Origin of the sequence: Pandoraea sp. NPDC087047, from assembly GCF_044745225.1 — a bacterium.
GTDB lineage: Bacteria > Pseudomonadota > Gammaproteobacteria > Burkholderiales > Burkholderiaceae > Pandoraea.
Genome location: NZ_JBIUZU010000017.1, coordinates 1 through 57,671, shown reverse-complemented (window position 1 = coordinate 57,671; position 57,671 = coordinate 1). Strand labels below are relative to the sequence as shown.

50 protein-coding genes, 2 tRNA genes and 1 pseudogene are annotated in these 57,671 nt (G+C 60.6%); 22 read left to right on the top strand and 31 right to left on the bottom strand.

Features of this window, described 5'->3' with window-relative positions:
- Window positions 1-15 precede the first annotated feature (15 nt).
- From ACIPHM_RS23685 to ACIPHM_RS23635, 11 genes are all read left to right on the top strand, one after another.
- Window positions 16-324, top strand: coding sequence for a cellulose synthase (locus tag ACIPHM_RS23685; RefSeq protein WP_400333863.1), 309 nt, complete (start codon window positions 16-18; stop codon window positions 322-324).
- A gap of 419 nt (window positions 325-743) precedes the next feature.
- The gene (locus ACIPHM_RS23680; RefSeq protein ID WP_400333860.1) at window positions 744-1,019 is read left to right on the top strand and encodes a hypothetical protein; all 276 of its coding nucleotides are present in this window, start codon (window positions 744-746) and stop codon (window positions 1,017-1,019) included.
- A 47-nt stretch (window positions 1,020-1,066) separates the two neighbouring features.
- Complete coding sequence (locus ACIPHM_RS23675; protein ID WP_400333857.1) at window positions 1,067-1,312, top strand: hypothetical protein; 246 nt, start codon at window positions 1,067-1,069, stop codon at window positions 1,310-1,312.
- 185 nt (window positions 1,313-1,497) lie between these two features.
- Window positions 1,498-3,159, top strand: a complete 1,662-nt coding sequence (locus ACIPHM_RS23670) for a hypothetical protein (protein ID WP_400333855.1) — start codon at window positions 1,498-1,500, stop codon at window positions 3,157-3,159.
- Window positions 3,160-3,166: 7 nt separating this feature from the next.
- Window positions 3,167-3,466: a DUF2523 family protein gene (locus tag ACIPHM_RS23665; RefSeq protein ID WP_400333852.1), complete on the top strand. Its 300-nt coding sequence runs from the start codon at window positions 3,167-3,169 to the stop codon at window positions 3,464-3,466.
- Between the two features lie 5 nt (window positions 3,467-3,471).
- Window positions 3,472-4,530 carry a zonular occludens toxin domain-containing protein gene (locus ACIPHM_RS23660; RefSeq protein WP_400333850.1) on the top strand — a complete coding sequence of 353 codons (1,059 nt, stop codon included), beginning with the start codon at window positions 3,472-3,474 and terminating at the stop codon, window positions 4,528-4,530.
- Entirely contained in the window at window positions 4,527-6,191 is a 1,665-nt protein-coding gene (locus ACIPHM_RS23655; RefSeq protein WP_400333847.1) for a type II secretion system protein GspD, read from the top strand. Before ACIPHM_RS23660 ends, ACIPHM_RS23655 begins: the two co-directional genes overlap by 4 nt.
- Window positions 6,192-6,345: 154 nt before the next feature.
- Entirely contained in the window at window positions 6,346-7,125 is a 780-nt protein-coding gene (locus ACIPHM_RS23650; RefSeq protein ID WP_400333845.1) for a hypothetical protein, read from the top strand.
- A gap of 469 nt (window positions 7,126-7,594) precedes the next feature.
- Window positions 7,595-8,077, top strand: coding sequence for an Hcp family type VI secretion system effector (locus tag ACIPHM_RS23645; RefSeq protein WP_400333842.1), 483 nt, complete (start codon window positions 7,595-7,597; stop codon window positions 8,075-8,077).
- Between the two features lie 48 nt (window positions 8,078-8,125).
- Window positions 8,126-8,644 (top strand): DUF2778 domain-containing protein, encoded by a 519-nt coding sequence (locus ACIPHM_RS23640; RefSeq protein WP_400333840.1) that lies wholly within the window; start codon window positions 8,126-8,128, stop codon window positions 8,642-8,644.
- Window positions 8,625-8,909, top strand: a complete 285-nt coding sequence (locus ACIPHM_RS23635; protein ID WP_400333838.1) for a hypothetical protein — start codon at window positions 8,625-8,627, stop codon at window positions 8,907-8,909. Before ACIPHM_RS23640 ends, ACIPHM_RS23635 begins: the two co-directional genes overlap by 20 nt.
- Window positions 8,910-8,952: 43 nt before the next feature.
- On the opposite strand, the gene ACIPHM_RS23630 is transcribed toward ACIPHM_RS23635, so the two are convergent.
- Entirely contained in the window at window positions 8,953-10,008 is a 1,056-nt protein-coding gene (locus ACIPHM_RS23630) for a tyrosine-type recombinase/integrase (protein WP_400333835.1), read from the bottom strand.
- Window positions 10,009-10,179: 171 nt separating this feature from the next.
- Here ACIPHM_RS23630 and ACIPHM_RS23625 point away from each other — a divergent pair.
- From ACIPHM_RS23625 to ACIPHM_RS23615, 3 genes are all read left to right on the top strand, one after another.
- A tRNA-Arg gene (locus tag ACIPHM_RS23625) sits at window positions 10,180-10,254 on the top strand.
- Window positions 10,255-10,726: 472 nt separating this feature from the next.
- Window positions 10,727-11,593, top strand: a complete 867-nt coding sequence (locus ACIPHM_RS23620; RefSeq protein ID WP_400333833.1) for a CsgG/HfaB family protein — start codon at window positions 10,727-10,729, stop codon at window positions 11,591-11,593.
- A 403-nt stretch (window positions 11,594-11,996) separates the two neighbouring features.
- Entirely contained in the window at window positions 11,997-13,043 is a 1,047-nt protein-coding gene (locus ACIPHM_RS23615; RefSeq protein WP_400333830.1) for a hypothetical protein, read from the top strand.
- A gap of 73 nt (window positions 13,044-13,116) precedes the next feature.
- On the opposite strand, the gene ACIPHM_RS23610 is transcribed toward ACIPHM_RS23615, so the two are convergent.
- The 5 genes from ACIPHM_RS23610 to ACIPHM_RS23590 all read right to left on the bottom strand — a co-directional run bounded on the left by ACIPHM_RS23610 (window position 13,117) and on the right by ACIPHM_RS23590 (window position 18,055).
- Entirely contained in the window at window positions 13,117-13,596 is a 480-nt protein-coding gene (locus tag ACIPHM_RS23610; protein WP_400333827.1) for a WbuC family cupin fold metalloprotein, read from the bottom strand.
- A gap of 156 nt (window positions 13,597-13,752) precedes the next feature.
- Window positions 13,753-13,965, bottom strand: a complete 213-nt coding sequence (gene rpsU / locus ACIPHM_RS23605; protein ID WP_400333824.1) for a 30S ribosomal protein S21 — start codon at window positions 13,963-13,965, stop codon at window positions 13,753-13,755.
- Window positions 13,966-14,460: 495 nt separating this feature from the next.
- The gene (locus ACIPHM_RS23600) at window positions 14,461-15,657 is read right to left on the bottom strand and encodes a porin (protein ID WP_400333821.1); all 1,197 of its coding nucleotides are present in this window, start codon (window positions 15,655-15,657) and stop codon (window positions 14,461-14,463) included.
- 509 nt (window positions 15,658-16,166) lie between these two features.
- Window positions 16,167-16,922 carry a hypothetical protein gene (locus ACIPHM_RS23595; RefSeq protein WP_400333819.1) on the bottom strand — a complete coding sequence of 252 codons (756 nt, stop codon included), beginning with the start codon at window positions 16,920-16,922 and terminating at the stop codon, window positions 16,167-16,169.
- A gap of 65 nt (window positions 16,923-16,987) precedes the next feature.
- Window positions 16,988-18,055, bottom strand: coding sequence for a mechanosensitive ion channel family protein (locus ACIPHM_RS23590; RefSeq protein WP_400333816.1), 1,068 nt, complete (start codon window positions 18,053-18,055; stop codon window positions 16,988-16,990).
- Between the two features lie 720 nt (window positions 18,056-18,775).
- Between ACIPHM_RS23590 and ACIPHM_RS23585 the strand changes: the two genes are divergently transcribed.
- Entirely contained in the window at window positions 18,776-19,108 is a 333-nt protein-coding gene (locus tag ACIPHM_RS23585) for a hypothetical protein (protein WP_400333813.1), read from the top strand.
- 152 nt (window positions 19,109-19,260) lie between these two features.
- Here ACIPHM_RS23585 and ACIPHM_RS23580 read toward each other — a convergent pair.
- Window positions 19,261-20,372, bottom strand: a pseudogene (locus ACIPHM_RS23580) (IS3 family transposase).
- A gap of 77 nt (window positions 20,373-20,449) precedes the next feature.
- On the opposite strand from ACIPHM_RS23580, the gene ACIPHM_RS23575 reads away from it, so the two are divergent.
- Complete coding sequence (locus ACIPHM_RS23575) at window positions 20,450-21,157, top strand: phospholipase D family protein (protein ID WP_400333811.1); 708 nt, start codon at window positions 20,450-20,452, stop codon at window positions 21,155-21,157.
- Window positions 21,158-21,496: 339 nt separating this feature from the next.
- Here the strand turns inward: ACIPHM_RS23575 and ACIPHM_RS23570 are convergent, their stop codons facing one another.
- From ACIPHM_RS23570 to ACIPHM_RS23560, 3 genes are all read right to left on the bottom strand, one after another.
- Entirely contained in the window at window positions 21,497-21,796 is a 300-nt protein-coding gene (locus ACIPHM_RS23570; RefSeq protein ID WP_400333808.1) for a type II toxin-antitoxin system RelE/ParE family toxin, read from the bottom strand.
- Window positions 21,793-22,050, bottom strand: coding sequence for a type II toxin-antitoxin system ParD family antitoxin (locus ACIPHM_RS23565; protein WP_400333805.1), 258 nt, complete (start codon window positions 22,048-22,050; stop codon window positions 21,793-21,795). Before ACIPHM_RS23565 ends, ACIPHM_RS23570 begins: the two co-directional genes overlap by 4 nt.
- A gap of 1,232 nt (window positions 22,051-23,282) precedes the next feature.
- A complete protein-coding gene (locus ACIPHM_RS23560) occupies window positions 23,283-23,807 on the bottom strand; it encodes a DUF2726 domain-containing protein (protein WP_400333802.1) in 525 nt (174 codons plus the stop codon).
- Between the two features lie 1,316 nt (window positions 23,808-25,123).
- On the opposite strand from ACIPHM_RS23560, the gene ACIPHM_RS23555 reads away from it, so the two are divergent.
- Entirely contained in the window at window positions 25,124-26,209 is a 1,086-nt protein-coding gene (locus ACIPHM_RS23555) for a phage integrase central domain-containing protein (RefSeq protein WP_400333799.1), read from the top strand.
- Between the two features lie 198 nt (window positions 26,210-26,407).
- On the opposite strand, the gene ACIPHM_RS23550 is transcribed toward ACIPHM_RS23555, so the two are convergent.
- A tRNA-Pro gene (locus tag ACIPHM_RS23550) sits at window positions 26,408-26,484 on the bottom strand.
- 172 nt (window positions 26,485-26,656) lie between these two features.
- Between ACIPHM_RS23550 and ACIPHM_RS23545 the strand changes: the two genes are divergently transcribed.
- Together ACIPHM_RS23545 and ACIPHM_RS23540 are read left to right on the top strand one after the other, a co-directional pair.
- Window positions 26,657-27,151: a SixA phosphatase family protein gene (locus ACIPHM_RS23545; RefSeq protein ID WP_400333797.1), complete on the top strand. Its 495-nt coding sequence runs from the start codon at window positions 26,657-26,659 to the stop codon at window positions 27,149-27,151.
- Between the two features lie 225 nt (window positions 27,152-27,376).
- Window positions 27,377-28,204, top strand: a complete 828-nt coding sequence (locus ACIPHM_RS23540) for a GNAT family N-acetyltransferase (protein ID WP_400333794.1) — start codon at window positions 27,377-27,379, stop codon at window positions 28,202-28,204.
- Between the two features lie 173 nt (window positions 28,205-28,377).
- Here the strand turns inward: ACIPHM_RS23540 and ppx are convergent, their stop codons facing one another.
- Window positions 28,378-29,913, bottom strand: a complete 1,536-nt coding sequence (ppx, locus tag ACIPHM_RS23535) for an exopolyphosphatase (protein WP_400333792.1) — start codon at window positions 29,911-29,913, stop codon at window positions 28,378-28,380.
- Window positions 29,914-30,065: 152 nt separating this feature from the next.
- Between ppx and ppk1 the strand changes: the two genes are divergently transcribed.
- Window positions 30,066-32,180, top strand: coding sequence for a polyphosphate kinase 1 (gene ppk1, locus ACIPHM_RS23530; protein ID WP_400333789.1), 2,115 nt, complete (start codon window positions 30,066-30,068; stop codon window positions 32,178-32,180).
- A gap of 92 nt (window positions 32,181-32,272) precedes the next feature.
- Here the strand turns inward: ppk1 and phoR are convergent, their stop codons facing one another.
- From phoR to ACIPHM_RS23475, 11 genes are all read right to left on the bottom strand, one after another.
- A complete protein-coding gene (gene phoR, locus ACIPHM_RS23525; RefSeq protein ID WP_400333786.1) occupies window positions 32,273-33,613 on the bottom strand; it encodes a phosphate regulon sensor histidine kinase PhoR in 1,341 nt (446 codons plus the stop codon).
- Window positions 33,614-33,711: 98 nt separating this feature from the next.
- Window positions 33,712-34,413 carry a phosphate regulon transcriptional regulator PhoB gene (gene phoB, locus ACIPHM_RS23520; RefSeq protein ID WP_010805263.1) on the bottom strand — a complete coding sequence of 234 codons (702 nt, stop codon included), beginning with the start codon at window positions 34,411-34,413 and terminating at the stop codon, window positions 33,712-33,714.
- Between the two features lie 36 nt (window positions 34,414-34,449).
- Entirely contained in the window at window positions 34,450-35,157 is a 708-nt protein-coding gene (phoU, locus tag ACIPHM_RS23515) for a phosphate signaling complex protein PhoU (RefSeq protein ID WP_400333781.1), read from the bottom strand.
- A 21-nt stretch (window positions 35,158-35,178) separates the two neighbouring features.
- The gene (gene pstB, locus ACIPHM_RS23510) at window positions 35,179-35,961 is read right to left on the bottom strand and encodes a phosphate ABC transporter ATP-binding protein PstB (RefSeq protein ID WP_150561889.1); all 783 of its coding nucleotides are present in this window, start codon (window positions 35,959-35,961) and stop codon (window positions 35,179-35,181) included.
- 60 nt (window positions 35,962-36,021) lie between these two features.
- Window positions 36,022-36,918 carry a phosphate ABC transporter permease PstA gene (pstA, locus tag ACIPHM_RS23505; RefSeq protein ID WP_400333778.1) on the bottom strand — a complete coding sequence of 299 codons (897 nt, stop codon included), beginning with the start codon at window positions 36,916-36,918 and terminating at the stop codon, window positions 36,022-36,024.
- The gene (gene pstC / locus ACIPHM_RS23500; protein ID WP_400333775.1) at window positions 36,918-37,892 is read right to left on the bottom strand and encodes a phosphate ABC transporter permease PstC; all 975 of its coding nucleotides are present in this window, start codon (window positions 37,890-37,892) and stop codon (window positions 36,918-36,920) included. Before pstC ends, pstA begins: the two co-directional genes overlap by 1 nt.
- Window positions 37,893-38,031: 139 nt before the next feature.
- Window positions 38,032-39,066: a phosphate ABC transporter substrate-binding protein PstS gene (gene pstS / locus ACIPHM_RS23495; protein WP_400333772.1), complete on the bottom strand. Its 1,035-nt coding sequence runs from the start codon at window positions 39,064-39,066 to the stop codon at window positions 38,032-38,034.
- A 492-nt stretch (window positions 39,067-39,558) separates the two neighbouring features.
- Complete coding sequence (gene glmM, locus ACIPHM_RS23490) at window positions 39,559-40,902, bottom strand: phosphoglucosamine mutase (RefSeq protein WP_400333769.1); 1,344 nt, start codon at window positions 40,900-40,902, stop codon at window positions 39,559-39,561.
- A gap of 70 nt (window positions 40,903-40,972) precedes the next feature.
- Window positions 40,973-41,752, bottom strand: a complete 780-nt coding sequence (folP, locus tag ACIPHM_RS23485; protein ID WP_400333878.1) for a dihydropteroate synthase — start codon at window positions 41,750-41,752, stop codon at window positions 40,973-40,975.
- 517 nt (window positions 41,753-42,269) lie between these two features.
- Complete coding sequence (gene ftsH / locus ACIPHM_RS23480) at window positions 42,270-44,144, bottom strand: ATP-dependent zinc metalloprotease FtsH (RefSeq protein WP_400333767.1); 1,875 nt, start codon at window positions 44,142-44,144, stop codon at window positions 42,270-42,272.
- Window positions 44,145-44,263: 119 nt separating this feature from the next.
- Window positions 44,264-44,914, bottom strand: coding sequence for an RlmE family RNA methyltransferase (locus ACIPHM_RS23475; protein ID WP_400333765.1), 651 nt, complete (start codon window positions 44,912-44,914; stop codon window positions 44,264-44,266).
- 138 nt (window positions 44,915-45,052) lie between these two features.
- On the opposite strand from ACIPHM_RS23475, the gene yhbY reads away from it, so the two are divergent.
- Window positions 45,053-45,553: a ribosome assembly RNA-binding protein YhbY gene (yhbY, locus tag ACIPHM_RS23470; protein ID WP_400333762.1), complete on the top strand. Its 501-nt coding sequence runs from the start codon at window positions 45,053-45,055 to the stop codon at window positions 45,551-45,553.
- A gap of 136 nt (window positions 45,554-45,689) precedes the next feature.
- Here the strand turns inward: yhbY and ACIPHM_RS23465 are convergent, their stop codons facing one another.
- The 8 genes from ACIPHM_RS23465 to ACIPHM_RS23430 all read right to left on the bottom strand — a co-directional run bounded on the left by ACIPHM_RS23465 (window position 45,690) and on the right by ACIPHM_RS23430 (window position 55,684).
- Window positions 45,690-46,205 carry a DUF4149 domain-containing protein gene (locus ACIPHM_RS23465; protein ID WP_400333759.1) on the bottom strand — a complete coding sequence of 172 codons (516 nt, stop codon included), beginning with the start codon at window positions 46,203-46,205 and terminating at the stop codon, window positions 45,690-45,692.
- Window positions 46,189-46,665 carry a transcription elongation factor GreA gene (gene greA, locus ACIPHM_RS23460; RefSeq protein WP_400333757.1) on the bottom strand — a complete coding sequence of 159 codons (477 nt, stop codon included), beginning with the start codon at window positions 46,663-46,665 and terminating at the stop codon, window positions 46,189-46,191. The genes ACIPHM_RS23465 and greA overlap by 17 nt, the downstream gene beginning before the upstream one ends.
- 286 nt (window positions 46,666-46,951) lie before the next feature.
- Complete coding sequence (gene carB, locus ACIPHM_RS23455; RefSeq protein WP_400333754.1) at window positions 46,952-50,194, bottom strand: carbamoyl-phosphate synthase large subunit; 3,243 nt, start codon at window positions 50,192-50,194, stop codon at window positions 46,952-46,954.
- A gap of 18 nt (window positions 50,195-50,212) precedes the next feature.
- The gene (gene leuE, locus ACIPHM_RS23450) at window positions 50,213-50,917 is read right to left on the bottom strand and encodes a leucine efflux protein LeuE (protein ID WP_400333751.1); all 705 of its coding nucleotides are present in this window, start codon (window positions 50,915-50,917) and stop codon (window positions 50,213-50,215) included.
- A 58-nt stretch (window positions 50,918-50,975) separates the two neighbouring features.
- A complete protein-coding gene (gene carA, locus ACIPHM_RS23445; protein WP_400333748.1) occupies window positions 50,976-52,121 on the bottom strand; it encodes a glutamine-hydrolyzing carbamoyl-phosphate synthase small subunit in 1,146 nt (381 codons plus the stop codon).
- Window positions 52,122-52,315: 194 nt separating this feature from the next.
- Window positions 52,316-53,077 carry a FadR/GntR family transcriptional regulator gene (locus ACIPHM_RS23440; protein WP_400333745.1) on the bottom strand — a complete coding sequence of 254 codons (762 nt, stop codon included), beginning with the start codon at window positions 53,075-53,077 and terminating at the stop codon, window positions 52,316-52,318.
- A 211-nt stretch (window positions 53,078-53,288) separates the two neighbouring features.
- Entirely contained in the window at window positions 53,289-54,914 is a 1,626-nt protein-coding gene (gene treF, locus ACIPHM_RS23435; protein ID WP_400333742.1) for an alpha,alpha-trehalase TreF, read from the bottom strand.
- 2 nt (window positions 54,915-54,916) lie between these two features.
- A complete protein-coding gene (locus ACIPHM_RS23430; protein ID WP_400333739.1) occupies window positions 54,917-55,684 on the bottom strand; it encodes an SDR family NAD(P)-dependent oxidoreductase in 768 nt (255 codons plus the stop codon).
- 458 nt (window positions 55,685-56,142) lie between these two features.
- On the opposite strand from ACIPHM_RS23430, the gene ACIPHM_RS23425 reads away from it, so the two are divergent.
- Window positions 56,143-57,471, top strand: a complete 1,329-nt coding sequence (locus tag ACIPHM_RS23425; RefSeq protein ID WP_400333737.1) for a C4-dicarboxylate transporter DctA — start codon at window positions 56,143-56,145, stop codon at window positions 57,469-57,471.
- Window positions 57,472-57,671: the final 200 nt, after the last annotated feature.

Sequence of the window (57,671 nt, the reverse complement as noted above, 5' to 3'; positions counted from 1 at the left end):
GCAAGCGGAGACCTTATGACCAGCAAGCAAAAGCTCATCATCATCGACGTCACGCGACTCGAAGGCATCTCTAGCAAGACTGGCCGTCCATACGACATGCGTACCGCACAGTGCGTGCTCTACCAATCGACGAGCGAAGGCGATCAAGCCGTCGTTGGCCGCGTCATGCTGCCCGACGGTCTCAAAGAAACGACCAAAGGCGAATACCTCGCGGAATTCGCCTTCACGCAATCGATGGATGGTCACTTGGTTCCGTGCATTGTAGCGCTGCACCCCCACGCAAGTAATACACGCCCCGCCGCTTCCAGCAAACCGACCGCCTGACGGCGTCCACGTTTCGCTGCGCCATCTAGACACGCTACTCGTTTCACACATCCGGCCCTCCGCCGCGTTTTTCGCACTGTCACAGCCATATGGCTGTGATTGATATTGGGGGTTGCGATGTTCCAGCAGTTATCACTCAGCCTGCTCGGCGGCTCATGCCAAGCACGCCGTAAATCGAGGCGTGCGCCACGCGTACATCCGACACCTTGTCGGCCGTGGTGCCAGATGCGCCTCAAGCTGCCGCTGCGCCGTTTGATCAAGGTCGGAAAGGGCTTCATCTGGACGCGTCCGGATGGTGTTCAGTTTGTGTGCAAGTCCTTGCGCTCACTAGTCGCCCGCATCAGGGACTACGACGGGCGTTTGCTTCCGAAGTTGATTTCCCCGGCAAAGCGTCAGCAACGCACATGCGGGACACGAGCATGACAGACCACGGAATCCGTGTGCTGGCTTGCAAACCCTCCCATCCATTCATCGCAGCAACTGCAATTGACCGTGAGTTCTGCCCGCCACAAGACGGGCAGCAGTTCGCTGTGGTCTCGATCGATCCGAAAGCAGCTCTTACCAACTCGCCCGTCACGTCACTCGATACCGCTCTACTGGCGGGCTTCTGGACATTGGCATTCACAACCGTCGTCGGACTTTGGTTCGTGAGTGCTCATCTGGGCGCACTGCTCGGTTTTATCCGCCGAGGGTGAGCCAGCGCGCCGGGCGCTTCCCGGCATTTCAACTTGAGGAAACACCTATGAAGAAAGCACTTCAACGCCTCCGCTCGATCCGCGCACAAGCAAGCATCGGCGTCGCACTGGCTACCGCATCCTGCTTTGCTAACGCAGCGGGAGAGGCCACTGGCCCGGACCTTTCCGCACTGACGTCGGGTATCAGCATGGGTTCGACTTCCGCTGCAATCCTTGCCGTCGCATTGGCAATGGCCACGGTGTACGCCACTTTGCGTGGCGCGAAGATTGTCCTCGCCGTGATTAAGGGGTAAGCACCACATGAGGCCGAGCGTCCTAGCGCGCGTGTCGGACGCTCGGCCGTGAATTGCTGCGCATTGCATCACTAGCAAGGGACACCGCCAAACAACATGCCGTCGCAAGAATTGTGGGATCTGGCTTTCTTCATTTGGGGAATCGTATGCGGATGGGCAGTCGTACAAGGTTTGAGGGGATGACGATGAAGCGAACGATAGTCGCGCTCACTCTCCTGACGCTTCTTTCGCAGCAACCCGCCGCCGCACAAGCGCTCCCTGTCGCCAACTTCGCGATGAATCGCGCAATCGCGGGCGTCATCACTCGTGTTGCCGCATCCCGAGGCTTTGCGGCCAACGATGCTCGCGTCATCGCCACTCTAGAAACCATCTCCACAAACAGCACGGCACTTAATGTCGTCTCGACCGCTGCCGGCGTTGGTATGTCGCTTGCTGGCGCTCCAGTTTGGCTGACTATCCTCGTGGGACTCGGTATCGGTGGCATGGGTACTCAGTTAATTGCGACGCTGGGGGCTGCCGAAGTCGCCATCGGGCAGACATACGACGGGTCCATCGCGGTGGTAAGCAAGCTGCCGCAAAAGAATCCTGTCACGCTGCCGCCTTACTCCGGGGTCGAAACGTCCCCCACTGGCGAACCGCTTTTCGAACGCCTTAGACGCCTCGGTGCCCACGTCTATAGAACACCCGGATGCTCGCCCGAGCGCACACAGGTCGCTTGCCACCAGTTCCCGCTAGCACCATCGGTGTCCACCGGTATCTCTGTCGAATATTCAGAGCACGCAATCCACATCCCCTTTAACTCAATCGCAGAGCTAGAAGAACTGCGGACGCGTTGGGAGTTCGGGCCGGGCGATCCAGACCCGCAACTGCGAATCATTGAAACCTTCGATGCGGACGGTGAATTCGCAGGTTTCGCCGAACGCATGTGGACCAACAAGCATCTCTTTTGCCGGGACGCTCCGCCCTCCTGCCTCGAAAAGTTCGAGTGGGTCACGCTGAAGCTCAATCCCGAGGTGTTCCACATTACCCGCGACGCTTTTCACGGCTTGAATCGGGTTAGGACAGCAAAGGTGTATCCCGATCTGGATGCGGCAGTTGCCGACATGAACCGCGACATCCTGAAAATGCCGATCAGCCCCAAGACGCTTGCCGAGATCGTCGATGAATCTTGGCAGCAGGCGGCAGAAACCGCCAACTACGTGGGACTGCCCTACCGGGACACGGAGCCGGTCACCGAAGAAGAGGTTGAAATCTGGATCAAACAGAATCCGCGCAAAGTCCCGTACATCGGGGATGTGATCGAACCCGCCAATCCGCCGGACGATAAGAAAGTGCCGATATCGCCGCGCATCCGGCCAAGACAGGATCCGAACCCACAAACAGACCCGGAAACCGATCCGCAAGGACGGCCCAAACCCGTGACGGAAACGAACCCAGACAAGGCACGCGATCCCGACGAAACGACTGATCCAAACAAGAACCGTGACAAGAACACTGACGGCGTGCAAGACGTCAACGTCGTCAACCGTCCAACTGTCGACATCGGCAATCGGGTCAAGGTCGAAGTCGAGTTGGGGAATGCGCCGGAAGTCGCTCCGCCGACGTTGGAAGAACCGCCCACCGCGAAGATGATCCTCGACCCATTGGTCGGTCTGACGTCCGAATTCACCTCATGGACGATGCCGTCGCACGGCGGGAGCTGCCCACGCACGACGCTCAATGTCTTCGATCACTCGATCCCAATCGACGCGCATTGCGAAATTGCTGAGCGCATCGGACCACAACTCCGCCAGGTCATGCTTGCTGCGTTCGCAATCATGGCGCTTCTGATTGTTTTGTCTGCCTGAGGTCGCTATGCCGCTATTTTCCATCATCGGCTTCGCGCTGAACGCCCTGCTCGGCTTCATGTTCCGTTCGTCGGTTGTGAAGTGGGCAACCTTCTTCGCGCTCTGGTACGTCGTCACTGAGCTCGTCGCGGCCATCAAGTCGAGCAGCTTCTTCCCGAAGGTCTCCACGCTCAACGAGGCTTTCGCAGGCATCCCTAGCGGCGTCTGGTACTGGCTCGATCTATTCGCCGTATCGGAAGGTGTGCCGATAGTCATTAGCGCCATTGCCGCAAGGTTTCTGATTCGGCGGCTGCCGATCATCGGGTAAGCGCTATGGCAATCAACGCGTACACCGGCCTTATGGGGTCGGGGAAAAGCTATGAGGTGGTCGGCAACGTCATCGTGCCAGCCGTTTTGGCTGGTCGTCGCGTCGTGACCAACATTGACGGTATCGACGTGGACGCCATTCGCGCTTACTGCATAGACGTCAAGAAGGCGGACCCGGAAAGCTTGGGGCCGGTGATTCCGATTTCAAATCCGGACGTTCTCAAAGACGACTTCTTTCCCGACGAGACGAGGCCTGACATTGAGTCTCTCGTCAGACCGGGCGATCTGGTGGCAATCGATGAAGCTTGGGAGTTCTGGTCTGTCTCGCACAAGATCAGCCCGGAACATATGCGCTTCTTCCGTATGCACAGGCATTACGCACATCCGGACACGGGGCAGACGTGCGACGTCGCATTGATGATCCAGTCCATCACGGATCTCCATCGGCAGCTGCGCTCGGTAATTGAGGTCACGTTCGTCACGAAGAAGCTCAAGGAGTTGGGACTGGGCAATCGCTATCGCCTTGAGATGTTTGGCGGTAGCAGGCTCACAAAAGCTGCGAGACTAGGCAGCAGCACCATGACGTATGACAAAGCGATCTTCCCCCTGTATCAGTCCTATGCAGGCGGTAAAGGGAAAGAGCGCGCGATAGATGCACGCCAGAACATGCTGCGAAGCCCAAAGCTATGGATGACGGCCGTCTTCTTCCTATGCTGCTGGATCGGCATCGGCGCATTACTTTGGCGGTTCTTTCATCCGAAAACCGAGGAGCCGCTTACCAACATCGTTACCCCTGATGCCACCCCGTCGGCCCCGGCGGGCGTGCCATTGGACTACACACCCCGCCTGCCGTCGTTCAGCGAGCGATGGAGGGTCGCGGGACAGTATTCGGTCGCGGGCAAACGCTACGTCGTGCTCAGCGACAACATCGGTCGCCTGCGCGTCGAGTCTCCATTGGTGTTCCGCAATAGCGGTTTTGCGATCATCGGTGAAGTCGATGGCCAAGTGGTCACAACGTGGTCCGGTCAAAAGCCCACGTCTCGCCTGTTTGGAGAGACGCAATGAAGCGAGTCATCGTCACAACATTGCTAGTTGCCTCGGCTCAGACCTTCGCGGACGAACTTCGTATCGTGCCCGCGCCAATCGACTACCGAGGTCCAGCGCTTCACGATGACGGTCCGGAGGTCTGGGACAACGTCGAGCGCCGCCCGCCTCCGTCAGAGAGAGTTCGGAAGACACCGACGCTCAGCCTTAACAACCGCGCGTTTGCCGGGGATTTTGATTTTCAGTTCGTCAACGTCGGGCAGCTCGTCTCGCTGCTGTACAGCGAAGTCATCAAGACACCCTACGTCATCGCCCCGGACGTCCTCAACGACCAGCGAACGGTCTTCGTCAGATTCGATGCGAAGCGCGGAAACGTGCGCCAGTTCCTCGCTACTACCCTGGACTCTCTCGGATTCGGGATCGAACAACGACACGGCATCGACTTCGTATCGAAGCGATCAAGCGTCGACGACTTGGCAGAGCAACGAGCCACTTACGTTTATCGCCCTCAGTACCGCGATACCTCCTATCTCGCAAACCTTGTCAGGCCGGTATTTCGAGGCCAGTTCACGATGAACCGTGAAGTGACTGCGCCGCCAGACAGTCGAGCAGGCGGCAACATTCCCGACGGGTCCGCAGCGATGCTCATCGATCAGAAGGGCGACACGCTCGTCTTCCGTGGCACGCGGGCCGAAATCGTCACGCTACAAGGCCTGTTGCCCCAGGTCGATACGCCGGTGGGTGAAGTCGCCGTGCGCGCCACCGCGTATGAAGTCACACAATCTACAGAGCATGGCTCCGCGTTCCAGCTCGCCTTGGATCTGCTGTCGAAAGGCTTGGGGCTGTCGATCCAAATGGGCGGCGAGAAGCTGAGCAACGCCGTTCGTATCCGAGCTGGAGACGTTAACACGGTGTTCTCAGCCCTATCGAAAGACACACGATTTCAGGTCATCAACAGCCCGAATCTGCGCATTCGTTCCGGAGCGCGCGGCAAGCTGACCGTGGGGCAAAAGGTGCCTGTCCTCAAGTCCGTGTCCTACCCCCGTGGTGGTGGCGAACCGGTTCAATCGGTGGAATACCACTCGTCCGGGGTCATCTTCGAGCTGCGCCCAACGGTGAAGGATTGCGTCATCGATCTGCACGTCACGCAGCAAATCAGCGACTTCGTGAAGACGACAACGGGCGTCAACAAGTCACCAACGCTGAACACACGGGAAGTGAGTACGGAAATCAGCACACAGGACGGCGACGTCATCCTGATCGGCGGGCTAACAACCAACAAGGCATCCGACAACACCACGGGCCTAGCTTTCCTACCCAGATTCCTCGACAGCCGCTCCGACACATCCTCAAACACGGAAATCCTCCTCGTCCTCCAGGTGGAGCGCGTCAGACCGTCTAGCGTCGGGAGTGTCGGCGCTGATGCCGAAGCCTCGGCGCACGGGCGCAGCTGCAACGTCCAGGCCGTTGACGCGCGACTCAGCGCGGCTCGCGCGACCGAGCAGCGGGTTGCACCACTGCCGTCAGCCGAAGCGATGCCGTCGACCACACATCCCCTCACTGAAAACAGTCTTTCCGCCCTCGCCGGCAACGTGGCGTTTCATGGAGAGGAAGGGACGCTTCGCGCGACCGCCGCCGCCCGCAGGGTCGAGGACGGCGGGGGCGCGCGAAGCGCGCCCTAAATTTATATCCGTAACACTCAGCGTCAAAGGAGGTAACAAAGCCTACGCAATCAAGACACAAACACATCTAAGTCCGGATGAAAAAATGCCCCGGCAGAAATACACCGGGGCCAAGACTTTCTCCGCAATGACACATGACAGAGGAGGATCTGCCATGCAGGAACCAATTCTAGGGAACGATGCCGCCTTCCGGAGGGAGTGGCTTGTAAGAGGGCGGAATTTTGGAGGGGGTCAGGTGGAGGTCACAGTCACCCGATTCGACCGCTACATGGGCGCTCAGGCGCTTCACGCGATGCCAAGAGCGAAGCGCGGCGAATCTGAAAATTCGGAAGATAACCAAATGGCGTCCGCCCAACGAGCCAAACGCCAGGTCAGATTGCGTTGTAAGGCAATCGGTGCAGATCGCATGATCACGTTGACCTACCGCGAGAACATGCAGGACAAGGAGCGCCTCAAGCGCCACTTCGACGCACTACGTCGCCGGTTGAACAAGATTCAGGACTTCCAGTACGTGGCTGTCCCAGAACGTCAAAAGCGAGGGGCGTGGCATCTACACATCGCGGTGAAGGGACGACAGAACTACCGGGTGCTACGTGCGATTTGGATATCCATCGTTGGGGAGGACAACGGCAACGTCAATGTCCGCAATCCGTTTCGGCGGAACGGACAGCAGCACAAGCTAGCCGCCTATCTCGGCAAGTACCTCACCAAGGACTTCGCAGAGCACAAAATGAACGAGAAGCGCTATTGGTCGAGTCGCGGCATCACTATCCCCGAGCGACACCCCATCGACCACATCTTGAGCGACGACCCAGTGAAGGCCATCGTGACGGCGTTTGAAGCGGCGCGAGAGGCTGGCGCGAAGTTGGACAACTGCCAAGCATTTTGGAATCAGGGGCTTGGGTGCTTCTGGCTGGCCACTCGGGAAGGTTGAGCGAAATCTACACGCTGCGCGACCAACGGTCGCTCCCCTCACAGAAAAAGGACATTTGCAAGATGAGTCTTATGACCCGAGCGTACTTACTGGAGCAATTCGGTATCCGTCTCAGCATCTCTCAACTGGCCACGGTGCTTGACATCGCCGAGGGCACCATCCGAAACCAGATCAGTGCAAACACTTTTCCCGTCGCTACATATTCGGAGGGCGGGCGGAGATTCGCACCATATGACGCGCTGGCTGACTATCTCGACGAAATGACGAAGCAAGCGAGATCGCATGTGATGTCACAGGATTAGCACTCAGTTTTTACGAAGCCAATCGTATCGATTCGCATAACGAACCTAATCAGTCAAGCACACCGAGCAATGCATTTGGGACTATTCCTTCTTGCTCGGTGTCCCGCTATGCGTTTCAATTCCCAGCTCCTGCAAAGCATTACGCCTTTTACGTGGAGATATTGGATATGGGAATTCCTGCGCACCTGTGGCTCAAGGACGGCGGCGGCACGGCGATCAAAGGCTCCTCAACTGTTAGCGGTCGCGATGGAAGCATTGAAGTCATCAGTTTTAGTCACGGATTGCGGCTCCCCATCGATTCACAGAACGGAAAGAGCACCGGGACTCGGCAACATGCGCCGATGATGCTTGAAAAGGAATTCGATGCGTCTTCCCCCTATCTCTACAAAGCCGTCGCGACAGGTCAAACCCTTCAATCTGCCGAACTACATTGGTACCGAATTGCTCATAGCGGGAAGGAAAAGCTGTATTTCGTCATGAGCCTTGAAGGGGTGCGAGTCTCGTCGATCAATCCGAGCATGACGAACATCAAGATGACCGATTCGCTGAGCCTGAGCCCGGCGGAATCGGTGAGCCTGATGTATGAGCGAATCACGTGGCGTTACGTCGATGGAAATATTGAGTATTCCGACTCGTGGGAGACTCGCTGATCGCATCAGATCGAAAACATTACTCCATCGAACTGCCGGACTGTAGAGATGCCAATTCAAGGAAATTTTGTCATTAACGAGCAACCCCTTGCACCACTTAACTTCGGAGGAATTGGCGCGTTCATGGCGTTTTCGGGTAACGGCGTTTACCGAAATCGCGGCGGGTGTACCTTAGTGCTCGGTAACGGACCGATTCCAGCCGGACGATATTGGATCGTCGACCGGCCGACCGGCGGATTAGGATCTCGGGCGTGGGCAACTGCTCTTGATCTCTGGGGAACCGCGCGCGGTACTGCCGTAGATCGACGCGAATGGTTCGCGCTCTACCGAGACGATGGGATGATTGACGACTTCACGTGGATCGACGGAGTGCGGCGAGGGAATTTTCGCCTACACCCCGTTGGTGGTCGTGGCTTGTCGCTTGGCTGCATAACAATGCCGAATCTCTCGGATTTCGCGACTGTCCGGCGCGCCCTCCTGAATACTCCCGCCGTTCACGCCCGAGACTCGGGGCTTAATGCTTATGGCTGGATCGATGTCATTGCTCATGGAAACACTTGCCCGTAAGGTCATCAAGACTCTACTTTTTGTATTTGTCTGGTTTCTGGCAATTCGCTACATAGACGTTCCGCTAGACGCCTATTACGACGTGTTCGTCACGATGTACGTATGGGCCGGCACTGAATCACCCGAGGATTTTTACATCGCTGCTCAGATGATTTTGCAGTTGATTGCGGCCGTCATTATCTACAACGTCTGCATCCATCTGTTTCGGGCACTCGTAAAACATCGTGTGCGGGATGATGATCGCAATCCCGCCGACCAGGCATAGCAAAATGCGACTGGTCGGCGGGCTATTTCCCTGCGATCCCACTTCACGCAGCGGAGCGCTTTCGAAACGGAAGCAACTTCCCCTTTTCGGCCAGATCTTCAGGTTGAAGGTTCGTGTACCGCTTCAAATGCCGCCAATCCTTATGCCCGGTAACACCGGCGACCTCGGCAATACCCCAACCCGCTTCAAATAGCGCACTTGTTGCTTCGTGCCGGAGATCGTGTAGGCGGAGGTCGTGAATACCTTTGGCATCACACGCCATCTTGAAATACTTGCTGGCCGTCTGAGGCGAAAACGGAAAGATGCGATGTTCGCCGCCAATCTTGGACTGCCGCTTGATCACGTCCAGCGACGTCCCAATCAGCGGCACCCATTCATGATTCCCGACCTTGTTGCGTGGATCCTTGCGATCACGCACAAGCACCATCCGGTTAATCTCATCCAAATCACGCCATTCGATGCGGAAAATTTCGCCACGCCGGAATCCCGACTGTCCATTGATCTCAATGACATCGGCCAGCGGCAACGTGTACTCCGGATGCTCCCTATCCCACGCCATGATTCTCGCGATCTCGTCAGCCGTCGGCCGACGCTCCCGCTTCCCCGCAGCGCCGATCAGCCTCAGGTGATGAAGCATTGGCCGAGCCTTGCCAATCACATCCGGCAAGTCGAAGTCCAAGAAACTCGCCGTGTGCCGCAGAACAGTCCCGAGCTTCAAGATATCCATATTCACGGTAGCCGCCCCTGCCCCGGCTCTATGCCGTGCCTGAGCGAACTTCACAAGCGTCTTCGGCGTGAGCTCAGCTATCGTGACCCCGTTGAAGTGCTCCGCTAGCTGCTTCAGCGTGTAATCCTCTGTCGACTTCGCCCGCACCGGACGCTTCGATTCCTCCCGCAACAACCGGTAGTGCGCAATGATCGCGGGCACCAGCGCCTTGGCCGACACCTTGTCCAGATTCCTGCCTTCATCAACCGCTACCTCAATTTCGCGTGCCCATGTGGAGGCCTGCGCCTTCGTCCGAAACGTTTTTGATATACTCTTGCCCTCGCGTCGGACTTGAGCGCGCCAACGCGTTCCTACCTGCACAATCGATGCCACTGTCGCCCTCCTTGCTGTAGCAAAAGTGTAGCAACGGCGACGTGAAACAGCAGGTTGCGGAGTGATCTGGAGTGATACTGTAGGGGTATCACAACCGCCCGGAAAGCCCCGTAGAATAAGGCGATGCCCTTGATTTCAAAGGACGTCGCGCTACTGGATAGAATCCAGTCTCTCCCTGTAGTTCAATGGATAGAACGAGTGCCTCCTAAGCGCTAGATACAGGTTCGATTCCTGTCGGGGGGACCAGAAAATGCACCGGAAGGTGCTGCGAACGATTGAAAAGCCCCGCACGGCGATCGCTGTGCGGGGCTTTTTATTTGTCCGTCATTCCCGGCATTCAGGCTCGCTTTCCGGTCGCGGATTCGTCATCCCTCTACAGAAAGAGATGGGAGCAATACAGCCACCTTGTGGCGACCGTCGATCCACTCATGGTTTCTCCCTAATCCTCGCTTAAGACCTGCGGAAGCTCCGTCCTAATCCTTTCGTAATCCCTATGATTTTTGATAGGCCACGAGCGATTTACGGCCGTGCTAGCATGCGGCGCGGAATGTTCTTACGGAGCATTTCAGCATAGGAGTCCTACTGTATCTCGCTTTCTACTCCTGCTTTTTTGGACTCCTGGCATTAGGCGGCGTCACCGATATGGCCCACACCCAATGTCAGACGGGGCGAGGCAGCGCCGCCGATTTCCAGAACAACATTCTAAAGAACTAGGAAAATGGCACACCATCTCGTAAAAATCACCGGGCTGCTGCTTGCAGCCGGCGTCATGGCGGGTTGCTCGTCCATGAACATGGGGAGTAGCAGCGCCAAGACCGCGGCGACCGGTTCGGCCGGCGGCGCAAACTCCGAAAACGCTAACTCGACGCTCGAGAAGTGCGACCGCCCGCTGGGTACGATCGCAGTGATCGAAGACACGTCTGCGCCCTGGTACGGCGTGCTGACCGGCCAATACAAGCTCGGCTCCACGGTGCCGGTGCTCAAGCTGCTCGTCCAGCAGTCGAACTGCTTCGTCGTGGTCGACCGCGGCCGTGGCATGAACACGATCATGGGTGAGCGCGCCCTGCAGGATTCGGGTGAACTGCGCAACAAGTCGAACTTCGGCAAGGGCAAGATGGTCGCCGCCGACTACGCAATCAGCCCGTCGATCACGTTCACGAACAACAACGCCGGCGGTGCCGGAGCCAGCATCGCCGGCCTCCTGCCCGGCGGCATCGGTTCGGCCATCGGCGCCCTCGCCGGCAGCATGAACTCGAAGGAAGCCAGCACGCTGCTCACCGTCATCGATAACCGCTCCAGCGTGCAGATCGCCGCCGCAGAAGGCAGCGCCAGCGCCATGGACTTCGGCGCGCTCGGCCGCATTGTCGGCAGCTCGGCCGGCGGCTCGCTCGGCGGCTACTCGAACACCGCCGAAGGTAAGGTCATCGTGGCCGCATTCACCGACTCTTATAACAACGTCGTGCGCGCCGTGAAGAACTACAAGCAACAAACCGTTGCCGGTGGCCTCGGCACGGGCGGTCAACTCGCCGTCCAGGACGACGACACTCCCGCACCCGCCAAGAAGACCGTCAAAAAGAAGAAGTAATTTCTTTTCGGGTTCCCCGCCTCTCCTCGAACCTGCTGTGCTTGCAGGTTTGAGGAGTTCGTCACGTTTGCCCGCTGCGCAAACCACCCGCCCCTTTACCGCCCTCGCGGATTAAAGCCCCCCTCTCCGCCGCCTTCTCCATCGCGTAGCACACGCCGAATCGATGCTTCTCGCGTCCGGGCGCATTCTTTTCGGTCTCCTCTGCTTCACGGCTCAAATATTTTCCCGTCCAGCAAACGAATCGGCACCGTCAGCAAAGGCCGCACGCCGACTGGCGGCCCGCCCTTCTCTATCATTTACAACGCGCCTCCCCCCCACATTTCGTAGGTGTTACGTTGCTGCACCCGCCGTCGGGCGCCGCGACCCCGCCGTTCATTGTGTTTTTCTCGATGCCAGGATTCGTATGACGAAGCCTTCGCAGCGCGCCGCCCCGCCCACGACACCGGACTCCGGCGAGGTACCCACCGTCAATGCCATTGCGCACGCCTGGGCCCGGGTGGGTGCCGTACTCAGCCCGCATCCGGACTGCCCGCTGCCCAATTGGTCGGGCGGCGGCGACACGCTTCATCAACATCTGCTGGTGATCGGTACCGCTCACGACACCGAGATGGTCAGCCAACTCCGTCATCTGGAAACCGCAGCCGCCCGCTTCGGTAAGGTCGGATTCGTTGGCCCGGCAAGCGCACGGCGACTTGTCGAATGGTCGATGGGGGAGCGTGTGGTCGTGCTCTCGCGCATGCCTCGCGACGTGTCGGACTGGGATCTGCGCAGCCCAATCGGCTCCCTCGCTCGCGCCCTGGGGCCACAAGCCGCCCATGCGCACGCCGGACGCCCGTTCCTGCGCGTGGCCGCGACAGCAGCGCGCCATTGGCGCGACCGGCTGGCCGCTGCCGCTCAGCACGGGTTCTGTGTAGGGTTTGCGGGACTGCAAGCGCTGGATGGCAAGGTACCGACGAGCCCGACGCCGGGTGGCGCACGCTTCAGTTCGCTGGCGCCGCTGCTGCGCGTGCCCGGCGTTTCGTGGGTGCCATTAGGGCAGCCGGGGGACGGTGCGTCCGATGCCGTCCTGCCGGAATCGGTGGACTGGATCGACTGGCGAGCCGACTGCGACGATCTGGCCGACGAGGCGTCGCTCATCGACAATCTGGATCTGGTGATTTCGCTGGACGCAGCCCACACGCATCTCGCCGAAGGCCTGGGAGTGCCGGTCTGGCGCCTGGGGGATACGCGCGCCGGACCGGTTCGTCACGACGCCCGCTACGACACGTATTTCAGCCCGGAGTCACTGGCCAGCGTCGCCGGCGTGGGCGATCCTGTCGATGCGACCGGTCCGACCGATCCAGGCAGTTTTCGGCTGGCCTCAGCCACCAACGATTGGCCACGCGCAGTGGACTCCGCCGCCAAGGCACTCCTCGCCATGGCCACGGCATTTCAAGGCTGGACTCGCTGAGTATCTATCACGCTCACGGCGCCCCGTTCGGCGGCCCGTGGCGCGATCTTGATTTCACACTATTGCGCGAACTTCACGTTGACGCGGCCCAGCGCTGACCGACCTGCGCCGTCTTGACCCATTCCATGAACGCAGCCGCTTCGGGCGTATCCGCCGGCGCCGACCAGCTTGCGTAATCGGCTTCGACAAACGGACGGTAAGGACCGTGCTTCACTTCGAAAATCACGGCGCCCGGGTCGAGCGACAGCACAGTGTGGTGCTTGCCGACGGGTGTCTCGACCACGCTCGTATCGTCCCCCAACACCTTGCGGTCGGTGACGACGCCCGCTTCGTCGAACGTCAGCACGATGAAGCGGCCACGCAGCGCAGTGAGCAACTCCCATGTGTGATGGTGCAGGTGCGGACGAATGTACGTCGCCGGCTCCATGGCAATGGCCAGCCGCTGAATCGATTCGTCCAGCGACTCGTGCATGTTCTGGTTCATGCGAGCACGAGGCGACTGCGTGGCTTGCTCGGTCAGCGTGTCGAGCGCAGCGAAGGTCAACGTTTTCATAGGAATTTGTGGGGAATCAGGGGATGAGGCGCAACAGGCCGCGACGGCCACGAGTGTAGCAAATCGAGCATCGCGTCTGCCCATAAAAAAACCCGCCAAACGGCGGGTTTTCTCATACTTCACACTGCATTGCGCCTGATTGGCGCAATAGCGTGCTTAGTACATCTTCTTCTTCAGGGTCTGGCTGCGCAGACGCTTACGCAGACGCGACACGGCAGCAGCCTTCTTGCGCTTGCGTTCCGTCGTCGGCTTTTCGTAAGCAGCACGTGCCTTGACTTCCTTGATCAGGCCCGTGGCATCGATAGCGCGGCGGAAGCGGCGGATTGCGATGTCAACGGATTCGTTTTCCTTGAGGACGATACGGGTCATGCGATATCTCGTAAGTGATTTAGCTCAGGAGAGCCGAGAGTTTAATATGCCGTGCAAATACACCATTCACCGCCCTGCCGGAGGTTTCTCCTGCCAGGCGCGACGAACGGACTTGCTACGGACTGCGCTACACCACATCCGGCGGGACCGCGAATCACCTCCTCTGCGATCTCCCGACTGGCATTCGACACCTTGCTCGCTATCCGCGAACCCTGCGTCGCGCCTTCCAGACTGGCTGAACGGTTGACTAATGGCGAAGCGGAAAACTCATCGTTCGTCAGTGAGCCCCGCTTCCCGCAATGCCCATATTTTGGACAAGGTCGTGATTATACATAAAAATGGCGCCGAATGCACTCGTTTTCAACACCCTCCATGAACAACGGGCCCCGCCAGCGGATGGCGGAGCCCGTTGCGGGTAGGGACAAAGACTGGCCTCGCCCCCACTCTGGCCCGGCTCACGCGTGAAACACCGCATGATCGGGCCTGAAAGCCTGCTTAGAACTTGTGACGCAGACCGGCAACCACGGCGATTTGCGACTGTGCGCCATTGCCCGTCGGGCCGCCCACGTTGTCGATCGCTGCCACGATGGCATCGCCCGTCGCGCGCTGGTAGACGCCCGTCAGGTACGACTCGGTGCGCTTGCTAAACGAGTACACGCCACCGAGGTTGACCTGGAACCAACGCGGCTTGGTGCCCTTCGTGATGTTGGTCAGTTGCGTAGCACCGCCCACGCTGCCATCGCTGTAAATGAACGCCAGACCGCCCAGCATGTTCGGCGTGAATTGGTACTTGCCGTTCAGCTCGAACGTGTTCACGCGGATCGACGACTGGTTCGTGTAACGCACCTTGGCATAGCTGTACACGAAGCCGACGGTAGCGGCCTGGATCTGGTATGAAACCCCAGCGGCAGCGATGTCATGCTTGTCGACGGCGTTCGTGTAGAAGATGTCCGTGGCGCTGCTGTAGTCGGTGCTGACGGCGCCGTTTGCGTTGACCGTCGCGGTCGTCTGGCTACCCGGTGCCGAGAGGTGCATGTAGCCGAGGGCCGCCGTCAACGGGCCGTTGGCGTACGAAGCACCCAGGCTGAACGCGCTGTTGTGCGATGCGCCCGTGCCGTTGCCGTTATTGGCTTCGTTGCTGAAGCCATACAGGCCGCCGAACGAGAACCCGTTGTAGTTCGCGCTCGTGTACTTGACCGAGTTGTTGACGCGGAACGAGTTGTACAGGTTGTCGATGTCGCCAATGTGCGCGCCGTACTGCGTCGCCCACTGTTTGGCCGACGTGATCGGGCTCACGAAGTCGACCACGGAGTCGTACTGGCGACCGATCGTCACGGTACCGGCTTGCGTGCTTTGCAGGCCCACGTACGCCTGACGGCCAAACATGCGACCGTTCTGGAGCGAGGTGCCGTTGGTCAGGCTGAAGCCGTTCTCGAGCACGAACACTGCCTTCAGACCGCCGCCCAGGTCTTCCGAACCCTTCAGGCCCCAGCGGTTGCCTTGACCGATGCCGCTCACGGCCTGGAGGTTGTGTGCACCCTTGGCCGTCGGGCCGAGGCCGCTGGCGACATTGTTGACATAGCCGATGCCGGCGTCGATCACACCGTACAGCGTGACGTTGCTCTGTGCCATGGCCGGCGCGGCAACGGCAAAGCTGGCGGCAGCCAGGGCCGTGAGTTGGAAGCGCTTCATTATTTTCCTCTTTGATAGTGGTCTTATATTTTTGGCCTGCGGCGGCAGGCGTCCACTGTCGATGTCGGCTGCCCCGGTCTGCGCGACGAGGATGCTGCAACCGCATATGCAATGGAGTACTCATCAAATGACGAGCGGTGCTTTCCTTATATGGGAAAAGCACCGCCGGACTTCGATAAGCGGGTGCATTCTGACACGTTACTGACACATATCGCACGCGAGTGGTGCATTTGCAACACATGAAATATCCGGCATATGCCGCGTGCTTTGCGATTGATTCGGTGAACGTGATAACGCCCATCACGCGCTCACGGCGCACGGCCTCGTTGCGCTGGCCAGACCGCGAGCACAGGGCGCTCACGCATCAACGACGCAATGAAAAACGGCGCATCGCCTGATAGGCGTGCGCCGTTTTTCGGTACTGCGAATGTTCGACCGACGATTAGCGATGCGTGGACGTTAATCGTTACCCGACGCTCATGCGTTCATAGGACGGACGGGCTGACGTCTTACGCGATGCGCTTCACTGCGCGCCGCGCCGGGGCCGCCCCCGTGGTTCCGGGCGCTGATGCGGCGGTCGATGCGGTCGATGCACTCGTCGCCACACGCTTGCGCGCGGCAGCAGCGCGCGTCGGCACCGGCCTGGCCGCCCGGGTCACCTTGACCGGCGCCGTACCATTCTCGGCCCTCGCAGGGGCTGCGGCAGTGCCATTGGCTGCCTTCGCGGGCGCGGACGGCTTTGCCGCCGTCTTGGCCTTGGCCGTCTTCACGTGCCTGGCGCCTTTTTGCTCTTTGCCTGCCTTCGCTGCCTTCACCGGCTTGGCGGGCTTGGCGGGCTTGGCGGGCTTGGCGGGCTTGGCGGCCTTCGTAGCCTTCGGTGCTTTCGCGATTTTTTCAGCTTTTGCCCTAACCGCCGCCCCTGCGGGCTTGGCATCGGACTTCGGCGCAGCCTTCGCGGCCGCGGCCAGTTCGAGGTCGATGGTGTGCTTGAGGCCGGCGATCACGGGCGTGGCCAGATCGTCCGCGAAATGATCGAACCAGCGTTTGGCTTGCAGGAGCTTTTTACCGCCGAGACGCCGCTTGTGATCCTCGTCGCTGGCGAGCACTTTGGCGCAGAGCCGGGCGCGGCCTTTGGAGAGGCGTTCGAGAACGGTAATGATGGTAAAACCGCGATGCGACGTCTTCTGCTCGGCAGACATACTGGCCTCCTGATGTACCCGCCTCGCGGCAGGGCCGGATTGGATCGAAGCCACGATCTGGATCACGTGGATGCATCCGATCCTACCACGCCGCAATCTGCGTGCCAGCAGGCATGCGGCTTTCCGGGGCATCAACGTGTGGTGGGCGCAACCTCCGGCGGCGCCGGCGCCTGGGCGAAATACTGGACGCTGGCCGGTATTGCAAAGCGGATATCTTCCGCCAAGAACGCCCGCATCAGCGCAAGATTGATGTCCTGCTGCAAGTCCATATAAAGGTTGTAATCGGGACTGAGCACAAAATAGACGACCTCAAAATCGAGCGAACTCGCCCCGAACTGCTTGAAATGGGCGCGATCGAAGCGTGTCTTGCCAGAGACCTCCACCGCCTGTTTCACCATCGCGGGCACCCGCCCGAGCTTGTCGGGCACGGTGTGATACGACACGCTGAAAGCAAACACGATGCGTCGCTCGGACATGCGTTTGTAGTTATGCAGCGTGTTCTTGAGCAATTCGGTATTGCCGCAAACGATCTCTTCGCCGCTCAGGCTGCGAATACGCGTCGTCTTCAATCCGATTCGCTCGATCGTGCCCGCGATGTCGCCGAAGACGACGAAGTCACCCACTTCGAAGGGCTTGTCCAGGCCGATGGCGAGCGACGCGAAAAGGTCGCTCAATACGTTCTGCACGGCGAGCGCGACTGCGACACCGCCGATACCGAGGCTGGCGACGAAGGCCGTGATGTTCACTCCGAAGTTCGCGAGCATGGCGAGCAGCAGCACGGCCCAGGCGAGCACACGCAGCGTCCAGGCTGTCATGGTGACGATGACCGGGTTGTCGGGCACCGTGGCGCGATGTTGCATGCGCCGGGCGGACCAAACGCCGACTGCGCGATTGACCCAGAGCGCGAATTGCAGACAGAAGAGCGCTGTCCAGCCGTGGACAATGGCCGTGTCCCATTTGTCGCCGAGGTCGAGCATCTTCAGGCCGATGAGAATGGCCGCGAAGCGCAGCACGAAGTGACGCGTCGCCCCGAGCACTTCTGCAAGCATGCCCGCCGCCTGCGACTTCAAACGGCGCGAGAGCGAGCCAAAACGTCCGACCGCGAGCCGCAGCACGCCCGTCAGAATGCCGTAACTCAACAGCATGGCGACAGCCGCAAACGCCCAGTCCGCAGGCGAAACCCCTTCGAAAGCTTTCAATGATGTGAGCGTCCCGATTTGCAAGCGCACCCTCCTCGCATCGAAGTCAAAGTTAATGACCGAGCAAGACGTGCGCCTGCCGGACGGCAGGACGTCCGGTTGACCGGACGATTCTTCGCGACACGAGAAAAGTCGCAGAAAAATCAGATAGATGGGTTAGGCAGGCCTTGGCCGCATTGCCGCGTCCGACGCCAGGCGCGAAGCCGCTCAGACATACCCAATGTTTCAATCGTCGGAAGAAATGACGGCGACGAGAGCAGATGACAGATGAACGCACGCGCAGAGGTGTCTCGTCTCTTCGCCTCACGCAAAACCTCACTCGTCGCTCCGTCACGGCCCGTGGCCATGTGCTCGGCGACGAAGCGCTCAAGCGCTCGCCCGGGTCTCGTCCCCTAACGCGAAACCTTGCACATCGAGCCATAAGGGCGCGCTGCCGCGAGTTGCTCGTCGACGTGGCACTCAAACGCTCGCCGGAGTGCAGCGCCGATCACGATTTCCCACGATTGCGCCGGGGGTACGCCAGCGGTCGAGTCCTCCGCGATGGGTCATCGATATCCAATGAATCCTCTCCCGATATTTGGAAACGCGTCACCGTCTGTCGAGTCTCGACCCGGTCGCATCGAAATCACAGGAAAAATTCGGAAGTCACTGAAACACGAGTACCGGAGGGGCTGCAATGATGAATGCGCCCCCAGTGAACGACTTCGAAATGGAGACGCAGTGAGAAAGCCAGACGACAGCGGCAGCGCGCCGCAAAGTGTTGGAACCACGGAAGGGGTCGGCAAACGAGGTGGCAAGACGCAGCCCTCGACACTACCGCCCTCCTTCCCCCGCAAAGGCTACGTCGTGTGGTTCTACGCACACGACCGGTATCTTGGTTACGCCTGGAATGCCGAGGAAGGGGAAATCAAGCGAGCCCACGTGTCCGATCCGGGCCATGCGATTTACTTTCCGACGTTTGCCGCGGCGATGGTGGCGACGGATCAATTGTTCAGCCCGCACTACATCCTGCATTCACCGACGCCGGGGGAGAAACCGCGGTTGATACGGTAATTTCGTTACGGCCCATCTGTCACGATGGGCCGCTTCATCACCAGTAGTCGTGCACTTCGGGAGTTGCCCTCTTGCACGCGCACCGTCTTACCAACAAGGCGAGGGCTGCCCCCGGTTATCAGCATTAGCGAGGAAAACCGTAAGCTCCCCCGTCAAGTTGACACTTTAGAAGTAGAACCCACGGTTGCGAGCAGTCGCTCGCGGTACAGCGCTGGGGGCAGGTTTCCCAGCGCGTCATGTGGCCGCTCCTCGTTGTAGCTGCGAATCCAGTCGTGCGTGATCTCTCGAACCTGCTCAAGCGATTCAAACAGCCAGCGGCTCAATACCTCGGATCGATACGACCGGTTAAAGCGTTCAATAAAGGCATTCTGGTTCGGTTTGCCGGGTTGGATATAACGCAATTCAATGCCTTTCTCAGCGCACCAATCCGTCAACGTTTGAGACGTCAGCTCTGGGCCATTGTCTAGGCGAATCGCTTTAGGCAACCCACGCCATGCCTCAAGTTGCTCAAGCACCCGCACAACTCTTGTCGCCGGCAAGCTCGTGTCGACTTCAATCGTCAGCGCCTCTCTCACGGCTTCGTCCAACACATTGAGCGTGCGGAAGCGTCGGCCTTGGTACAGGCTATCGCTCATAAAATCCAACGACCAAATCTGATTCGGTAATGCCGGTGCATCGAGCGACTGGAACGTACGGACCAAACGCTTCTTGGCCCGCCTCGGCAGGTTGAGCTTCATGGCGCAATACACCCGCCATGTCCGCTTGTGATTCCAAGCGTGGCCGTCGAGCTTAAGCCGATCATGGCATTTCCAGAAGCCCCAGCGACCATGCTTGGCGACTACCGCGTTGAGCGCATCGACAACGGGCGCGTCACGCAGTGCGCGATCCTGGGGTTTGCGGTAATACGCCGCCCGCGATATGGCGACCACTCGGCAAGCACGCTGCACGGATTGCCCTTCGCTTACCAGCCGGTCAACCACATCCCGCCGTTCGGACGGCGCTACAGCTTTTTTAGTACAGCCTTGATCGCCTCATTCTCCAGCGCTAGCTCTGCGTACATACGCTTGAGCCGGTTGTTCTCCGATTCAAGCTCCTTGACGCGTGCCAGCTCCGAAGCTTCTAGGCCACCGTACTTGGACTTCCATTTGTAGTAAGTCGCCGAACTGATGCCGTGCTTGCGCCAGATTTCATTGACCGGCACACCCGCATCCGCTTCCTTCAGGATCTCGACGATCTGACTTTCCGTAAACCGTGATGTCTTCATTCGAACCTCCCAGCAAAATCCTGCCCGAAAGTTCTACTTTTGTCCTGTCTCACTGATCGGGGAGCTTACGAAACCAGTTGGCAAAATTCTTAACGACCAGCGCGACAAATTATTTTCTCGAAGAATTGATCAAAGGGGCCGTCGATCGGCTGGTCCTGATCAGCCCTTTCCTGAAACTGAACGACCGAATAAAAGAACTTCTGTCAGACAAGAATCGGCTGAAGATCGACGTGAGAGTCATCTACGGAAAGAGTGAGTTGCAGCCGCAGGAAATCGAGTGGCTTCGAAATCTGACCTACATACGCACAAGCTATTGCAAGAACTTGCATGCCAAGTGCTACATGAACGAAGAACTGTGCGTGGTCACAAGCCTGAACCTCTACGAGTTCAGCCAGATCAATAACAACGAGATGGGCGTGCTGATCAGACGGTCGGAAGACGCCGAGCTATACCGCGACGCGTATGAGGAAGCCCAACGCATTATCCGCATCAGCGAAGAGGTTCGCATTTCGCTGGAACGCCCGACCGAAGATGTCGCCGAAGCGAAAACAAAAGACGATGGCAGCAACGACGAAGTGACCGAGAAGCTGACGTCGTCGAAGCTCGGCAAACGACTCGGCATCAGGACCAGCGAACTACTTGACCGTGCGGTGAGCGCCGGTTATCTGGAGTGGCGAGATGGCAAGCATGCCCTTTCGTCGCAAGACGCCAATGCGGGGATCGAGTTCATCGCGAAGTCGCGGCACGGCCCCTATTTTCTCTGGCCTCAGAACATCCCGCTCTAAAGCCCTGAGATTTCACGAGGACGAGGCGTACCGCACAAACGAAAACGCCCCGATGGGGCGCCCCGTAACGGCTTGTACTGCAAGGGTATTCTGGTCGGAGCGATAGGATTCGAGCCTACGACCCTCAGATCCCAAATCATCGTTTTGGAGCAGACTCGGCACATTGCGGTGAGACGGTTCGCGCAGGTCTGCGCCCTAATCCCTGCCCTAACGCGGTCCAACGAAAAAATGGGGCTCGGCGGACCGCGTTTTCGACGGTTTTTGGGGGGGATTTTTAGGGACTGATTGAGGGGGCACGGAAAGGCTTCTCTTCACCCGTATGCCCCTGCCCCGATGCGTTTAAGGGAACAAGATCGCGGCGTAATTTCGTGCGCTGTGCAGGATATGAACGACGTCGATTCGCTGGTGGGATTCGACCACGCGATAGAAGATCTGGTAGTTGCCGTAGACGCGATGACGAATGCCGAAGCGCTCATAGCGCGGCACGACAGGGAACGCGAGCGGCATGTCGGCAAGGCTCATGCACTTGTCACGCAGTACTTGAATGAACGTCACGGCGCGGCGCGGATTGTCCAGCGCGATGTAGTCACCAATGGTTTCGAGGTCGACGATGGCTCCGGGTAGTAAGTGAACGATCATGCCTTGTCGTTCACGATCGCTTGATACTTCTTCTCCAGACGGTCAAACACGTCAGCGGCTGGCTGGCCTCGGCCGGCTTCCGCGTCGGCAATGCCCTTCTCGATAACCACGTCCAGCGCGGCAAGCTGCGTCTCTCGGTCCTGAATAAGCCGGACACCTTCGCGCAACACCTCGCTCTTCGAGCCGTACCGGCCCGTCGCAACGAGCTCGGCAATGTAGCTCTCAAGCGTTCGCCCGAGTTCTGCACTGATCATGATTTCCTCCGATTGGACTTGGGTACGTCTGCGGTCAATTTATCATTTTTGATAATAGTTATCAAGTTGCGTGCTTCCGTCATCCGGAAACGAGTCGCCGTCTGTTGAGTCTCGGCACAGTCGCAGCGAAACCGCAGAAAAATTCGGAAGTCACTGAAACGTGAGTGCCATGGGCGCTGACATGATGAATTCGGCCCCCAGTGAACGACTTCGAAATGGAGACGCAGTGAGAAAGACAGACGATAGCGGCACCGCGCCGCATAGTATTGGAACTACAGGAGAGGCGAACAGGCAAGGTGGCAAGAAGCACCCCGCATCGCTGCCGCCGTCATTCCCACGCACGGGCTATGTCATATGGTTCTACGCGCACGACCGGTACCTCGGTTATGCCTGGAATGAGGAGGAAGGGGAAATCAGGCGAGCGCATGTGTCCGACACGGAGCATGCGATTTACTTTCCGACGTTCGCGGAGGCGATGGTGGCTACGGAGTTCTTGTTTAGTCCGTATTACATTCTGCATTCGCCAAAGCGAGGGGGTAAGCCGCGATTGATCAGGTGATTTTGGTTGTGTTAGACACTCGATGCTGTTTAAAACTTCAGTACTGCGCGGAGCGTGGCCCGATATCGCTCGGTACGCTCCGCGTCACTTTCCGGCTCATCGTCGGAAGCGAGTACGAGATCGTCTTCTCGCTGAGTGGTTGCTTGTTCTCGGGCGCGAATTTTGTCCATATACCTGTAGGCATATTTTTTGATGGCCAATTCGTCGCCCGCGATACACGGGAAGGGGGCATGCACTTGGCGCAGAGGCCATCGCAGTCGGCGGCCCCTTCGATCACCACTTGTCGTCAAAGTCGGTATCAATGGCGACTCCATTCCCTGCAACCACCTTACAATCGGATCTGGGAGAATCGCTATTGGCGACGTCGAAATTGTTTGGGGTCGTAATACGTCTTCGCGCGATCCAAGGATCGCGGCGCTACATTGTTCCTACGCCTCTGACGAAGGAGTCGCCGACAGAATCGGCTGAGTAAAGAACGCCTTCTGAACGGTATGACGGGCATATTCTGAGTAACGAGTCACTGGAAGCCACTTCGACTATTCCTCTAGCCACCTGAACTGCAACACTAACCGCACCAGCCGCGTCCAGCAGCGCCGGACCATCATGCGGCGGCGGGCTGATTCTCTCGACCGTTTGAGAGCATTTGCTGAGTGAAGATCATCCTCTTCTACCGCTAATAGCCAGGCCTTGCGCTTTTGGAGATCTCTTCTATTATTTTTCGCACTTCCAAAGAGCCTGGAGGTTGACGAACATCCCAACGAATCATCGGCACGCCGACAGCTTGCATGAGGGCTTCCAACTTCGCAGTGCGGTGACGACATTCAGGTGTATCGCGCGACGCGTCGCCCAATTCGATGACAGCAATGATTGTGTTGTCGGGTCGACAAACCAGAAAATCGACGGATAGATCAGTGATACGCCGATGATGAAATTCTGAGGCCCACCACTTCGTCTGCACCAGCTTTCCAACGGCGACGTGGGCAAACAAGGTCTGATTCGGCAAACATGTCTTCAGAAATTTGTGGAACGCCTGTTCTGATTTTGTAAGAGGCGCCACAGCGAAATATGCTTCTCCATCAATAGTGCACGGTTCGCATCCAGACAGCGATATTTTGTCGCGCGCATGACGCCATGCGACGACGATTGCGAGAACGATTAAGAGTATTGCCACCAATCCAAAAATAATCAGCCATGCCATACGAGGTGCCTTGTTCTATCTGACTTTGGGGGGCACTTTTGTAAAACGGCCTAACAGCGAGACGCTGCCCGCGGGAGCTTAAGTTCTCGACCGCTGTTGACGGGGATCAGATTCCTGATATGCCCTTTTCTTGAAAGGGATGATTTCGGCGGTACGTCAACTCTCCACCGGTTGTCCCATTTCGCTGCTTACTTGAGGATAGTTTCGACAATGCAAGTCTCATCCTTCGTAACGCGGTCTGGTCTTAGCGCGAACTGTGGCAATAGTTATCGAGTACCGCCTGCTCTTCCGGGGAAAGATTGCTCTCGACGGCGACGACTCGCACATTCGTAAGTACGTATTGCAAATCGACACCCAAACCAGCAATTGCACGCTGATGTCGAGCATCGGGAACCCGCTTCCCGGTCTCATACATGGTTTGCTCGCGCCTGGTCATACCTCCGACTGAGGCACTCCTCCTGATTCAGGTTCAAGCGTTTGCGTTCTCCCCTTAGTCGAATTCCAATGCTCGTGCGCATAGTTGTTCTAACGCCCCTTGCTCCTCCGCCATCTGTCGTAGACCTTCCCTGCTTTTATCCAGCCTTCCTTATCGCTTCCAAGTCCCGAGCCACTCTCCCCAATGCGGGTGATACGTGGCCGTTTGCCTCATCTGTGCGGCCAGTCGCAAGCCAGTAGGCGAATGAGGCCAATGCTCACCAAGGGCGGCAAGCATCTCTTCGTTAGCGTGCTGCGTTCCTCTCGCGACACCCTGCCATCGGAGTCGGCTAATTCCCGTTGTCTCCTGCATGTTGGCCCAGGGCTTTCGTGGGTCAGCAACATGTTCAATAAGCTCAGTTATCCGAGCGCGCATTGTTTAAAACTCTTCCTATGTGTGTATTGGCCACGGACGTGCATGATGGACACATTGAATTTGCCCCCCCCAGCCGTCAACCACAGTTGCACCTAATTCAGGGTGCGGGAGGCCATCATATGACCAGCAAACAAAAGCTCACCATCCTCGACGTCACCCACCGCGAGGGGATATCCAGCAAAACCGGCCGCCCGCACGACATGCGCACAGCGCAATGCGATTTCTGACAATCGACGGATGATGGTGACCGGGCCGTTGTTGGAACTGTCCCCCTGCCCGGCAGCGCGAAAGACACCGCCAAAGGCGAGTACTTCGCGGAAATGGCGATGGCGCAATCGATGGATGGTGCCCTTGTTCCGCGCATTGTATCGCTGCGTCCCTACGTAAGTAATACACGTCCCACGGCCGCGCCTACGAAGTCGTCAACAGCTCCGAACGCGGCTCGGCCTTCCAGCTCGCGTTAGATTTGCTATCGAAAGGACTTGGGATCGAAGTCAGCATAGACGGCGACAAGTTCGGTAACGCCATCCGCCTGAAGGCGGGCGACTTTTCCACCGTCGTCTCCGCGCTGGCGAAGGACAGCCGATTTCAGGTCATCAACAGCCCGAACTTGCGCATTCGCTCCGGCGCTAAGGGACGTCTCACTGTCGGCCAGAAGGTGCCTGTCCTGAAGTCGGTGAGCTATCCGCGCGGTGGTGGTGAGCCGGTGCAGTCGGTGGAATATCACTCGTCCGGCGTCATTTTCGAGCTGGCTCCGACTGTCAAAGACCGAATCATCGATTTGCACGTAACGCAGCAAATCAGTGACTTCGTGAAGACGACGACGGGCGTGAACAACTCACCCACGCTACTGGCGCGGCTGCTGGCAGAAAAGAAGCGTCACGCAAGGCCGGACGGTACGGGCGACGCACGCAGGCTCATTGACGATTACGTTCGCAAGCACAAGTCCCGTCATAAGGAAAAGGCGTGGCCCGCCTATGGCAGATACGCCGGAAACGCTCTGCGCAACGTCAATGTGTCGGAAATCGATGCCACCGTCGTCATGCAGGTCCTCAAGCACTGGCGGGACAAACTCCATATGCAACGGGTTATGCGGGCGTTCCTGTCCGGCTTCTTCCGCTGGTGCATTGAGGAGGGACAGATGAAGACGAACCCGTGTCACGAGCTCAGAGGCTGGCTCAAGCGCCCCAAGCCGAGCGCCGTTTATATCCCTGATGACCACTTTTCCGCCATTCGCGGGGCGCTGGTCAGCTACTCATACATGCGTAGCGGAAAGAAGGTAACCGGCAAGGTCAATTCCGGCCCGATGATGCAATGCTTTGTCGACCTTTGCTACCTGACAGCCCAGCGCTCTACCGAAATCCGATTGCTGAAATGGTCGCAGGTCGATTTCGCTGCGGGAGTCATTCACTTCATCCCCAGCAAGACGGAGGACTCAAGCGGCATCGCCGTCGATGTGACGATCACGCCGGAAATCCGGGAGGTACTAAAACGAGTTCAGGAATTGGACGGACGCGAGCGGGCTATGACCTCACAGCCCTGCAAACGGTAGCGGCTCACAGCACGCCTACGATGACCAAGGACTATCTCAAGCTGCGGGATGTACCGACGAGCACGGTGAGGCTGAAACTACCGGCATGACCGACATGCACCACGTATGTGCAAGCGGTATCTTTGAAACTTACTAGGGAAATGCTTGAGAAAAGATTAGGGACAATAGATGCTGCCTGTCCCAATCCCTTGAAGCTAATGGTCGGAGCGATAGGATTCGAACCTACGACCCTCTGATCCCAAATCAGATGCGCTACCAGGCTGCGCTACGCTCCGAAGAAAGAGGACGCATTCTAGAGGGTTCCTTGCGCTACGTCAAATCGCTGCGGCGTCGGTGGACGTATTTCTGGGCATTCTCCCGATGTGGGCGGCACAATGGCCTTGTCGCAAATGCCTCGTCGACGGTCACGCCGCCGCCACGAAAGCCCGCCATAGTGGGAGGTTCACCATGTCCGAACCCGTGTCGATGAACCTGATTCTCTGGCGTCACGCCGACGCCGAAAACCTGCCTGCCACCCTCGCGCTCAGCGCCCAGGCCGATCTGGCCCGCGAACTCACCGACCGTGGCCGCAAACAGGCCGAAACGGCCGCCCAGTGGCTGCGCCCTCGCCTGCCTGACGACGCCCTCATCCTCTCGAGCCCCGCGGTACGCGCCGTGCAGACCGCTCACGCCCTCACCCCCACGCCGCGCATCGTGCGCGACCTCGCCCCCGGCGCCAACGCCATGACACTGCTCGGCGCCATCGATTGGCCCGGCAACGCTCAGACGGTCGTGATCGTCGGCCATCAACCCGCCCTCGGCCAACTCGCCGCGCTGCTGCTCAGCGGCCAGGAAGCCTATTGGACCATCAAGAAAGGTGGCATCTGGTGGCTTGCCTCGCGTCGTCGTGAAGACGAAAGCCAGGTCGTCGTGCGCGCCGTCGTCAACCCCGACCTGATCTGAGATAGCGGCAAAAGCATCAACGTCGCCTTGTACGTCCCCGATGCCCCCCATGCCTACCCCTATGCCTCCGTATGCCGCACAAATAGGGCGATGAAAGGCATCAGGCATGGGAGCTGCCCCATGACGTCGCGCGTTTTGTCATAGAATTGTCGCCTCCCGTTCACGGAATCGACATTGATGCTTTTTAAAGTACGTCGCAACGCGACCGTCACAAAAAGGGCCTTTATGCGCGACCTGCCGAACCCCACCCTGCCGCTCTCTTCGCTGACCCCTACGTCGCGGAGGCGTCTTCCTCGCCCTGAAACGCCTGTCAAACCGAATCTGGCTGTGGCGTGGGCACGCGACGAAAGCGAGCTCCGTGAAGCGCAGCATCTGAGATATCAGGTCTTCGCGGAAGAAATGGGTGCGTCGGTCAAGGGCCCCGCAGGCCTCGACGTCGACGAATACGACCAGTATTGCGACCACCTGATCGTGCGCGATCAGGACTCGCTCAAGGTTGTCGGCACCTACCGCGTATTGCCCCCAGCTCAGGCGAAGCGCCTCGGCCGTCTGTACTCCGAAGGAGAATTCGACCTCTCGCGTCTCGACCATCTGCGCCCGAAGATGCTCGAGACCGGCCGCTCGTGCGTGCACGCCGACTACCGCAACGGCGCCGTCATCATGGCGCTCTGGAGCGGTCTGGCCGAGTACATGCTGCGCAACGGCCTGGAGACGATGCTCGGTTGCGCCAGCGTCCCGATGGCCGACGGGGGTCACTATGCCGCCAGCCTCTACCGCAAGCTGCAAGACACCTCCATGGCCCCGGCCGAATACCACGCCGTGCCCCGCATCGCCCTGCCGGTGGACGAGCTGCAATCGACGCTCGACGTCGAACCGCCCGCGCTCGTCAAAGGCTACCTGCGCCTGGGTGCCCGCATCTGCGGCGCCCCTGCCTGGGACCCCGACTTCAACACCGCCGACTTCCTCACCCTGTTCCGTCTGTCCGAGATGAATCCACGCTATGCGCGTCACTTTCTCGGCCCGGAGCTTGTGAACAAACTCAAACAAGCCTGACAGGCGTCTCCCCCAGGTATTTCTTCCCGACGCGATTCCAATCGATTCCAATCAATTCCGATCGATTCCAACGATTCGCCGAGGGACAAAAAAGCCCGGCAAATACCGGGCTTTTTTACTGGCGCGTCCTCCCATCCTCCCATCCAACGGGAAAACAGGCGAACGGGCAGACCTCAGGCGTACACCACCTTGTAGCGCATGCCGATCTTCTCCCACTCTTGCGCCTCACGCTGCAAGCTGTAGTCGGTCAGCGGATTGGCGTCGATCCATGTGCGCGGGACCGAGACCTGGAAACCGTCGCCGAGACGCTCGACTTCGATGCTCTCAGGCAGCGCATCCGTACGACGGCGACAAAACAGCACTGCCAGCCGCAGACAGAACAGCAATTGCCAGTCGACCTGCTGCGCCTGCGAGGCGAGCTTGCCCAGCTTGCCGACGTGCCCCAGCAGCAATTCCGCCAGCCGCGCCTGATCGGGACGCGAGAAGCCCGGCATGTCAGCGTTGCTGCCGATATAGGCCGAATGCTTGTGATACGCGCTATGCGAGATCGACAGCCCCATCTCGTGCAACGACGACGCCCAATTGAGCAACGCCTCGCCCTCCTCCCGTCCGTCGTCCTGCTCGTCGTCCGGTGCGTCGCTTTCCTCGGCATCGACCGGCAACTGGCGGTACAGCGAAATCGCCAGATGCCCCACGCGCTCGGCCTGCGCACGATCCACGCCGTAACGCCGCACGAACTGCTCGACCGTGACCGCCCGCATGTCCTGATGCTGGGTACGGCCCAACAAGTCGTACATCACGCCCAGACGCAGCGCCGCGTCGGTCGTCTCCATATGGTCGACTTCCAGCTCATTGAAGACGGACAGCATGATGGACAAGCCGCCCGGCAGCACCGGAATACGATCGTGCTTGAGGCCTGCCAGCTTGAGACGGTTGGCGTTCTCCGCCTTGATGAGCGCACGCTTGAGCCGCTCAAGGCCGCCGCGCGTGAGACCGTGCACGCCGCCGTCATTGAAGCCGTTGGCTTCGAGCAACTCGGCCAGCGCGCGCGCCGTGCCGGACGAGCCGATCGCCTGGGACCAACCGGCCTCGCGATACGCCGCCGAAATGATCTGAATTTCGCGACGAGCGGCCAATTCGGCCTGCTTCATCGCATACTCGTCGACATTGCCGCTGGGAAAGAACTGACGGCTATGACTCACACAGCCGATATACAGACTCTCCATGATCAAAGGCTCGTAGTCTTGCCCGATAATGAACTCCGTCGAGCCGCCGCCGATGTCCACCACCAAACGATTGCCCGGGCACGTCGGCACGGAATGCGCCGCGCCCGCATAGATCAAACGCGCTTCTTCGCGTCCGGCAATCACTTCGATGGGAAATCCGAGCGCCCGCTGGGCTTCCCCCAGAAAATCCTGCGCATTCTTGGCAACGCGCAGCGTGTTGGTGGCCACCGCGCGCACCTGATCGGGATGGAAACCGCGCAGTCGCTCGCCAAAACGCTTGAGCACGTCCCAACCGCGTTGTTGCGACGGATGATCGAGATACTTCTCAGCGTTCAGGCCAGCGGCGAGTCGCACCGGCTCGCGCAGCGCATCGACCTGATAGATCTGCGTGCCGGCGGACGTTTCCTCCACACGGCCGATAATCAGGCGAAAACTGTTCGAGCCGAGATCGACGGCCGCTAACAAGGGCGATGGGCTACTCATGTGGGGGTGCGCCTGAGCGAAGAGTGCCGTAATACACGATGCTTCACATTAAAAGCATGACGCGCACTCGACAAATAAATGACGAATAAGTTACAAATCGAATATGACACGTCGTTGACAAATGTGAATGTCATATAACTGTAACAATACGGATGAAGAATTCACGCCAATCCCATGTCTTTCGCACGTTCAATATGAATTACCCGCTGCTCAACCGCGAGCTGGGCATTCTTGCGTTCAACGAACGCGTGCTTGCCCAGGCGGCCGATCCGGCCACGCCCCTGCTGGAACGTCTGCGTTTCGTCTGTATCGTGAGTAGCAATCTGGATGAATTCTTCGAGATCCGCGTCGCCGGACTGAAGGAGCAGATGCGCGAGAATCCGGGCATGCTCACGCCCGACGGCATGACTTTTCAGCAAGTTTACACGCAAGTCTGTGCCCGGGCACAGGCACTTGTCGAAAAGCAGTACGCCATGTTCGACAGCATCCTGCCGCAACTCGAAGCCGAAGGCATCGCTTTTCACCCCTCGGGACAGTGGAACGACGCCCAGGTCGAGTGGGCCCGCGACTACTTCATGCGCGAACTCGTGCCGGTGCTCACGCCCATCGGGCTGGACCCAGCGCACCCGTTCCCCCGCGTGCTCAACAAGAGCCTGAACTTCGCCGTCGAACTCGAAGGCAAGGACGCCTTCGGCCGCGACGCCGAACTCGCCATCGTCCAGGCCCCCCGCGCCCTGCCCCGTCTGGTGCCGATGCCGCCCGCACTCGCGCCGCTGCCCAACAGCTTCGTGCTGCTCAGCTCGCTCATGCTGCGCTTTGCGAGCGAGCTGTTCCCCGGGCTCACGGCCAAGGGCTGCCACCAGTTCCGCGTCACGCGAAATAGCGATCTGTTCGTCGACGAAGACGAAATCACCAATCTGCGTACCGCGCTACAGGGCGAACTCCCGGCGCGCCACCTCGGCGACGCCGTGCGCCTCGAAGTCGACGCCGGTGCGCCCGCGCGCCTTGTGCGACGTCTGCAGACGGAGTGCGGTCTGGCGGACTCGGACTGCTACCGCGTCAAGGGCCCCGTCAATCTGGTGCGTCTGATGCCCCTGCCCGAGATGGTCGACCGCCCAGACCTGAAGTTCGTGCCGTTCGTGCCCGCACTGCCCAAGCGCATGGCTGCATCGCCCGCGATATTCGATCTCATCGATCAGGGCGACCTGCTGTTGCATCACCCGTACGACAGCTTCCAGCCCGTGCTGGAGCTGCTGCTGCAAGCCGCGCGCGACCCTGATGTCGTGGCCATCAAGCAGACCATCTACCGCACCGGCAACGAGTCCGCGCTGATGGACGCCCTGATGGAAGCCGCCCGCAACGGCAAGGAAGTCACGGTCGTGGTGGAATTGCTCGCGCGCTTCGATGAGGAGACGAACATCAACTGGGCGGCGCGCCTGGAAGCCGTCGGCGCGCACGTGGTCTACGGCGTGGTCGGCCACAAGTGCCACGCGAAGATGCTGCTGGTGGTGCGTCGCACGCGTCACGGCAAGAAGACGTTCCTCAAGCGCTACGTCCACCTCGGCACCGGCAACTATCACCCGCGCACCGCCCGTCTGTACACGGACTTCGGCCTGATGACCGCAGACGAAGCGCTGTGCGCCGATGTGCATGTCGTTTTCCAGCAGTTGACGGGCATCGGCCGCCAGACGCATCTGCACGGCCTCTGGCAGTCGCCGTTCACCATGCACACGCATTTGCTCGAAGCGATCCGCCGCGAGACGGAAGCGGCGATGGCCGGAAAGAAGGCGCGCATCATTGCGAAGATGAACGCGCTGCTCGAACCGACGATCATTGCCGAGCTGTACAAGGCGTCGCGCGCGGGGGTGAAGATCGATCTGATCGTGCGCGGCGTGTGTTCGTTGCGCGCGGGCGTCAAGGGGCTGTCCGAGAACATCACCGTGCGCTCGATCGTCGGACGCTTCCTCGAACACCATCGCATCTATTACTTCTATGCGAACGGCGACGAGCAGGTCATGCTCTCGAGCGCCGACTGGATGGAGCGCAACTTCTTCCGTCGCGTGGAAGTGGCGTTTCCGGTACGCGATAAACGCCTCAAAGCCCGCGTGATCCGCGAAGGCCTCATGGTCCATTTGCGCGACAACACCCTCGCGTGGCTGATGCGTCCGGACGGCAGCTACCTGCGCCGCAAGCCGGGCAAGACGCCGTACAACAGCCAGAGGGTGCTGATGCAGGACATCGCCCAGCATCTGCAAACGGGTAACTGAGCCCACGTCTGCATACGAATTAACGAGAAAGGGGGGCGAAAGCCCCCTTTTCACATCCATCGCCTGTAGCGCGCTTTTACTCGCCTACCCGCTTACCTATTGACCGACACATCCGACGGCGTATCGATCGGCGCGCGATGCACCACGCGCGTGGGCGGGAAATGAATGGCGAACGTGCTGCCGCGCCCTTCCTCGCTCGTCACTCGCAGATCGGCCTGATGGCGCGTCAATACATGCTTGACGATGGCAAGCCCGAGGCCCGTGCCACCCGTATCGCGCGAGCGGCTGCGGTCGATGCGATAGAAGCGCTCCGTGAGCCGCGGAATATGCTCGGCCGGAATGCCCAGCCCCGAGTCGATTACGGTAAAGCGGGCGCCGCCGTCGTCAGTCGGCCCCCATTCGATGCGGATCTTGCCGCCATGCGGCGTGTAGCGCACGGCGTTGCTCACGAGATTGCTGAACGCGCTGTGCAACTCGCCTTCCGCACCGCGCAGATCGAGCCCTTCGGCGCCGGTCACTTCGATCACGTGCTGCCCTTGCGAGAGCCCCTCGGCGTCGCCGCGCAGGGAACGCATCTGCATGCCCATGTCGATGCGCTCGTCCGATGGCGGCTTCGCGCTGCCTTCGAGCTTCGCGAGCGTGAGCAGATCGTTCACGATGTTCTGCATGCGCCCGGCCTGCTGACGCATGATCTCCACGTAGCGCTGGATCTCGTCCGGTGACAGCGGCAACTCGCCGACCGTCTCCAGAAAGCCCGAGAGCACGGTGAGCGGCGTCTTCAGTTCGTGCGAGACGTTGGCCACGAAGTCGCGCCGCATTGCATCGGTGCGCTCGAGATCGGTCACATCGAGCGAGATGATCAGCTTGCGGTTGTCGCCGTACGGGAACACCTGCATCGACAGCACGTTGTTGCGCTGCTCGCCCATGTGATGCATGAGCAGCGCCTCGTCGTAGCGTTCGGAAGACAGGTAGTGCACAAAGGCCGGCGTGCGCAGGAGGTGGGTGATCTGTTGACGCAGATCTCGCTTGGCGTCGATGCCGAAATGCGTCTCGGCAATCGCATTGCACCACTCGATCTGATTGTGTTCGTCGAGCATGATCACGCCATTGGGCGATGCCTGAATCGCCTGAATGAAGCGTGCGTGCTGTTGTTCCACCTGCTTGACCTGGTTATGCCAGCGCTTGGCCAGCTTGTGCAGCCGGTAATAGATTTCGCCCCACAACCCGATTGCGCTCGGGACTTCGCCATACACCGGGGCGTCGAGCAGACGCCAGAGGCGCTGGGCGTGGTAGACGTTGAAAAAATGCTGTATCACCAGCAGGACAACCGCGGTGACGTAGCCTGCGCTCGCGCCGAAGAGCCAGCCGACGGCCACCGAAATGGCCGCTTGCAGGATCAGGAACGCCAGCGCACGGGCCCAGATGATATTCATAGACGATGCACAGGAATTTTGCCGCTCGTCACCCCGCGGGCGGGAGCGGCATGGGCACGGCAGGTGTCGACCCGCGCACAGCGCGCCGGCCGACCCCGTCAGACCGACTTGGTCAGACGGTAGCCGCTGCCGCGTACGGTCTCGATCATAGCATCGTGACCGGCCGGCTTGAGTGCAGCGCGAAGACGCTTGATATGCACGTCCACCGTGCGCTCTTCCACGAACACGTGATCGCCCCACACCTGATCTAGCAACTGCGAGCGGCTGTGCACGCGCTCGGGATGCGTCATGAAGAAGTGCAGCAGACGGAATTCCGTCGGCCCCAGATCGAGCTTGATGTCGCCGCTCGACTGGTGGCTCGTCACGCGATGCGTGGCCGGATCGAGCTTCAGGCCGTTCACGCTCACCACGTCCTCGGTCAACTGCGGCGCACGACGGCGCAACACCGCCTTGATACGCGCCATCAGTTCCTTCGGCGAGAACGGCTTGGTGACGTAGTCGTCCGCCCCGATCTCCAGGCCCATCACCTTGTCCTGCTCTTCGCTGCGCGCGGTGAGCATGATGATCGGCACGTGCTTGGTGCGCTCGTTTGCGCGCAACTCACGCGCGAACGTCACGCCCGACTTGCCCGGCAGCATCCAGTCGAGCAGAACGAGATCCGGCAGAACGTCGCTAATCAACGTGAGCGCCTGCTCCGCGTTGTACGCCCGGATAGGATAGTGCCCCGCGTGTTGCAAATTAACGGAGATCAGCTCGGAAATCGCCGGCTCGTCTTCCACGATCAGAATGCTGCTAGGCATCGGTTCCCTCTCAAACCTTCAGTAATGTCAGGCGTCTTATTCGCCTTGCACTTTGCGCTGCAGATCTTCGCGCGAAATGTGCCGGACGTCCGTGCCCTTGACGATGTAAATGATGAATTCGGCGATGTTCTTCGCGTGATCGCCGATACGCTCGATTGCCTTGGCGATGAACAGGAAGTCCAGACCGGCGGAGATAGTCCGCGGATCTTCCATCATGTACGTCACCAATTTTCGCACGAAGCCCCGGAATTCATTGTCGATGGCTTTGTCGTCGCGCACGATCTCGGCCGCCGCCACGATGTCCAGACGCGCAAACGCGTCGAGCGTGCGGCGCAGCAACTGTGCAGCCATCTCGCCCGAGAGCTTGATTTCGGCGAAATTCACGCTCTGCGCCGCGCCGTCTTCCAGCAGGTGACGGGTGCGCTTGGCGATCTTCTCCGCCTCGTCGCCTGCGCGCTCGAGGTTCGTGATCGTCTTCGAGATCGAGAGCAGCAGACGCAGGTCGCGCGCGGTCGGCTGACGGCGGGCGATGATCTTGCTGCACTCTTCGTCGATCTCGACTTCCATCGTGTTCAGACGGTGCTCGTTGGCGATCACTTCGTCGACCAGCGTGCGGTCGAACGTGTTCAGGCCCTGCATCGCCGTCACGATCTGGGATTCGACCACGCCGCCCATTTCGAGAACGCGCGAGCAAACCTGGTTCAGGTCGGCATCGAACTGGCTGGAAAGGTGTTTATCGTTCATGTCGCGGATTTCCTCGTGGCATCAACCGAAACGGCCGGTGATGTAGTCTTCGGTCTCTTTGCGGTCCGGCTTGATGAAGATCTTCTCAGTCTCGCCGAATTCGATCAGCTCACCCAGGTACATGTAGGCCGTGTAGTCCGAGCAACGTGCAGCCTGCTGCATGTTGTGGGTCACGATCACCACGGTGTAGTCGTCCTTGAGTTCGGCGATCAGCTCTTCGATACGGCCCGTGGAAATCGGGTCGAGTGCGGAGCACGGCTCGTCGAGCAGCAGCACTTCCGGGCGAATCGCGATACCGCGCGCAATGCACAGACGCTGTTGCTGACCGCCCGACAAGCCGTAGCCCGACTGTTGCAGCTTGTCCTTGACCTCGCTCCACAGCGCCGCCTTGGTCAGCGCCCACTCCACGCGATCGTCCATTTCCGAGCGCGAGAGCTTCTCGAACAGACGCACACCGAAGGCGATGTTGTCGTAGATCGACATCGGGAACGGCGTCGGCTTCTGGAACACCATGCCGACCTTCGCGCGCAACAGCGCGATGTCCTGCTTGGCGGTCAGCAGGTTCTCGCCGTCCATGTTGATCTCGCCCTCGGCGCGCTGCTCCGGATACAGGGCGTACATCTTGTTGAACGTGCGCAGCAGCGTCGACTTGCCGCAGCCCGACGGACCGATAAAGGCCGTCACCTTGCGGTCGGGAATGCGCAGGTTGATGTTCTTGAGCGCGTGGTACTTGTCGTAGAAGAAGTTCAGGTTCTTGACTTCAATCTTCGAGGGCAGCTTGATTTCTTGCGTCGGGTTCGTCATGGTCTGTCTCAACCTTCAGGTATGCGTTTGTCGTCGCGTTATGTCGTCTCGCGTTGCCGGTTACTTCTTGGCAAACAGCGAGCGCGCCAGAATGTTCAGGAACAGCACCCCAAGGGTGATGATGAATACGCCCGCCCAGGCAAGCGACTGCCACTCGGCGAACGGGCTCATGGCAAATTTGAAGATCGTGACCGGCAGATTGGCCATCGGCTGGTTCAGGTTCAGCGACCAGAACTGGTTCGAGAGCGCCGTGAACAGCAGCGGTGCGGTCTCACCTGCGATACGCGCCACAGCCAGCAGCACGCCCGTCACGATACCGGCGATGGATGCCTTCAGCGTGATCTTCACGATGATGCGCCATTTCGGCGTACCCAGTGCGAAGGCGGCTTCACGCAGGTTGTTCGGCACCAGCTTGAGCATGTTCTCCGTCGTACGGATCACGATGGGAACCTGCAGCAGCGCGAGCGAGATGATGCCGGCCCACGCCGAGAAGTGCCCCATCTGCGCGACCACCAGCACGTAGACGAACAGACCGATCACGATCGACGGTGCCGAGAGCAGAATGTCGTTGATGAAACGCGTGATGCTCGCGAGCCACGACTTCTGACCGTACTCCGCCAGATACACACCGGCCAGAATGCCCAGCGGCGTGCCGACGAGCGTGGCCACGCCGACCATCACGATACTGCCCGCGATGGCGTTGGCAAGCCCCCCGCCCGCGGTATTCGGCGGCGGCGTCATTTCAGTGAACAGCGACAGCGACAGGCCGCCGATGCCCAGCGAGAGCGTGGTGTAGAGAATCCACAGCAGCCAGACCAGGCCGAAGGCCATGGCCGCGAGCGACATGAAGATCGCGAACATGTTCTTGCGGCGGCGATACGCCTGCAGACGCACGCGGGTAAAGGCGTCGGTCGGCTTCACGGCTGGCGTTTCCAGTTGGAGCGCTTGTTGGGTCATTATTTACCTTCGTTTTTCTCGAGGCGCAGCAGCATCAGCTTGGACAGCGACAGCACCACAAAGGTGATAAAGAACAGGATCAGGCCGAGTTCCATCAAGGCGGCCGTGTGCAGACCCGGACCGGCTTCGGCAAACTCGTTGGCGAGCGCCGACGTGATGCTGTTACCCGGCGAGTACAGCGAGATGTTGTCGAGCAGGTTCGTGTTACCGATCACGAACGTAACGGCCATCGTCTCGCCGAGCGCGCGGCCCAGACCGAGCATGATGCCGCCGATGACACCCGTCTTCGTGAAGGGCAGCACTACGCGCCACATCACTTCCCAGGTCGTGCAGCCGATGCCGTAAGCCGATTCCTTGAGCAGCACCGGCGTGACTTCGAACACGTCGCGCATGACAGAGGCGATGTACGGAATGATCATGATCGCGAGGATCACGCCGGCGGGCAGGATACCGATACCGAGGGGCGGCCCCTGGAACAGCGCGCCGATGAACGGCACATTGCCGAGCAACGCGCCCAGCGGCTTCTGGAAGTACTGGCTGAAGATCGGGGCGAAGACCAGCAGGCCCCACATGCCATAGACAATACTCGGAATGGCGGCGAGCAGCTCGATGGCGGTGCCCAGCGGGCGGCGCAGCCATACGGGCGAGAGTTCCGTGAGGAACAGGGCAATGCCGAAACTGACCGGCACAGCGATGATCAGTGCAATGACAGACGTGATGAGCGTGCCGTAGATGGGCACGAGCGCACCGAATTGTTCTGCGGGAGGATCCCAGTCCTTGGTCCACAGAAAGGCGAAACCAAACTTCTCGATCGACGGCAGTGCGCTGACGATCAGCGACACGATAATGCCACCGAGCAGGAGCAACGTAATGATAGCGGCGGCGCGAGTGATCAGCGCGAAGAGAAAGTCGCCAACGGAAGACGGAGCGCGCTGCGCGCCCGGTGTTGCGAGGGGGCTGGTGGCTTCTGCCATGATGTCGTCTCAGCGTGAGCGCGCCGCCAGCCGTTGCCAGATCAAGATTCGGGCTTCGGAACAGGCGGCGCGGATGTTGCCGGTTTCGAGATGCCGGACAACTCGACTTCGAATTGCCCGGCGCCTCATGCAAGGCGTCTTAGATACCCGCCTTGTTGGCCGAGTCGGCAACCTTCGCCTTCCAGCCTGCGCGGATCTGCTTCAGGACGTCTTCCGGCAGCGGAATGTAATCCAGGTCCGTGGCAGTCTTCACGCCGTTCTTGAATGACCAGTCGAAGAACTTGAGCACGTCGGCGCTTTGCGCTTCCTTGCCGGCGTCAGCCTTCTGGTGCACGATCACGAACGTTGCTGCCACGATCGGCCACGACTTGTCGCCCGTCTCGTTCGTCAGGATCTGGTAGAACGTCTTCGACCAATTAGCCTTGCTAGCAGCAGCGGCGAACGTTTCGGCGGTCGGCTCGACGGTCTTGCCATCGGCGTTCGTCATGGCCGTGTACGTCAACTTGTTTTGCTTGGCGTAGGCCGATTCCACATAGCCGATAGCGCCCGGCAGACGTTGCACAAAGGCGGCGACGCCATCGTTACCCTTGCCGCCCGTACCCGTCGGCCAGTTAACCGCGGCGCCTTCGCCGACCTTGCTCTTCCACTCGGCATTGACCTTCGACAGGTAGTTCGTGAACACGAAGCTCGTGCCCGAACCGTCGGCGCGGCGAACCACGGCGATGTCGCTATCCGGCAGCTTGACCTTCGGGTTCAGCTTGGCGATGGCCGGATCGTTCCACTTCTTGATCTTGCCCAGGTAAATGTCGCCCAGCAATTCACCCGACAGGACGAGTTCGCCCGGCTTCACGCCCGGCACGTTGATGACCGGCACGATGCCGCCAACCACCGTCGGGAATTGGAACAGGCCTTGCTTGGCCAGATCTTCATCGGTCAGCGGAGCGTCCGAACCCGCGAAATCCACCGTCTTGGCCTGGATTTGCTTGATGCCGCCCGACGAGCCGATGCCCTGGTAGTTGACCTTGTTCTGGGTCGACTTCTGATAAGCGTCAGCCCATTTGGTGTAGATCGGAGCGGCAAACGTGCTGCCAGCGCCCGTAATCTCGCCCGCAATTGCGCCAGCGGCGAACAGAACGCCAGCCAGGCCGGCAATTGCAGTCTTCATCAGCTTCATGGATCTCTCCGAGTTGGTGTGGTACAGCGTGTGGATGGCTCGAAGAATAGATTCCGAATGTGACAGTAATGTGTCATTTGGGAAAGCCCACAATCAGTTTGCCATCGAGTCGCCTCGGAATCGTCATATTGCACGTGGGTTTTGGTGCCCGTCAGGCTTTCGGGAAAATCGTTGATTGACGCGGGTTTCGGAGCATTCCCAAGGGATTTTCCAGGCGCAAAAACGCTCAATTTCGGTGCATGTCAGCCCTGTGACAGCGACAAAATGATGTCGGAAATCGGCTGACGAATCTCAAGGCACTGTCATAAATGCCAGCAATTTCGAGCATTGGGCGAGCGGATTAACCGGCCGGACGACTCGGCCGGATTAGCCTTCCGGATTGCCGTCGTGGGAGGGATACAACGAGGATTGGTGGAGGGTCGAACGCAGGGTGATGCGAGAGTTGGCGGGGGGTGGCGACGCCATGAAGGGCGTCGCCAGATGGGACAGCGATCAGGCGGCCGCTTTGACGACGTTCGCCAGATGTTGCGCAAAGCTGGAAGCCTGCAATTCGTCGCGCGCTTCGACCATCACGCGAAGCACCGGCTCGGTGCCGGACGCGCGAATGAGCACCCGGCCCGCCTCGCCGAGCTTGGCTTCGACGGCGTCGCGCTCCGCGGCCAGACGCGCATCGCTCTGCCAGTCGTAGCCGGTTGGCGTACGCACGTTGATCATGTGTTGCGGGAACAGACGCACGCCTTCGAGCAGCTTGGCGAGCGGCTTGTTCTGGGCACGACGAATCGCCGCGAGCACCTGAAGGGCCGAGATGATGCCGTCGCCCGTGGTGTGCTTGTCCAGACAAAGGATGTGACCGGAGCCTTCCGCACCGACCTGCCAGCCGTGCTTGTACAGTTGCTCGAGCACGTAACGGTCCCCGACCTTGGCGCGCACGAACGGCACCCCCATCTTCCTGAGCGCGACTTCGACCGCCATATTGGTCATCAGCGTACCCACCGCCCCCGCCACACCGCCGTTCTCCTGCCGGTCCTTGACCAGCAAGTACAACAGCTCGTCGCCGTTGTAGAGACGGCCCGAGCTATCCACGATCTGGAGACGGTCCGCGTCGCCGTCGAGCGCCACGCCAAGGTCAGCATGATTGGCGCGCACGGCACGCATGAGCGCGTCCGGCGCGGTCGCACCGCAGTCCTCGTTGATGTTGAAGCCGTTGGGTTGATTGCCGATGGCGATGACTTCCGCGCCCAACTCGTGGAACACGTGCGGGGCGATGTGATACGCCGCGCCGTTGGCGCAGTCGACCACGATCTTCATACCGCGCAGGTCGAAATCGTTCGGGAACGTGCTCTTGCAGAATTCGATGTAACGACCGGCGGCATCGTCCAGACGGCGCGCCTTGCCGAGTTGCTCGGAGCGCACGCACGTCATCGGATTTTCGAGTTCGGCCTCGATGGCCAATTCGGTCTGGTCGGGCAGCTTGTTGCCGTCTGCCGAGAAGAATTTGATGCCGTTGTCGTGGTACGGGTTGTGCGACGCGCTGATCACGACGCCTGCGGCCAGACGCAGGGCGCGGGTGAGATACGCCACCGCCGGCGTGGGCATCGGGCCCGCCAGCATGGTATCGACGCCTGCGGCGGCGAAACCCGCTTCCAGCGCGGCTTCGAGCATATAGCCGGAGACACGCGTGTCCTTGCCGATCAATACCGTGGGGCGGCCCGTGGTCTGATTGCCGGCCAGGACACGTCCGGCGGCATAGCCCAGCCGCAGCACGAACTCCGGCGTAATCGGGCTCTCGCCCACCGTGCCGCGAATCCCATCGGTCCCAAAATAGCGTCGTTTCATCGTTGCGTCATTCCCAGTGGATGCGTCGCGCCGGTTTTTGGCCGGTCGCGCGCGTCTTTCGTTATCGGTATTACTCGGCGTCGCGCACGGCGCGCCACACTTTGAGCGCGTCGACGGTCTCGGCAACGTCATGCACGCGCACGATGGCCGCGCCGCGCTGGGCGGCGCAAATGGCCGCGGCAACACTTGCCACGCGACGCTCCTGTGGCGTCTCGCGTCCCGTGATCTCGCCGAGCATGCGCTTGCGCGACATGCCGACGAGCAGCGGCAGACCGTCGCGCGAGAGCACCCGCAAGTGCTTGAGCAAGGAGAGGTTATGGGCAAGATTCTTGCCGAAGCCGAAGCCCGGGTCCAGATACAGACGCGACGGCGCAACACCCGCGCTTAGCATGGCGTCCACCCGGCCGTCGAGGAAGGCGGCGACTTCGGTCACGACGTCCGTATAGATCGGGGCATCCTGCATGGTTTTCGGGTCGTGCAGCATATGCATGATGCACAGCGCGGCTTCGCTGTCCTTCACGGCATCGACGGCGCCCGGCTGCTGGAAGCCCCAGATGTCGTTGATCATGTCGGCGCCGGCGGCCAGTACCGCACGCATGACGCCGGGCTTGTAGGTATCGATCGAGAGCGGCACGCCGCAATCGCGCAGGGCTTCGACGATCGGCACGACACGTTCGAGCTCGGCGTCTTCCGGCAGCGCCTCGGCACCCGGACGGGTCGATTCACCCCCGATATCGAGAATGTCGACGCCATCGGCAATCAACTGCTCGGCGTGGCGCAAGGCGGCGTCGCGGGCGACGAACTTGCCACCGTCGGAAAACGAGTCGGGCGTCACGTTCAGGATGCCCATGACGTGAACCCGGCGGGCGTCGAGCCGGAAACGCGGGCCGAGGGCCAGCGTGTCGGGTGCGGGGTCGCGCGGGGTAGCGGGTGGCAAGACGATATCGTCCGCGGACGCGGCGTCCGGGGCGATACCAGGAAGGGATGATGGCTGCTCGGTGGACATTCGGAAGCTCGTAGCTCGGTAAGACCCGCATCGCGGCCCGCCGCAAGAAGGCTCGCAAGGAGCGCTCGGGAGCGGGCCTGCGCGCCCTGGATGCCGGGCGCCGCGTATGGCCGTAATGTTACCGGAATCGCCCGTCACATCGACGAGGGAAACACTCGGTAACACCGAATTTCATGGTTCCGGGAAACGCGAATAGGACAAATCAGGCCACCTGAGTCGGCACACCGGACTTCTCGGGCGTTTCGAACCACCTCCCGGACGCGCCATGTCCGCCGTTGCTCCCATCCCCTCGAAATGCAAAAAGGCCGGCGAGATGCCGGCCTTTCTGGGTGATAGTGCCCTTTTGCCTGTCAGGCGTCCGTCAGACGGTCGCCGGGGTGTTGCTGGGCTTGAGCGGCGGGTTACCACCCGAGGCACCACCGTTCGACGTGCCGCCCTTCGGGGGACGCGGCGGACGGCCATCCATGATGTCGCCAATCTGCTCGCCGTCGATCGTTTCCCATTCCATCAGGGCTTCGGTCATCGACTCGACCTTGTCGCGGTTGTCTTCCAGCAGCTTCTTGGCCAACGCATATTGCTCGTCCAGAATGCGGCGAACTTCGCCGTCGACCTTCTGCTGCGTGGCTTCCGATACCGACTTGGCGGACATCCGGCCGAACACCGAATCCTGCTCCGTGTCGACGTAGACCATCGGGCCCAGCGCGTCCGACATACCGTAGCGGGTCACCATATCGCGTGCCAGCTTGGTCGCACGTTCGAAGTCGTTCGAAGCGCCCGTCGACATCTTGTTGATGAAGACTTCTTCCGCCGCACGACCGCCGAACAGAATGGCGATCTGCGTGAGCATCGTGTCGCGATACTCCGAGTACTTGTCGTGCTCCGGCAACTGCATCGTCAGGCCGAGCGCCCAACCACGCGGGATGATCGTCACCTTGTGCACCGGATCGGCGCCCGGCAGCAGCATCGCCACCACAGCGTGACCCGACTCGTGGTAAGCCGTGGCACGGCGCTCTTCGTCGCGCATCACAGCCGACTTGCGCTCCGGACCCATGAAAATCTTGTCCTTCGCGTCTTCGAAGTCGAGCATTTCGACGATGCGCTTGTTACGGCGCGCCGCGAACAGCGCAGCTTCGTTCACGAGGTTGGCCAGATCGGCACCCGACATACCCGGCGTACCGCGAGCGATGACCGATGCGTCGACGTCGTTCGCGATCGGCACCTTGCGCAGGTGCACCTTCAGGATTTGCTCGCGGCCGCGAATATCCGGCAGACCGACATAGACCTGACGGTCGAAACGACCCGGACGCAGCAGCGCCTTGTCCAGCACGTCCGAACGGTTAGTCGCCGCAATCACGATCACGCCCGAATTGGCTTCGAAGCCGTCCATCTCGACCAGCATCTGATTCAGCGTCTGCTCGCGTTCGTCGTTACCGCCGCCCATGCCGGCGCCACGATGGCGACCGACCGCGTCGATTTCGTCGATGAACACGATACAGGGCGACTGCTTCTTCGCGTTTTCGAACATGTCGCGGACGCGGGCAGCGCCCACACCAACGAACATTTCCACGAAATCGGAACCCGAAATGCTGAAGAACGGCACCTTGGCTTCACCCGCAATGGCACGCGCCAGCAGGGTCTTACCGGTTCCCGGCGGGCCGACGAGCAGCACACCGCGCGGAATACGTCCGCCGAGTTTCTGGAATTTCTGAGGATCTTTCAGGAAGTCGACGAGCTCGCCGACCTCATATTTGGCTTCGTCGCAACCTGCAACATCCGCAAACGTGACCGGATTGGCATTCTCGTCGATGAGACGCGCACGGGATTTGCCGAAGGAGAAGGCACCGCCCTTACCCCCGCCCTGCATCTGTCGCATCATGTAGAACCAGAAGCCGATGATCAGCAGCGTTGGTCCGAGGTAGTAGAGAGCGGACATGAGCACGTTCGGTTCATCGTCGGCCTTACCCGAGACCTGAACGCCGTACTTCATGAGATCGCCCACCATCCAGATGTCGCCGGGCGACACGATGGTGTATTTCTGGCCGTCGCTAGGCGTCACCTGAAGGCTGCGCCCTTGTACCACCACGTTCTTGATCTTGCCATTCTTGGCATCGTCCATGAACTGGGAATACGTCACGCCCTCCTGGACGTGCGGCTTGTCGAACTGTTTGAAAACAGTAAACAAGACCAGCGCGATGACTAACCACACCGCCGCTTTGGAAAACATATTATTGTTCAAAGCGTTGCTCCTTCATGAAATCGCTTCGCGCCAGGAATTCATTCTAATCCACTCGCAGGCGCACCGCTATAGTGATTCTTTACCGCCACCATAGCGCCGGTGCGCTGGTTTGACGGGCATCAAGCCGGATTTTTCAAACCCCGACCCAAAATGAACGTTTCGGAAGATTTGTCTCGGGACGCCTTCGGCTTGCGCGGCGCCACCGTTTTGAACTGGCGTTTGAATTTTTCGACAATCTGGCTATAACCGCTGCCGTGAAAACATTTGACCAGTAACGCCCCTTCCGGTTTCAGGTGCCGCTGTGCAAAATCCAGCGCCAGATCGCATAAATGCTCGATTCGCGCTGCATCGGCCGACGCCACACCCGACAAGTTGGGGGCCATATCGGAAACTACAAGGTCGACTTTGCGTCCGGCCACGATTTCTTCCAACTGATCGAGCACGCTGTCCTCGCGGAAGTCGCCCTGAAGAAAGTGAACGTCGGCAATCGGGTCCATCGGCAGGATATCCAGCGCAATGATCGTCCCGTCGATGCCGCCCTCGGTGCGTTTGCCGGCCGCGAGCTTGTTACGTGCGTACTGACTCCAGCTGCCCGGCGTCGATCCGAGGTCGACAATGACCTGTCCCGGCTTGATCAGCCGATCCTGCTCGTCGATCTCCTTGAGTTTGTAGGCGGCGCGGGCACGGTAGCCCTCGCGCTGCGCCATTTTGACGTAGGGATCGTTGATGTGATCGTGCAACCACGCGTGGTTGAAACGGTTTTTTGCCATAATTCTTCAAAAACACTGCGAATTTGCAGGATAATACGCCCTTGCGCGCCCAAAATCCGTTAGCCGGCCGGCAATCGCTGCCGGTATCCTGACACGGTTTGCGGGCGCATCCTAACTCGTTTGTCTCGCCTGTCCCTTATGCCCGCTTTGACACTGACCCCGGCGCAACGCGCTGACTTGCGCTCTGCCGCCCATGCGCTGAATCCCGTCGTTCTGATCGGCGCCGATGGCTTGACGCCAGCGGTGCTCAAGGAAATCGACGGCGCCCTGAAAGCCCACGAACTGATCAAGGTGCGTGTCTTCGGCGACGAACGCGACACGCGCGTGGCCATCTACGAATCCATCTGCGACCAGTTGGGCGCCGCGCCGGTGCAACACATCGGCAAGCTGCTCGTTCTGTTCCGCCCAACGCCGGAGGAAACGGCAGCGCCGGTTCGCGGCAAGTCCGGTGGCACCGGCGCAACGGTCAAGGGTCGTGCACCGCGCACCGTGACCGTCGTGAAGACCAGCACCAACGCCGGACGCCGCCCCACCGTCAAGAAAGTGACGGTTGCCGGCAACGAACGCATGACCGCTGGCGGCATCGTCAAGCGCGCCAAGAAGCGCCAGACCAGCGTCAAGCGCCAGCGCAACGACTAAGCCTGACGGCGGCGGATGCCACACTTTCCGCCTGCTATCGAAAGAACGCGCCCTGACATCGTCGGGCGCGTTTTTTTATGGGTGACGCCAGGTGAAGCGATTGGGCGAGCGGCGAAGCAACCGCCCCCTGCGGCATTTAGCCGCGCACCGGCTGACGCCAGATCAGCGCAATGCCGAGCAGGCTTTGCAGCAGATAAATACCGCTCGAAATGCCGTGAAGCATGCCGAAGCGCGCAGCATAGGCCGATTGACCGATGTCAACGCCCGAGGCTTCCGCCTGCGCCCGCAGATCCGCCATAAACGGCTGCAACGCAAACGAGCTGATCAGCACACAAACCATCATCGCCACCGCCAGCCAGCGCAGGCCGCGATAGCTGCGCGCCGCCGGAGCATCGGCGGTGCGCGCAATGAGCGCCGTCGCCAGCCAGACCAGCAGCACGCCGCACACCAGACTCAGCCAGGCTTGCGTGTGAAACAGCCGGCCCGCGACCGTTCCGGCCATGGCGCGCGATTCCAGCACGGCGAAAAGCGTGGGCGCGACGATATAGCCGATCGCCCACTGACTACCGCACCACACGGTCGCGATCAGGCGGAACAACCGTTCCAGCCGGGGCGCACCGCGCACAGACGTCACTTCAGACGTAGCGGACATCGATGATCTCGTACTCGCGCACGCCGCTCGGGGCCTGCACTTCGGCCACATCGCCTGCGTACTTGCCAATCAATGCACGAGCGATCGGCGAGCTCACCGAAATCTTGCCGTGCTCCAGGTCGGCTTCGTCATCGCCGACGATCTGATACTGCACCGTGCCGCCATTATCGAGGTCTTCGAGTTCGACGGTCGCGGCAAAGACCACGCGGCCTTCGGCATCGAGGGACGACGGGTCGATGACCTGCGCGGCGGAGAGCTTCGATTCGAGATCGGCGATACGACCTTCGATGAAACCCTGCTTTTCTTTGGCCGCGTCGTACTCCGCGTTTTCCGACAGGTCGCCCTGCGCACGGGCCTCGGCAATCGCAGTGATCACGTTCGGACGTTCGACGGTCTTCAGGCGGTGCAGCTCATCCTTGAGCAGCTCGGCGCCCCGTTTGGTCAGAGGAATGGTACTCATGCGCGTTGTTCCGAAAGACAAAAAAATTGCCGCAGCCAAGCCGCATCCGCACTTTTTTGCGAACGCCGCTCAACCGCGGCTGTGACACCTATGTGGCATTAGTGTAGCAGAGTTACCGACACTGCCAATCGGAGGACCAGTCGTGTAACGGCCCACCACATTCAAAGCATTTGGCGCGCTCGCCGGAGTTCAGTTCCCCGGCGAGCGCGCCATTATTTTGGGACGTCCCCCGACGCGGCCGCAACAGCCGAGCGCGCCCGGTTTGCCCTCGTCAGACTGCGGACACTCAGGCCGGCAGTTGAGCGTGCAGGCCCTGAAGGTCGTAGACCTCAAGGTTCTGCAAGTACTTCAGGCCTTCCACGGCAGCACGGGCACCCGAGATCGTTGTGTAGTAGGTGACCTTATGCGCCTGCGCCGACATGCGGATCGAGCGCGAATCGGCAATCGCCGTGCGGGTTTCGTCCACCGTGGTGAACACCAGCGCGATCTCGCCGTTCTTGATCATGTCGACAATGTGCGGACGACCGTCCTTCACCTTGTTGACCACGCGCACCGGAATTCCGGCCGCTTCGATGGCGGCCGCCGTGCCACGCGTGGCCACGATCGGGTAGCCCAGCGCGTGCAGCATGCGGGCAACGTCGACCGCCCGCGGCTTGTCCGCATCCTTGACCGTGAGCAGCACCGTGCCCGTGGCCGGCAAACGCGAGCCAGCGGCCAGTTGCGACTTGAAGAGCGCCTCACCGAAGGTGCGGCCCACGCCCATCACTTCACCCGTCGAGCGCATTTCCGGTCCGAGCACCGGGTCGACGCCCGGGAACTTCACGAACGGGAACACCGCTTCCTTGACACTGTAGTAAGGCGGCACGACTTCGCTCGTGATGCCTTGCGACTTCAGCGACTGACCGGCCATCGCACGTGCGGCGATCTTGGCCAACTGACGGCCGGTCGCCTTCGAGACGTAAGGCACCGTACGCGAAGCGCGCGGGTTCACCTCGAGCACATAGATCGTGTCGACGCCGTTGCCCTGCTGAATCGCGAACTGCACGTTCATCAGGCCGATCACGTTGAGCGCGCGGGCCATCTCGGCCGTCTGACGCTTGAGTTCGGCAATCGTCTCGGCCGACAGCGAGTACGGCGGCAGCGAGCAAGCCGAGTCGCCCGAGTGGACGCCCGCCTGTTCGATGTGCTCCATCACGCCGCCGATGTAGACGTCCGTGCCGTCCGAGATGCAGTCGACGTCGCACTCGATGGCGTCGTCGAGGAAGCGGTCGAGCAGCACCGGGCTGTCGTGGCTCACCTTGACGGCTTCGCGCATGTAGCGCTCCAGGTCACGCGGCTCGTGAACGATTTCCATCGCGCGGCCGCCCAGCACATACGACGGGCGCACCACCAGCGGATAACCGATCTCGGCGGCCAGCTTCAGCGCTTCGTCTTCGGCGCGGGCCGTGCGGTTCGGCGGCTGACGCAGCCCCAGGTCATGCAGCAGCTTCTGGAAGCGCTCGCGGTCTTCTGCGGCGTCGATCATGTCAGGGCTGGTGCCAATGATAGGCACGCCGTTCGCTTCGAGATCCAACGCGAGCTTCAGCGGGGTCTGACCGCCGTACTGCACGATCACGCCGACCGGCTTTTCGAGATCGACGATTTCCAGCACGTCTTCGAGCGTCACCGGCTCAAAGTACAGACGATCCGACGTGTCATAGTCCGTCGACACCGTTTCCGGGTTGCAGTTGACCATGATGGTCTCGTACCCGTCCTCGCGCAGGGCGAGCGCTGCGTGCACGCAGCAGTAGTCGAACTCGATACCCTGACCGATACGGTTCGGGCCGCCGCCGAGCACCATGATCTTCTTCTTGTCGGTCGGCTGCGCTTCGCACTCTTCCTCGTAGGTCGAGTACATGTAAGCGGTATTGGTCGAGAACTCGGCGGCGCAGGTGTCCACGCGCTTGTAGACCGGACGCACCTTCTGCGCAATACGCGCGCGGCGCACGGCGGTCTGGTCGGTGCCCAGCAGCTTGGCCAGACGGCGATCCGAGAAACCGCTTTGCTTCAGGAAACGGAGTTCTTCGGTCGTCAGGCTCTCCAGCGTACGGCCGGCGAGCGCCTTTTCCTTCTTGACGATGGCTTCGAGCTGAGCGAGGAACCACGGGTCGATGGCCGTCTCGGCGTACACCTCTTCGAGGCTCATGCCCAAGCGGAAAGCGTCGCCCACGTACCAGATACGGTCCGGGCCCGGTTCGCCGATTTCGGCAACGATCTCGTCGCGGTCGGTCGACTTTTCGTCCAGACCATCCACGCCGACTTCCAGACCGCGCATGGCCTTCTGGAACGATTCCTGGAACGTGCGGCCCATGGCCATCACTTCGCCCACCGACTTCATCTGCGTGGTCAGGCGGGCATCGGCTTCGCGGAACTTCTCGAAGGCGAAGCGCGGCACCTTGGTCACGACATAGTCGATGGTCGGCTCGAACGAGGCCGGGGTAGCGCCGCCGGTGATCTCGTTACGCAGTTCGTCGAGCGTGTAGCCGACGGCCAGCTTGGCGGCGACCTTGGCGATCGGGAAACCGGTTGCCTTCGAGGCGAGTGCCGACGAACGCGACACGCGCGGGTTCATTTCGATGACAACCATACGGCCGTCTTGCGGGTTGATCGAGAACTGAACGTTCGAGCCGCCCGTCTCCACGCCGATTTCGCGCAGCACCTCCAGCGATGCGTTACGCAGCAGCTGGTATTCCTTGTCGGTGAGCGTCTGCGCGGGCGCCACGGTGATCGAGTCGCCCGTGTGCACGCCCATCGGGTCGAGGTTTTCGATCGAGCAGACGATGATGCAGTTGTCGGCGCGGTCGCGCACGACTTCCATTTCGTATTCCTTCCAGCCGAGCAGCGACTCTTCGATGAGCAGTTCGCGCGTGGGCGAGAGGTCGAGACCGCGCTTGCAGATCTCTTCGAACTCTTCGCGGTTGTAGGCGATACCGCCGCCCGAGCCGCCCAGCGTGAACGACGGACGGATCACCATCGGGTAACCGCTGCCGCCGATCTCGGCGGTGATCTGCGCCTGCACGGCGAGCGCTTCTTCCATCGAGTGGGCAATGCCCGACTTGGCCGAACCGAGACCGATCTTGGTCATCGCGTCCTTGAACTTCTGGCGGTCTTCGGCCTTGTCGATGGCTTCCGGCGATGCGCCGATCAGCTCCACCTTGTACTTGTCGAGCACCCCGTGACGGTGCAGGTCGAGCGCGCAGTTCAGCGCGGTCTGGCCACCCATCGTCGGGAGAATGGCATCCGGGCGCTCCTTGGCGATGATGCGCTCGACGACTTCCCAGGTAATCGGTTCGATGTAGGTCACATCGGCCGTATCCGGATCGGTCATGATCGTGGCAGGGTTGCTGTTGATCAGGATGACCTTGTAGCCTTCCTCGCGCAGCGCCTTGCAGGCCTGTGCGCCGGAATAGTCGAACTCGCATGCCTGACCGATGATGATCGGGCCGGCGCCGATGATGAGGATGCTCTTGATGTCTGTGCGCTTTGGCATAACGTTCTCAACAAAAATTTAACTCAGCGTCGCGGTCGCGAGCTTCACACCGAAGCCGACGAACAACGCGCCCACGCCGCCGGTTGCCCCGGCGCTCAACCGGCGACGTTGCCGGAAGTGCTCGGCCAGGCGGTAACCGGCCAGGATCAGCGTGCTCAGATACAGGAAACTGCAGATCTGCAGGATCACGCCCAGCACCGCAAACGACACGGCGGGATAGGCGTAACCCGGATCGACGAACTGGATGAAAAACGACACGCAGAACAGGATCGCTTTCGGATTCAGCAAGCTGATGAACAACGCGCGCTTGAACGGGTGATCCGCATCGATTTGTTGCGTTGCGATGGCGCCCGTCCGCGCCACTTGCACCACTTGCGCCGCTTGCGGATCGACGGGGGTTGCCCGCACCGCCCGTGCCTTCGCAACGGCGCCGCGCAGCATGTTCAGCCCCATCCAGCAAAGATAGGCCGCGCCGAGATACTTCACCACGAAGAACAGCGCCGGCTGTGCGTGCAGCAGCGACGCCACCCCGGCAGCCGACAGCGTCATGAGAATCGCGTCGCCCAAAAATACGCCGCATGCCCCCGCGTAGCCCTGACGAACACCGCGTTGCGCGGCCACGGCCAGCACGTAGAGGGAGTTCGGTCCCGGCAGCAGAATGACCACCACCACCCCGGCCAGATACGTCCAGAGGTTGAGGATGCCGATCGAGTTTCCGAGCATGATGCGTTTTTCCCTTTCCTGATCTTGTCGTGACTGCGTTTATCTGTACCAAATACGCTTAAGCGGCCTGCTTGGCGTCTGCCATCGACTGCACGAAGCGGTCGAACAGATAGCCGATGTCGTGCGGGCCGGGCGACGCTTCCGGGTGCCCCTGGAAGCAGAATGCCGGGCGGTCCGTCAGCTCGAAACCTTGCAGCGTGCCGTCGAACAGCGACACGTGCGAGACACGCGCGTTGGCCGGCAGGCTGTTCGCATCCACGGCGAAACCGTGGTTCTGCGATGTGATGACGACACGGCCGCTCGCAAGATCCTTCACCGGGTGATTCGCACCGTGGTGACCGGTCTTCATCTTGAGCGTCCTGGCGCCGACGGCCAGGCCCATGATCTGGTGACCGAGGCAGATACCGAAGGTCGGAATGCGGCGTTCCAGGAACGTCTTCGTCGCGGCGATGGCGTAATCGCACGGCTCGGGATCGCCGGGGCCATTCGAGAGGAACACGCCGTCCGGGTTCAGCGCGAACACGTCGTCGGCCGAGCTTTGGGCGGGCAGCACCGTCACCCTGCAGCCACGCTCGGCGAGCATGCGCAGGATGTTGCGCTTGACGCCGTAGTCGAGCGCGACCACGTGGAACTTCGGATCCGTCTGCTCGCCGTAGCCTTCGCCCAGGCGCCATTCCGTTTGCGTCCACGAATACGTTTGCGTGGTCGAGACAACCTTGGCGAGGTCCATGCCGGCCAAGCCCGGGAACGATTGGGCGAGCGCAATGGCCTTGGCTTCGTCGGCTTCTTCACCGGCGAGAATGCAGCCATTCTGTGCGCCCTTGTCACGCAGAATACGGGTCAGACGTCGCGTGTCGATACCGGCGATGGCAACGACGCCGTCGTCCTTCAGGTACTGCGACAGCGTCTTGTCGGCGCGGAAATTCGAGTCGAGGATCGGCAGATCCTTGATGATCAGGCCAGCGGCATGGACTTTCGAGGCTTCGACATCTTCACCATTGACGCCCGTGTTGCCGATGTGCGGATACGTCAACGTGACGATCTGACGCGCATAGCTCGGGTCGGTGAGGATTTCCTGGTAGCCGGTAATGGCCGTATTGAAGACCACTTCACCGATGGTGTGACCGGCAGCGCCGATGGCGTACCCACGAAAGACCGTGCCGTCAGCGAGCGCGAGAATGGCGGGTGGGAATGACGGCAGCACGGGAAACTCCTGAAGGGTTCACCCCGGCTGCCAGCCCCATCGTCCGCCGCGATGACATCAGCGCGAGCCCCGGAATTGCGCGGAATATGCGCACAGCGGATGCTCGGACTGCGGACGAGATGTCAGGCGGGTAGGCGCTAGGGTGAGGGTTAAATGACTAAAACCTTCAAAGTATAGCGCAAATCCGGTTCATCTCAAAGCTGAACATGTGGAGCACCAGTACGCTCTGCGTTCTCCCGGAGGGTAAGGCCGCCGGCAGACGAATACGCAGAGGGGATAGGGAAGTGAATGCCCGCCCGCTGGGCCGCCAGCACGATATGACGCTCCATCGAGGCGCCTGCGGCGGCGCCGTCGCGACGTCGCAGCGCGTCGAGAATCTCCAGATGTTCGTGGTAGGTGGAAAGCACCAGTTCCCTCTGATAGAACGGCAGGCGCTGGCTTTCCATCACGATTTCCGTGCTGCCGCGCAGGATATCGGCAATGGCGGCATTCCCGGCCAGCGCGACGATGCGCAGGTGGAACGCGAAGTCCAGTTGGGCGGCGGCGTCGACGTCCCCGTCGATCAGCGCGGCCTTCATCGATTCCACGTTATCGGTGAGCCACTCGATTTCGCCGGTGCTCGCGGCGTGTGCGGCGAGCCGGGCGGCGAAGCCTTCCAGGGCGTAGCGCAATTGATACGTATCGGCGAGCGAGATCTGGTCGGCGAAGCGCCAGGCGACACCGAGACGTGCCGACGCGTCGTTCACGTACACCCCTTTACCGGGGCGGATGGCGACCATGCCGAGCGCTTCGAGCGTCGACAGGGCTTCGCGCAGCGACGCGCGGCTGATCGCCAGTTCCTCGGCGAGTTGACGTTGCGAGGGCAGCATCGCGCCGGCCGGGTAGACCTGGCGTTCGATGCGCTCGCGAATCGTGGCGACGGCGGCGTCGGTTACGGCATGCGCCGAATGCTTCATGAGGCCTCACAGGAAATGCGCGGTAAGCGTATCGCGCATTGTACGACGCCAAATTTCCCCTCACGCGAGCGCGTCCCTGCGGGCCGGGAAACGTGGCTCGCGGCGACCTCGCGGCGGGTTTGCGGCGGGTTCCCCGACGCCGCTTCCCGCTGCATCTCCCGCTGCATCTCCCGCTGCACCACCCGACGCCGGCATACCCGAGCGACAACAGCTACCGCCCCGTGCGCCCTTGCGCCTTCACCTGATGGGCGCGATGTTCCGGGTGATCGCCGAGCAGGCGCCGCACCACGCCGTTCGTCCAGCCGAAGCCGTCTTGCAGCGGATACTCCCCGCCTCCACCGCCGCAAGCGCTCATTGCGTCGCTCGTATGCAGCGAGTACTTTTCGACGAGCTTGCTCTCCCGGGCGTAGAGCGCCCCGACCGTCGACAGCCAGCGATGGGCAATATCGTTCGCGAGTTGCTGCTGACCGTACTTGCGCAGTCCGTGGATGGCGATCCATTGCAACGGCGCCCAGCCGTTGGGCGGATCCCACTGCTGGAGACTCGACGTTTGCGTCGTGCGCACACCCCCAACGGCCACCAGGCGCTCCGCCATCGTCTTCGCGCTGCGCAGCGCCTGCTCGTGGGAAGCCACACCGACGAAAAGCGGCGCAGCGGCCGCCGCCGACAGTTGCGCACGGAGCGCCTCGCGCTGCCAGTCGTAATCGAGAAACGCCCCCTCGGCGTCCGACCAGAAATAGCGCGTCATCGCGTCGCGCCGCGCTTGTGCGCGCTTCGCAAACGCTTGCGCCGTGTTCGCATCGCCGCTCGCCTCACTGAGCCGGGCAATCTGCGCCTCCGTGGCGAAAAGAAAGCTGTTCAGATCGACAGGCAGGATCGCCGTCGTGCGGATCGACGAGAGATCGTTCGCGTCGCCCAGCCAGCGCGAGCTGAAATCCCACCCGGACGCGGCCCCTGCACGCAGATCCCGATACACCTCCCCGACGGGACGATGCGGCGCATTGAGCGCCGTCGTCACGTCCTCCAGATACCCCTCTTCGCGGGGCGTCTCGCGCTCGTCCCAATAACGGTTGAGGAGCGAGCCATCGGGCAGGCGCACGAGATGACGATAAGCCTCACCGGGTTTGAGCGACGTCTCGCCGTCCATCCAATACTCGTATTCCCGGCGCAGATGAGGCAGATACTTCACGGCACGCGCCACGCCGTGCGACTCGAAGAGCGCCACCATCAGCCCGTACATCGGCGGTTGCGAGCGGCTCAGATAGTAAGTGCGGTTGCCATTCGGAATATGGCCATACGTATCGATGAGAAACGAGAAATTGTCGGCCATGCTCACGAGCAGATCGTGGCGGCCGCTTCGGGCGAGCCCGAGCATCGTGAAATACGAGTCCCAGTAATAGAGCTCGTGAAAGCGTCCGCCGGGCACCACATACGCGCGGGGCAGCGGCAGCAGCGAACTGTAGGCCGGATGCGCTTCGGGCTGGCGCGTGAGCACATCCCAGAGGCCGTCGATATGCGCGACGAGCCCCTGCCCCGGGTCCGACACATACTGGCTGGGCGGCGTGCGTTCGAGCGTGAAACAGGACGCCACGAATCGCGACAGATCGAAGCCCGGCTTTGCCGCGTCTTCACGATAGCGGCGCAGAATCTCCTGCGGCGCGAGCGAGGGCGCGCAATCCACGAACGTCTTGCTGTCCGCAAAGATGCGCTGCGTCTGCACCGCGACGAACAGCTCCTGATAGCGATCGTCGGGCGTGAGCACATCCGAGGGGGCGCAGTGCGCGACATCCGGCGTCATGCCGCCGAGCGAAAGCGTGCGTTGTGCGGTCTGCGTCATCGTCATTGCTCCGCGTAATTCCACAGCAGACCGCCGTCCACGAACAACGTCGTGCCCGTCACATAACTCGCCTCCGGCGAGGCGAGAAACAACACCGCATTGGCCACCTCATCGGGATTCGCAAGCCGTCCGAGCGGAATATTGGCGATCAGCGCGTCGAGCTGCGCCTTATTCGCGAGAAGTTGCTGATTGATCGGCGTGCCCACAGCGCCGGGGGCCACGTTGTTCACCGTAATGCCGAGCGGCGCGAGTTCGATGGCGAGATTGCGCATCATCATCTTCATGCCGCCCTTGCTCGCGCAATAACTCGTGAAATGAGGAAACGGCAGTTCCTCGTGCACCGAGCTGACATTGACGATCCGTCCGCCGCGCTGCCGATCGCGCAGATGCTGCACAAACGCCTGCGTGAGAAAAAACGCCCCTTTCAGATTGACGTTCATCACCAGGTCGTAATCGGCCGGCGTCACGTCGAGAAACGCGGCACGACGCTCCACTCCCGCGTTATTGACCAGCACATCGAGGTGCCCCATCTTCGCGACCGCCTGCGCAACGACCGCGCGGTCGTCCTCGACGCGCCCGATGTCACCGGCGATCACACAGCCATCGCTGCCGGCGGCACGAACCGCGTCGAGCGTCTGGACCGCCATCGCGTTATCCAGCCGGTCTTCCACCACGACGCGAGCGCCTTCCTGCGCCAGACGAATCGCAATCGCGCGCCCGATGCCCTGCGCCGCGCCAGTGACGAGTACCACCGTGTCCTTCATTCTCATGACGTCTCCCTGATGGGTAAGCCCTGGGGCATCGGCACACCTGTCCGGCCTCACATCCTCACTTCGCATGCCGGCACGGCGCGCCAGATGCAAGTGCGACCGCGCGGCGGAAAGCGAAGTTCACACCAATTTCAGCGGATTCGGCCAGTAAAACCGAAGATCCGCAGGCGCGAGCGCCATCGACGGCGAACATCGCGCCCCGTCGCCCTGGCCCTAGGGAATCCCCTCAAAAGACACCTCTTGACCCCACTATATTGGCTTTCTAATATTCCCCATAACATCACTGGTCAGACCGGTATGACTTGTCCGTATACACTGGCAGACGTGGGTGTTGGCAGCCGAAGCATCGTCCGAAGTCAGACACACCGCCGTACAGAATCAGCCCCCGAGAGCAGTCCATCCGTTATAGAGATCGCGAAATCCGACAGAGTGATTTGCGCAGGCAGAGGAGATAAACCATGCCCAAGCTGTTTCGTTCGTTGTTTGGCCGAGTTGTCATTGCGTTGGTAGTGGGTGTGGCGCTTGGCATTTGGTTTCCGCAGTTGGGAGAGTCATTGCGTCCGTTGGGCGATGGCTTTCTGAAGCTCATCAAAATGGTCATTGGTCCCATCGTCTTTTGCGTCGTCGTGAGTGGCATGGCGAGCGCGGGCGACTTGCGCAAAGTGGGACGCGTCGGCGTCAAGGCCATCGTCTACTTCGAGATCATCACCACCTTCGCGCTCGTCATCGGCGCCGTGCTGGCGTGGGTGACCCGTCCGGGCGCGGGCATGAACATCGACATTCGCAGCCTGGACGCCAGTTCCATGGCCGCCTATGCCGAGAATGCCAAGAGCCTCAAGGACACCGCAGGCTTCCTGCTCAAGATCATTCCCGACACCATCACCGACGCCTTTGCCAAGGGCGACATCCTCCAGATCCTCGTGTTCTCCGTCATGTTCGGATGCGCGTTGGCGGCACTGGGTGAGCGTGGGCGTCCCGTGGCACGATTCATCGAAGATTTGAGCCACGTGTTCTTCCGCGTCATGGCCTTCATCATCCGGCTGGCCCCGTTGGGCGTACTCGGTGCCGTGGCGTTCACCACTGGCAAATACGGGGCGTCCTCGCTCAAGCAACTGGGTTTGCTCGTACTCGTCTTCTACGCGAGCTGCTTCGTGTTCGTCACCGTCATATTGGGTGGCGTGTTGCGGCTGGCGGGCTTCAACATCTTCAAGTTCATCAAATACTTCCGTGAAGAGTTGTCCATCGTTCTGGGCACGGCATCCTCCGACGCCGTACTGCCCGCGATCATGCGCAAACTCGAGTGGATGGGCATCAAAAAGTCCACTGTCGGCCTCGTCGTGCCGACCGGCTACTCTTTCAACCTCGACGGTTTCTCCATCTACCTGACGCTCGCGGTCATCTTCATTGCGCAGGCCACCAACACCCCCCTGTCCGTGCACGACCTCATTCTCGTGGTGCTAGTGTCCCTGCTGACCTCCAAGGGCGCGCACGGCATTCCGGGGTCGGCCATCGTCATCCTGGCGGCGACACTGGCGGCCATTCCGGCCATCCCCGTCATTGGCCTCGTATTGATCCTTCCGGTCGACTGGTTCATCGGTATCGCGCGCGCCGTCACCAACCTGCTCGGCAACTGCGTGGCGACCCTCGTCGTAGCCGCGTGGGAAAAAGATGTCGACTTCGCGAGAGCCCACAGAGTCCTCGATGGCGTGTTGCCGTACGAACCCATTGCGACGTCAGAAAACGCCATCGAAGGCGCGGCGCCTGCCAATGCGGCACTCACGCGCTGAAACGGATCGGTCACGGCGGGTGCCGTGATCCGAACGACAACCGAAACAACGTCTGCCGACGCCAGGTCCTAGCGCGTCGGCACCTTCATTTGGAGTGAACAGCAACATGGCCCTCGCCCCGCAAGATCCCAACGCACCCGAATTCGTGCGCCGTTACGTCAACCTGGCCGACCCGCGGCTGGGCGCGCAGGCTCTCGTTG

Excerpts from the sequence above, each read along its gene's own strand:
- ACIPHM_RS23685 (WP_400333863.1), top strand. The coding sequence starts at position 16 with ATGACCAGCAAGCAAAAGCTCATCATCATCGACGTCACGCGACTCGAA.
- ACIPHM_RS23680 (WP_400333860.1), top strand. The coding sequence starts at position 744 with ATGACAGACCACGGAATCCGTGTGCTGGCTTGCAAACCCTCCCATCCA.
- ACIPHM_RS23675 (WP_400333857.1), top strand. The coding sequence starts at position 1,067 with ATGAAGAAAGCACTTCAACGCCTCCGCTCGATCCGCGCACAAGCAAGC.
- ACIPHM_RS23670 (WP_400333855.1), top strand. The coding sequence starts at position 1,498 with ATGAAGCGAACGATAGTCGCGCTCACTCTCCTGACGCTTCTTTCGCAG.
- ACIPHM_RS23665 (WP_400333852.1), top strand. The coding sequence starts at position 3,167 with ATGCCGCTATTTTCCATCATCGGCTTCGCGCTGAACGCCCTGCTCGGC.
- ACIPHM_RS23660 (WP_400333850.1), top strand. The coding sequence starts at position 3,472 with ATGGCAATCAACGCGTACACCGGCCTTATGGGGTCGGGGAAAAGCTAT.
- ACIPHM_RS23655 (WP_400333847.1), top strand. The coding sequence starts at position 4,527 with ATGAAGCGAGTCATCGTCACAACATTGCTAGTTGCCTCGGCTCAGACC.
- ACIPHM_RS23650 (WP_400333845.1), top strand. The coding sequence starts at position 6,346 with ATGCAGGAACCAATTCTAGGGAACGATGCCGCCTTCCGGAGGGAGTGG.
- ACIPHM_RS23645 (WP_400333842.1), top strand. The coding sequence starts at position 7,595 with ATGGGAATTCCTGCGCACCTGTGGCTCAAGGACGGCGGCGGCACGGCG.
- ACIPHM_RS23640 (WP_400333840.1), top strand. The coding sequence starts at position 8,126 with ATGCCAATTCAAGGAAATTTTGTCATTAACGAGCAACCCCTTGCACCA.
- ACIPHM_RS23635 (WP_400333838.1), top strand. The coding sequence starts at position 8,625 with ATGGAAACACTTGCCCGTAAGGTCATCAAGACTCTACTTTTTGTATTT.
- ACIPHM_RS23620 (WP_400333833.1), top strand. The coding sequence starts at position 10,727 with ATGGCACACCATCTCGTAAAAATCACCGGGCTGCTGCTTGCAGCCGGC.
- ACIPHM_RS23615 (WP_400333830.1), top strand. The coding sequence starts at position 11,997 with ATGACGAAGCCTTCGCAGCGCGCCGCCCCGCCCACGACACCGGACTCC.
- ACIPHM_RS23610 (WP_400333827.1), bottom strand. The coding sequence starts at position 13,596 with ATGAAAACGTTGACCTTCGCTGCGCTCGACACGCTGACCGAGCAAGCC.
- rpsU (WP_400333824.1), bottom strand. The coding sequence starts at position 13,965 with ATGACCCGTATCGTCCTCAAGGAAAACGAATCCGTTGACATCGCAATC.
- ACIPHM_RS23600 (WP_400333821.1), bottom strand. The coding sequence starts at position 15,657 with ATGAAGCGCTTCCAACTCACGGCCCTGGCTGCCGCCAGCTTTGCCGTT.
- ACIPHM_RS23570 (WP_400333808.1), bottom strand. The coding sequence starts at position 21,796 with ATGATCGTTCACTTACTACCCGGAGCCATCGTCGACCTCGAAACCATT.
- ACIPHM_RS23565 (WP_400333805.1), bottom strand. The coding sequence starts at position 22,050 with ATGATCAGTGCAGAACTCGGGCGAACGCTTGAGAGCTACATTGCCGAG.
- ACIPHM_RS23560 (WP_400333802.1), bottom strand. The coding sequence starts at position 23,807 with ATGGCATGGCTGATTATTTTTGGATTGGTGGCAATACTCTTAATCGTT.
- ACIPHM_RS23545 (WP_400333797.1), top strand. The coding sequence starts at position 26,657 with ATGTCCGAACCCGTGTCGATGAACCTGATTCTCTGGCGTCACGCCGAC.
- ACIPHM_RS23540 (WP_400333794.1), top strand. The coding sequence starts at position 27,377 with ATGCGCGACCTGCCGAACCCCACCCTGCCGCTCTCTTCGCTGACCCCT.
- ppx (WP_400333792.1), bottom strand. The coding sequence starts at position 29,913 with ATGAGTAGCCCATCGCCCTTGTTAGCGGCCGTCGATCTCGGCTCGAAC.
- ppk1 (WP_400333789.1), top strand. The coding sequence starts at position 30,066 with ATGAAGAATTCACGCCAATCCCATGTCTTTCGCACGTTCAATATGAAT.
- phoR (WP_400333786.1), bottom strand. The coding sequence starts at position 33,613 with ATGAATATCATCTGGGCCCGTGCGCTGGCGTTCCTGATCCTGCAAGCG.
- phoB (WP_010805263.1), bottom strand. The coding sequence starts at position 34,413 with ATGCCTAGCAGCATTCTGATCGTGGAAGACGAGCCGGCGATTTCCGAG.
- phoU (WP_400333781.1), bottom strand. The coding sequence starts at position 35,157 with ATGAACGATAAACACCTTTCCAGCCAGTTCGATGCCGACCTGAACCAG.
- pstB (WP_150561889.1), bottom strand. The coding sequence starts at position 35,961 with ATGACGAACCCGACGCAAGAAATCAAGCTGCCCTCGAAGATTGAAGTC.
- pstA (WP_400333778.1), bottom strand. The coding sequence starts at position 36,918 with ATGACCCAACAAGCGCTCCAACTGGAAACGCCAGCCGTGAAGCCGACC.
- pstC (WP_400333775.1), bottom strand. The coding sequence starts at position 37,892 with ATGGCAGAAGCCACCAGCCCCCTCGCAACACCGGGCGCGCAGCGCGCT.
- pstS (WP_400333772.1), bottom strand. The coding sequence starts at position 39,066 with ATGAAGCTGATGAAGACTGCAATTGCCGGCCTGGCTGGCGTTCTGTTC.
- glmM (WP_400333769.1), bottom strand. The coding sequence starts at position 40,902 with ATGAAACGACGCTATTTTGGGACCGATGGGATTCGCGGCACGGTGGGC.
- folP (WP_400333878.1), bottom strand. The coding sequence starts at position 41,752 with ATGGGCATCCTGAACGTGACGCCCGACTCGTTTTCCGACGGTGGCAAG.
- ACIPHM_RS23475 (WP_400333765.1), bottom strand. The coding sequence starts at position 44,914 with ATGGCAAAAAACCGTTTCAACCACGCGTGGTTGCACGATCACATCAAC.
- yhbY (WP_400333762.1), top strand. The coding sequence starts at position 45,053 with ATGCCCGCTTTGACACTGACCCCGGCGCAACGCGCTGACTTGCGCTCT.
- ACIPHM_RS23465 (WP_400333759.1), bottom strand. The coding sequence starts at position 46,205 with ATGTCCGCTACGTCTGAAGTGACGTCTGTGCGCGGTGCGCCCCGGCTG.
- greA (WP_400333757.1), bottom strand. The coding sequence starts at position 46,665 with ATGAGTACCATTCCTCTGACCAAACGGGGCGCCGAGCTGCTCAAGGAT.
- carB (WP_400333754.1), bottom strand. The coding sequence starts at position 50,194 with ATGCCAAAGCGCACAGACATCAAGAGCATCCTCATCATCGGCGCCGGC.
- leuE (WP_400333751.1), bottom strand. The coding sequence starts at position 50,917 with ATGCTCGGAAACTCGATCGGCATCCTCAACCTCTGGACGTATCTGGCC.
- ACIPHM_RS23440 (WP_400333745.1), bottom strand. The coding sequence starts at position 53,077 with ATGAAGCATTCGGCGCATGCCGTAACCGACGCCGCCGTCGCCACGATT.
- treF (WP_400333742.1), bottom strand. The coding sequence starts at position 54,914 with ATGACGCAGACCGCACAACGCACGCTTTCGCTCGGCGGCATGACGCCG.
- ACIPHM_RS23430 (WP_400333739.1), bottom strand. The coding sequence starts at position 55,684 with ATGAGAATGAAGGACACGGTGGTACTCGTCACTGGCGCGGCGCAGGGC.
- ACIPHM_RS23425 (WP_400333737.1), top strand. The coding sequence starts at position 56,143 with ATGCCCAAGCTGTTTCGTTCGTTGTTTGGCCGAGTTGTCATTGCGTTG.